Annotated in this window: 47 protein-coding genes; 16 read left to right on the top strand and 31 right to left on the bottom strand. The window is 57.6% G+C overall.

Translation table 11 applies throughout. From position 1 onward, the window contains the following. The first annotated feature begins 116 nt into the window (after nucleotides 1-116). Nucleotides 117-1,097 carry a hypothetical protein gene (locus DU506_RS13220; RefSeq protein ID WP_114487378.1) on the top strand — a complete coding sequence of 327 codons (981 nt, stop codon included), beginning with the start codon at nucleotides 117-119 and terminating at the stop codon, nucleotides 1,095-1,097. A 111-nt stretch (nucleotides 1,098-1,208) separates the two neighbouring features. Here DU506_RS13220 and DU506_RS13215 read toward each other — a convergent pair whose 3' ends face one another. Further along, nucleotides 1,209-1,970, bottom strand: coding sequence for an SDR family oxidoreductase (locus DU506_RS13215; protein ID WP_114487377.1), 762 nt, complete (start codon nucleotides 1,968-1,970; stop codon nucleotides 1,209-1,211). 185 nt (nucleotides 1,971-2,155) lie between these two features. Here DU506_RS13215 and DU506_RS13210 point away from each other — a divergent pair, with 185 nt between their 5' ends. The 6 genes from DU506_RS13210 (at nucleotide 2,156) to DU506_RS22515 (ending at nucleotide 7,228) form a co-directional block, all read left to right on the top strand. After that, nucleotides 2,156-2,671 carry an FxsA family protein gene (locus DU506_RS13210; protein ID WP_114487376.1) on the top strand — a complete coding sequence of 172 codons (516 nt, stop codon included), beginning with the start codon at nucleotides 2,156-2,158 and terminating at the stop codon, nucleotides 2,669-2,671. Nucleotides 2,672-2,938: 267 nt separating this feature from the next. Next, the gene (locus DU506_RS13205) at nucleotides 2,939-3,232 is read left to right on the top strand and encodes a co-chaperone GroES (protein ID WP_114487375.1); all 294 of its coding nucleotides are present in this window, start codon (nucleotides 2,939-2,941) and stop codon (nucleotides 3,230-3,232) included. A 57-nt stretch (nucleotides 3,233-3,289) separates the two neighbouring features. Continuing rightward, on the top strand, nucleotides 3,290-4,933 hold the full coding sequence (gene groL / locus DU506_RS13200; protein ID WP_114487374.1) for a chaperonin GroEL: 1,644 nt from the start codon (nucleotides 3,290-3,292) through the stop codon (nucleotides 4,931-4,933). Nucleotides 4,934-5,088: 155 nt separating this feature from the next. Further along, the gene (locus DU506_RS13195) at nucleotides 5,089-5,823 is read left to right on the top strand and encodes an RNA methyltransferase (RefSeq protein WP_114487383.1); all 735 of its coding nucleotides are present in this window, start codon (nucleotides 5,089-5,091) and stop codon (nucleotides 5,821-5,823) included. 74 nt (nucleotides 5,824-5,897) lie between these two features. Continuing rightward, the gene (locus DU506_RS13190) at nucleotides 5,898-7,103 is read left to right on the top strand and encodes an MFS transporter (protein WP_114487382.1); all 1,206 of its coding nucleotides are present in this window, start codon (nucleotides 5,898-5,900) and stop codon (nucleotides 7,101-7,103) included. Next, entirely contained in the window at nucleotides 7,103-7,228 is a 126-nt protein-coding gene (locus tag DU506_RS22515) for a hypothetical protein (protein WP_268877326.1), read from the top strand. The genes DU506_RS13190 and DU506_RS22515 overlap by 1 nt, the downstream gene beginning before the upstream one ends. Here the strand turns inward: DU506_RS22515 and DU506_RS13185 are convergent. Genes DU506_RS13185 through fabI form a run of 3 tightly spaced genes read right to left on the bottom strand, consistent with a single transcriptional unit; the run spans nucleotide 7,205 to nucleotide 10,695 of the window. Continuing rightward, on the bottom strand, nucleotides 7,205-8,455 hold the full coding sequence (locus DU506_RS13185; RefSeq protein ID WP_114487373.1) for an acetate/propionate family kinase: 1,251 nt from the start codon (nucleotides 8,453-8,455) through the stop codon (nucleotides 7,205-7,207). The two genes, DU506_RS22515 and DU506_RS13185, sit on opposite strands and share 24 nt — an antisense overlap. A gap of 11 nt (nucleotides 8,456-8,466) precedes the next feature. Beyond that, nucleotides 8,467-9,885 (bottom strand): bifunctional enoyl-CoA hydratase/phosphate acetyltransferase, encoded by a 1,419-nt coding sequence (locus DU506_RS13180; protein ID WP_114487372.1) that lies wholly within the window; start codon nucleotides 9,883-9,885, stop codon nucleotides 8,467-8,469. 33 nt (nucleotides 9,886-9,918) lie between these two features. Next, the gene (gene fabI / locus DU506_RS13175) at nucleotides 9,919-10,695 is read right to left on the bottom strand and encodes an enoyl-ACP reductase FabI (RefSeq protein ID WP_235825610.1); all 777 of its coding nucleotides are present in this window, start codon (nucleotides 10,693-10,695) and stop codon (nucleotides 9,919-9,921) included. Nucleotides 10,696-11,008: 313 nt separating this feature from the next. Between fabI and DU506_RS13170 the strand changes: the two genes are divergently transcribed. The 4 genes from DU506_RS13170 to DU506_RS13155 are packed head-to-tail and all read left to right on the top strand — an operon-like array spanning nucleotide 11,009 to nucleotide 13,351. Next, on the top strand, nucleotides 11,009-11,773 hold the full coding sequence (locus DU506_RS13170; RefSeq protein ID WP_114487370.1) for a DUF1538 domain-containing protein: 765 nt from the start codon (nucleotides 11,009-11,011) through the stop codon (nucleotides 11,771-11,773). Further along, nucleotides 11,773-12,561 carry a Na,Li,K/H(+) antiporter subunit UmpB gene (umpB, locus tag DU506_RS13165; protein WP_114487369.1) on the top strand — a complete coding sequence of 263 codons (789 nt, stop codon included), beginning with the start codon at nucleotides 11,773-11,775 and terminating at the stop codon, nucleotides 12,559-12,561. The genes DU506_RS13170 and umpB overlap by 1 nt, the downstream gene beginning before the upstream one ends. A gap of 28 nt (nucleotides 12,562-12,589) precedes the next feature. Beyond that, on the top strand, nucleotides 12,590-12,940 hold the full coding sequence (locus DU506_RS13160) for a P-II family nitrogen regulator (protein WP_114487368.1): 351 nt from the start codon (nucleotides 12,590-12,592) through the stop codon (nucleotides 12,938-12,940). A gap of 9 nt (nucleotides 12,941-12,949) precedes the next feature. After that, nucleotides 12,950-13,351: a CBS domain-containing protein gene (locus DU506_RS13155; protein WP_114487367.1), complete on the top strand. Its 402-nt coding sequence runs from the start codon at nucleotides 12,950-12,952 to the stop codon at nucleotides 13,349-13,351. Nucleotides 13,352-13,412: 61 nt separating this feature from the next. On the opposite strand, the gene ppc is transcribed toward DU506_RS13155, so the two are convergent. Genes ppc through cysM form a run of 5 tightly spaced genes read right to left on the bottom strand, consistent with a single transcriptional unit; the run spans nucleotide 13,413 to nucleotide 21,518 of the window. After that, nucleotides 13,413-16,061, bottom strand: coding sequence for a phosphoenolpyruvate carboxylase (ppc, locus tag DU506_RS13150; RefSeq protein WP_114487366.1), 2,649 nt, complete (start codon nucleotides 16,059-16,061; stop codon nucleotides 13,413-13,415). A 33-nt stretch (nucleotides 16,062-16,094) separates the two neighbouring features. Then, nucleotides 16,095-16,949, bottom strand: coding sequence for a nucleoside triphosphate pyrophosphohydrolase (gene mazG / locus DU506_RS13145; protein WP_415843623.1), 855 nt, complete (start codon nucleotides 16,947-16,949; stop codon nucleotides 16,095-16,097). After that, a complete protein-coding gene (gene relA / locus DU506_RS13140; protein WP_114487381.1) occupies nucleotides 16,946-19,225 on the bottom strand; it encodes a GTP diphosphokinase in 2,280 nt (759 codons plus the stop codon). The genes mazG and relA overlap by 4 nt, the downstream gene beginning before the upstream one ends. 8 nt (nucleotides 19,226-19,233) lie before the next feature. Beyond that, on the bottom strand, nucleotides 19,234-20,622 hold the full coding sequence (gene rlmD, locus DU506_RS13135; protein WP_114487364.1) for a 23S rRNA (uracil(1939)-C(5))-methyltransferase RlmD: 1,389 nt from the start codon (nucleotides 20,620-20,622) through the stop codon (nucleotides 19,234-19,236). Beyond that, the gene (gene cysM, locus DU506_RS13130) at nucleotides 20,622-21,518 is read right to left on the bottom strand and encodes a cysteine synthase CysM (RefSeq protein ID WP_114487363.1); all 897 of its coding nucleotides are present in this window, start codon (nucleotides 21,516-21,518) and stop codon (nucleotides 20,622-20,624) included. The genes rlmD and cysM overlap by 1 nt, the downstream gene beginning before the upstream one ends. Nucleotides 21,519-21,876: 358 nt before the next feature. On the opposite strand from cysM, the gene DU506_RS13125 reads away from it, so the two are divergent. Both DU506_RS13125 and DU506_RS13120 read left to right on the top strand, forming a co-directional pair. Next, nucleotides 21,877-22,605, top strand: a complete 729-nt coding sequence (locus tag DU506_RS13125) for an RRXRR domain-containing protein (protein WP_114487362.1) — start codon at nucleotides 21,877-21,879, stop codon at nucleotides 22,603-22,605. Nucleotides 22,606-22,651: 46 nt separating this feature from the next. Then, nucleotides 22,652-25,360: an ATP-binding protein gene (locus tag DU506_RS13120; protein WP_114487361.1), complete on the top strand. Its 2,709-nt coding sequence runs from the start codon at nucleotides 22,652-22,654 to the stop codon at nucleotides 25,358-25,360. A gap of 35 nt (nucleotides 25,361-25,395) precedes the next feature. Here the strand turns inward: DU506_RS13120 and acpS are convergent, their stop codons facing one another. From acpS to rpoE, 13 genes are all read right to left on the bottom strand, one after another. After that, entirely contained in the window at nucleotides 25,396-25,779 is a 384-nt protein-coding gene (gene acpS / locus DU506_RS13115) for a holo-ACP synthase (RefSeq protein ID WP_114487360.1), read from the bottom strand. A gap of 8 nt (nucleotides 25,780-25,787) precedes the next feature. Beyond that, complete coding sequence (gene pdxJ, locus DU506_RS13110; RefSeq protein WP_114487359.1) at nucleotides 25,788-26,600, bottom strand: pyridoxine 5'-phosphate synthase; 813 nt, start codon at nucleotides 26,598-26,600, stop codon at nucleotides 25,788-25,790. Between the two features lie 13 nt (nucleotides 26,601-26,613). After that, complete coding sequence (recO, locus tag DU506_RS13105; RefSeq protein WP_114487358.1) at nucleotides 26,614-27,312, bottom strand: DNA repair protein RecO; 699 nt, start codon at nucleotides 27,310-27,312, stop codon at nucleotides 26,614-26,616. A 26-nt stretch (nucleotides 27,313-27,338) separates the two neighbouring features. Further along, on the bottom strand, nucleotides 27,339-28,238 hold the full coding sequence (gene era / locus DU506_RS13100) for a GTPase Era (RefSeq protein ID WP_114487357.1): 900 nt from the start codon (nucleotides 28,236-28,238) through the stop codon (nucleotides 27,339-27,341). Beyond that, a complete protein-coding gene (gene rnc, locus DU506_RS13095; protein ID WP_114487356.1) occupies nucleotides 28,235-28,927 on the bottom strand; it encodes a ribonuclease III in 693 nt (230 codons plus the stop codon). Before rnc ends, era begins: the two co-directional genes overlap by 4 nt. A 51-nt stretch (nucleotides 28,928-28,978) precedes the next feature. Next, complete coding sequence (gene lepB / locus DU506_RS13090) at nucleotides 28,979-29,782, bottom strand: signal peptidase I (protein WP_114487355.1); 804 nt, start codon at nucleotides 29,780-29,782, stop codon at nucleotides 28,979-28,981. Between the two features lie 15 nt (nucleotides 29,783-29,797). Continuing rightward, complete coding sequence (lepA, locus tag DU506_RS13085) at nucleotides 29,798-31,615, bottom strand: translation elongation factor 4 (RefSeq protein ID WP_114487354.1); 1,818 nt, start codon at nucleotides 31,613-31,615, stop codon at nucleotides 29,798-29,800. A 229-nt stretch (nucleotides 31,616-31,844) separates the two neighbouring features. Continuing rightward, on the bottom strand, nucleotides 31,845-33,281 hold the full coding sequence (locus DU506_RS13080; protein WP_114487380.1) for a DegQ family serine endoprotease: 1,437 nt from the start codon (nucleotides 33,279-33,281) through the stop codon (nucleotides 31,845-31,847). A 52-nt stretch (nucleotides 33,282-33,333) separates the two neighbouring features. After that, complete coding sequence (locus tag DU506_RS13075; protein WP_114487353.1) at nucleotides 33,334-33,819, bottom strand: SoxR reducing system RseC family protein; 486 nt, start codon at nucleotides 33,817-33,819, stop codon at nucleotides 33,334-33,336. A gap of 65 nt (nucleotides 33,820-33,884) precedes the next feature. Then, nucleotides 33,885-35,246 carry an RNA-guided endonuclease IscB gene (gene iscB / locus DU506_RS13070; protein WP_181870766.1) on the bottom strand — a complete coding sequence of 454 codons (1,362 nt, stop codon included), beginning with the start codon at nucleotides 35,244-35,246 and terminating at the stop codon, nucleotides 33,885-33,887. Between the two features lie 268 nt (nucleotides 35,247-35,514). Further along, the gene (locus DU506_RS13065) at nucleotides 35,515-36,501 is read right to left on the bottom strand and encodes a MucB/RseB C-terminal domain-containing protein (RefSeq protein ID WP_114487352.1); all 987 of its coding nucleotides are present in this window, start codon (nucleotides 36,499-36,501) and stop codon (nucleotides 35,515-35,517) included. Nucleotides 36,502-36,576: 75 nt separating this feature from the next. Continuing rightward, on the bottom strand, nucleotides 36,577-37,323 hold the full coding sequence (locus tag DU506_RS13060; protein ID WP_114487351.1) for a sigma-E factor negative regulatory protein: 747 nt from the start codon (nucleotides 37,321-37,323) through the stop codon (nucleotides 36,577-36,579). Nucleotides 37,324-37,499: 176 nt separating this feature from the next. Beyond that, nucleotides 37,500-38,099 (bottom strand): RNA polymerase sigma factor RpoE, encoded by a 600-nt coding sequence (rpoE, locus tag DU506_RS13055; protein WP_114487350.1) that lies wholly within the window; start codon nucleotides 38,097-38,099, stop codon nucleotides 37,500-37,502. Between the two features lie 411 nt (nucleotides 38,100-38,510). On the opposite strand from rpoE, the gene DU506_RS13050 reads away from it, so the two are divergent. Then, nucleotides 38,511-39,605 carry a 3-deoxy-7-phosphoheptulonate synthase gene (locus tag DU506_RS13050; RefSeq protein ID WP_114487349.1) on the top strand — a complete coding sequence of 365 codons (1,095 nt, stop codon included), beginning with the start codon at nucleotides 38,511-38,513 and terminating at the stop codon, nucleotides 39,603-39,605. A 117-nt stretch (nucleotides 39,606-39,722) separates the two neighbouring features. Here DU506_RS13050 and dinG read toward each other — a convergent pair whose 3' ends face one another. Both dinG and rhlB read right to left on the bottom strand, forming a co-directional pair. Further along, entirely contained in the window at nucleotides 39,723-41,852 is a 2,130-nt protein-coding gene (gene dinG / locus DU506_RS13045) for an ATP-dependent DNA helicase DinG (RefSeq protein WP_114487348.1), read from the bottom strand. 5 nt (nucleotides 41,853-41,857) lie between these two features. Continuing rightward, nucleotides 41,858-43,132 carry an ATP-dependent RNA helicase RhlB gene (gene rhlB, locus DU506_RS13040; protein ID WP_114487347.1) on the bottom strand — a complete coding sequence of 425 codons (1,275 nt, stop codon included), beginning with the start codon at nucleotides 43,130-43,132 and terminating at the stop codon, nucleotides 41,858-41,860. Nucleotides 43,133-43,276: 144 nt separating this feature from the next. Here rhlB and DU506_RS13035 point away from each other — a divergent pair, with 144 nt between their 5' ends. Together DU506_RS13035 and xthA are read left to right on the top strand one after the other, a co-directional pair. After that, on the top strand, nucleotides 43,277-43,531 hold the full coding sequence (locus DU506_RS13035) for a hypothetical protein (protein ID WP_114487346.1): 255 nt from the start codon (nucleotides 43,277-43,279) through the stop codon (nucleotides 43,529-43,531). Beyond that, a complete protein-coding gene (gene xthA / locus DU506_RS13030) occupies nucleotides 43,531-44,358 on the top strand; it encodes an exodeoxyribonuclease III (RefSeq protein ID WP_114487345.1) in 828 nt (275 codons plus the stop codon). Before DU506_RS13035 ends, xthA begins: the two co-directional genes overlap by 1 nt. Nucleotides 44,359-44,383: 25 nt before the next feature. Here xthA and DU506_RS13025 read toward each other — a convergent pair whose 3' ends face one another. The 7 genes from DU506_RS13025 to DU506_RS21955 all read right to left on the bottom strand — a co-directional run. After that, a complete protein-coding gene (locus DU506_RS13025) occupies nucleotides 44,384-45,196 on the bottom strand; it encodes an energy transducer TonB (protein ID WP_114487344.1) in 813 nt (270 codons plus the stop codon). After that, nucleotides 45,193-45,600 (bottom strand): ExbD/TolR family protein, encoded by a 408-nt coding sequence (locus tag DU506_RS13020; RefSeq protein ID WP_114487343.1) that lies wholly within the window; start codon nucleotides 45,598-45,600, stop codon nucleotides 45,193-45,195. The genes DU506_RS13025 and DU506_RS13020 overlap by 4 nt, the downstream gene beginning before the upstream one ends. Then, nucleotides 45,593-46,135 carry a MotA/TolQ/ExbB proton channel family protein gene (locus DU506_RS13015; RefSeq protein WP_114487342.1) on the bottom strand — a complete coding sequence of 181 codons (543 nt, stop codon included), beginning with the start codon at nucleotides 46,133-46,135 and terminating at the stop codon, nucleotides 45,593-45,595. Before DU506_RS13015 ends, DU506_RS13020 begins: the two co-directional genes overlap by 8 nt. After that, nucleotides 46,110-47,483 (bottom strand): MotA/TolQ/ExbB proton channel family protein, encoded by a 1,374-nt coding sequence (locus DU506_RS13010; protein WP_114487341.1) that lies wholly within the window; start codon nucleotides 47,481-47,483, stop codon nucleotides 46,110-46,112. The genes DU506_RS13015 and DU506_RS13010 overlap by 26 nt, the downstream gene beginning before the upstream one ends. Next, entirely contained in the window at nucleotides 47,480-48,214 is a 735-nt protein-coding gene (locus DU506_RS13005) for a DUF3450 domain-containing protein (RefSeq protein WP_114487340.1), read from the bottom strand. The genes DU506_RS13010 and DU506_RS13005 overlap by 4 nt, the downstream gene beginning before the upstream one ends. Before the next feature lie 355 nt (nucleotides 48,215-48,569). Beyond that, nucleotides 48,570-49,178 carry a superoxide dismutase gene (locus tag DU506_RS13000; protein WP_114487339.1) on the bottom strand — a complete coding sequence of 203 codons (609 nt, stop codon included), beginning with the start codon at nucleotides 49,176-49,178 and terminating at the stop codon, nucleotides 48,570-48,572. 221 nt (nucleotides 49,179-49,399) lie between these two features. Then, on the bottom strand, nucleotides 49,400-49,656 hold a 257-nt coding region (locus DU506_RS21955), incomplete at its 5' end, for a hypothetical protein (RefSeq protein ID WP_220254372.1).

The following is a 49,656-nucleotide window of genomic DNA, read 5'->3' as shown; positions in this document are numbered from 1 at the left end:
ACCCACTACCCACAATCCAATCATAAAGGAGACGCGTACAGGGAACCCCGAGTCGTGCTGCGCACGACGCGCTATCCCTCCCGGCGCTAAAGCAACCGGGTTTCCCGCGCAAAACGATGAAGAAGATATTCAGTGCTTGCTTATGTGGTTTTTTCAGCTCCATGGCTCAGGCGGAGCCTGCCAGCGATAGCGACCTACCCGAATGGGCAGAACGCCATATTACCCCTGCCCATGCAAACGTGGCGCGATGGGTGGATACCACGTCACGAAATATAGATAAATTTTTCGGCACCGACGACTATCAAGAGGTCGATAACGAGTCTTACCTGCGTATCGGTCAAGAAGTCGATTGGCGAGAGGGTGAAGGCACTGATGTCGAGCTCAACCTACGTTATCGGATTGATCTGCCTACCTCGGAAGAGCGCCTCAGGCTGCTCATCGAAAGCGACCCGGAAGAAGCCCAGGGCACTCTGGAAGAACAAGGTTCTGGACGCTTGGCAAGGGATCAGCGTGACCGGAGCACCTCTACCCTAGGCCTCGCCTGGCTGGAAAAGCGCGATAAACGCAAAACATGGAACAATCGTGTAGATGCCGGGGTACGTTTGCGGTTGCCTCTCGACCCTTACGTTCGTTTTACCAACGAACGGCTCTGGACCTTGAATGAAAGTCCTTGGCAACTGGAATCCAACAACCGGCTCTCCTGGTTCAACCATGATGGTTACTCGGCGAGAACCCGCTGGGACATCGGACGGCCGCTCAGCAGCAACCGGCATCTACGCTTTATCACCAATGTTCAGTGGCGCGAAGAACACGACACCCTGGAATATAGCGAAACTGCCGAACTCAATCATCGAATCAATCGCCGCAGTGCACTGCGTTACTCGGCAATTGCCCTGGGGGAAAGCGCCTCCGACCCGCGATTGAACGATTACTATCTCCAGACCCGTTATCGTCGCAACCTTCACAAAGGAATTCTTTACGCCGACGTAATCCCCGAACTGCACTTTGCTCGGGAAGAGGATTATGAACCACGCTGGGCCATGACCCTGCGTCTGGAGATGTATTTTCACCGTGAATTCGACCGAGACTTTTTCTAAAAATTATTATTTTAAATCGCCAACCGCACCAAAGAGGTGAAAGCCGGCCTGGGCAGACCGACTTCAAGCATTGCGGTTACCTCTTGACACAAGCTGTGACGGCGCAAGGCATTAGAGGCGCAAACCTCCATCACATTCGAGAATACGACCGGTGTAATAATCGTTTGTAAAAATAAACTCAACGCTTTGGGCAATATCATCAGGCTCACCTAAACGCCTCAGAGGTACATTCGACGTGATTCGGTCCAGCATGTCCGAACGCATTGATTCGGTCATTTCCGTCTTCATGAAGCCTGGAGCCACTCCCCCTACGCGGATACCGTAGCGCGCCAGCTCATTCGCCCAAGTGACGGTAAGTGACGAAATGCCGGCTTTGGATGCTGCGTAGTTGCTCTGGCCCATGTTACCAGCTTGGGAAATACTGGAAATATTGACGATTACCCCTTCATGGCCCGCTTCGATCATCTGGGTAGCGGCTTCACGACCACACAGAAAAACGCCGGTCAGATTGATATCGATAACCTGTTGCCACTGCTTCAACGACATCCGTTTGTCCACCTCGCCTTCCTTGGCTTTAACCAGCAAGGCATCTTGAGTGATCCCGGCGTTATTGACCAAGCCGTTGATAGGTCCCATCCGCTGGGCAATATCGGCAAATCCTTGTATGACCGAATTTTCATCACTTACATCGACAACAAAGCACTCGGCCTCGATACCTTCTTCACGTAATTGCGAAACGGCGTTGTCCAGCGTCTCGGCACTGATGTCCAAAAGCGCCAATTTTGCTTTTTGCTTTCCCAGCCGTCTCGCCATGGCCAGACCTAATCCTTGAGCGCCACCGGTAATTGCAATGACCGTGTTTGCCAATTCCATTTTGCATCTCCTTTCACTTCAATAATTTAACATCGACTCTATGCTTATCGTTCGCCAATTCCAGCACTTATTCATTGTGCATTGCAGCATAGTGCAGACCCAATAAAAAATCGAGCCCCCTCCTCGCCCTTGTTTTTTTTTGGAATGCCACCACATTGACCACGCACGTTATATTTGGAGCCAGCATGCCCATCTTGTTATTTATTTCATTATTTACCCTTGTTGATTTTGTCATCCTATTTTCAGTGGGTAGTCAGATCGGTCTCCTGACTACTTTGATTCTGGTATTACTCACCGGCGTTGCCGGTTTGCACCTGATTCGCAAGGAAGGCGTGGCCACCTTGGCCCGAGCCAAACAACGCATGAATGCAGGAGAACTCCCATCAGGTGAATTGTTGACCGGGGCAGCATTGATTTTTGGAGGCGCCCTGCTGATGGCACCCGGGTTTCTTTCCGACGCCTTGGGATTCGCCTGCCTGATTCCTACTGCACGTCAGCTATTGCTCAGGGCACTCACGTGGTTGGGGCTGCGTGCCGGGGTCAAGCCGCAAGCACCCCATAACGACCAGGAGACCAATTTCACGCAACAGGACCGTTGGTCAGGCCGTGACCAGAAGCCTCATGATCAGGCCTCTTCATCGAATAGCCAGCCTCTTGAAGGCGATTTCATCAGCCGTGACGAACCTTTTAATCGGCGCTGACGGGTGCCCTTCATCGATGCTGATGAATGCCTTGGTCATTTCAGCGAAAAGGGATTTTTTTTGTACCAACCCCTTGAAAGGCTACGTCCAGCCCCCACTTTTGTGGCAGCACACAGTTCAGGTGATAACGCAGCTATCCGCGGTATCACCATCGACAAGGAAGGTGCCCATGGCACTTTCACTTCCCGACAGGTACTCCCTGCGGGAATGACACTCAGATAACCGCCCAATGTAATGGGTTTTGACACTAATTAGGAGAACGTGAGCATGAACATCCGTCCTTTGCACGATCGCGTCGTTATCCGTCGCATGGAAGAAGAACAGAAAACCGCTGGCGGCATCGTGCTTCCGGGCAATGCACAGGAAAAACCTACCCGCGGTGAGATTCTTGCAGTGGGTAACGGACGCATTCTGGAAAATGGTGAAGTTCGCCCGCTAGATGTCAAGGTCGGCGACAACGTGATTTTCAAGGATGGTTACGGGGTCGATAAGCAAAAGATCGATGGCGAAGAAGTCCTGATCATGAGCGAATCCGACATTCTTGCGGTTGTTGAAGGTTAAGCGACTGCTTTTCTTCCCCATCACGTTCCACGAACTCGATTTTAGGAAATAATCACCATGGCAGCTAAGCAAATTAAGTTTTCCGATGATGCTCGCAAGCGTATGGCGCGTGGCGTCGACATCCTTGCCAATGCGGTCAAGGTCACCCTCGGCCCGAAAGGCCGTAATGTCGTCATCGAAAAATCCTTCGGCTCACCCACTGTCACCAAGGACGGTGTTTCCGTTGCCAAGGAAATCGAACTGAAGGACAAGTTCGAGAACATGGGCGCGCAGATGGTCAAGGAAGTCGCCTCACAGACTTCCGATGTTGCCGGCGACGGCACCACCACCGCCACCGTTCTGGCCCACGCTATCGTGACCGAAGGCCTCAAGGGCGTGACCGCGGGCATGAACCCGATGGACCTCAAGCGTGGCATTGACCAAGCCGTCGCCGCAGCGGTCAAGGAAATCAAGGCGATGTCCGTTCCTTGCACCGACACAAAGGCAATCGCTCAGGTCGGCACCATTTCCGCCAACGGCGACAAGCGCATCGGTGAAATCATTGCCGAAGCGATGGAGAAGGTCGGCAAGGAAGGCGTCATCACGGTCGATGAAGGTCGCGGCTTTGAAGACGAACTGGAAGTCGTCGAAGGCATGCAGTTCGATCGTGGCTACCTGTCACCGTACTTCGTGACCAACCAGGACACCATGACGGTAGAACTGGAAGATCCTTACCTGCTGCTGGTCGACAAGAAGATCTCCAACATCCGCGAATTGTTGCCGGTGCTGGAAGCCGTGGCCAAGGCAGGCAAGCCGCTGGCCATCATCGCCGAGGATATCGAAGGTGAAGCCCTCGCAACGCTGGTGGTCAACACCATGCGCGGTATCGTCAAGGTAGCCGCCGCCAAGGCACCCGGCTTCGGCGACCGTCGCAAGTCCATGCTGCAGGATATCGCCATCCTGACCAACGGCACCGTGATTTCCGAAGAAGTCGGCCTGACGCTGGAACAGACCACACTGGATCACCTGGGCACTGCCAAGCGCATGACCATGTCCAAGGAAAACACCACCATCATCGATGGTGCCGGCGGCGAAAACGACATCGAAGCTCGCGTCAACCAGATTCGCGCCCAGATCGAAGATACCTCGTCTGATTACGACAAAGAGAAGCTTCAGGAACGCGTTGCCAAGCTGGCCGGCGGCGTTGCGGTCATCCGTGTGGGTGCCGCCACTGAAGTGGAAATGAAAGAGAAGAAAGCACGCGTCGAAGATGCGCTGCACTCGACTCGCGCCGCCGTTGAAGAAGGCGTCGTGCCTGGTGGTGGTACCGCTCTGGTTCGCGTCATGGCCAAGCTCACTGGTCTGACCGGTGACAACGAAGACCAGAACCACGGTATCAATATGGCATTGCGTGCCTTCCAGGCACCGCTGCGTCAGATTGTTACCAATGCCGGTGAAGAAGGGGCAGTGGTCATCAACCGGGTCAAGGATGGCGAAGGCAACTTCGGCTACAATGCTCAAACGGGTGAGTACGGCGACCTGTTCGAAATGGGTGTTCTCGACCCGGCCAAGGTAACGCGCAGCGCCTTGCAGTCGGCAGGTTCCGTGGCTGGTCTGATGATCACCACCGAAGCCATGATCGCCGATGATCCCGAAGAGAAAGAAGCTGGCCCGGATATGGGCGGCATGGGTGGAATGGGAGGCATGGGCGGCATGATGTAATGCCGGCCTAAGCGCCTTCCACCCCCGACGTTTCGTCGACTCAAGCCCCGCACATGCGGGGCTTGTTTTTTTTGTGGCTTCCTATTTTTTGCTGCTCCCGGTTTTTTGTTACTATCGGCGTTTTCAATCTGGCGCCGTCCATGCTCTCCTCCCCTATACTCAGCCGCATACGCATTGTCCTGGTTCAGACGTTTCATCCCGGTAACATCGGCGCTTCAGCGCGGGCGATGAAAACCATGGGATTGACCGATCTGGTGCTGGTGAATCCGCGCGCCTTCCCTGACGAAGAAGCGACACGCCTGGCAGCCGGAGCCGAAGATCTGGTAGCCCAGGCGCGTGTCGTTACCTCCCTGGAAGAGGCGGTGAACGACTGCGTCCAGGTGGTCGGCGCCAGCGCCCGACTGCGTAGCCTGCCGCTGCCGCATTTCGATGAACCCGACGACATGGCTCAGGCGGTGGTCCGGAATGCTCATCAGGCGCCGATTGCTCTGGTATTCGGCCGTGAGCGCTCGGGGTTGACCAATGACGAAATCCGCCATTGCACCCATCAAGTCAGCATTCCCGCCAACCCCGAGTACGGCATTCTCAACCTTTCCCAGGCGGTGCAGATTCTCGCCTATGAAGTACATCGTGCCTGGCGCAAGTCTGCCGAGAGTGACTTCACTTACCAGCGCCCTCTGGACGACATCCCCCCCAGCCGTGAGCAGTTCATGCATTTTCAGGCGCACCTGGCACGCGTGATGCAACAAAGTGGCTTTCTTACCCAACCCCATGCGCGTACCGAACAACAGCTTCAAGCGCTGTTTACCCGTGCCCAACCCAGTCGCAAGGAGCTTTCCTTGCTACGCGGCCTGCTCAACGCTCTGGCCCCGGAGGAAGACAAGCACTGAAACGCATGCCATAGTAGAGACAATCAATTAGTCTGCGAACCAATGAGATAACCATCATGCCTGCCATACCGACCATGGCCGTCACGCGCCATCATGTGCTTTTGCTGATCATCCTGGGGAGCATGGTGATCGCCACCGCCATGGGGCTGCGCCATGGTTTCGGGCTTTTCATGGCGCCCATGAGCAACGATTTCGGCTGGGGGCGTGAAGTTTTCGCCTTTGCCCTGGCCCTGCAAAACCTGATATGGGGGCTGACCCAGCCGTTTACCGGCGCCTTGGCGGATCGCTTCGGCGCGGCTCGGGTCATTGTGATCTGTGGCGCACTCTATGCCCTGGGCCTGGTGATGATGGGGCTTTCAGGCTCAGCCTTGAGCATGACCCTGAGCGCAGGGATGTTGATTGGCCTGGGCCTTTCGGGTACCACTTTTTCGGTGATCCTGGGGGCAGTCGGACGTGCGGTGGCGCCGGAAAAGCGCAGCATGGCCATGGGCATCGTGAGCGCGGCGGGCTCCTTCGGCCAGTTTGCCGTGCTGCCCGGCACCCTGGGCCTGCTCGAATGGCTGGGCTGGTCAGCGGCACTATTGGCCATGGGTTGCATGGCGGCCTTGATGGTACCGCTGGGCGCCATGCTGCGGGATAGACCTATGGCGCACCAAGCCGGGGATCTCAGCCTGAAAGCCGCGCTGAATGAAGCCGCGGGCCAGCGAGGCTTCTGGATGCTGTGCCTGGGGTTTTTCGTATGCGGCTTTCAAGTAGTGTTTATCGCCGTTCATTTACCGAGTTACTTGTTTGATAACGGCCTGGCGATACAGGTGGGCACTACCGTCCTGGCACTGGTAGGGCTGTTCAATGTTTTTGGCACTTACCTGGCGGGCTGGCTGGGAGGGCATTTTTCCAAGCCGCATCTGCTGAGTTGGTTGTATTTGATTCGGGGAGGTGTGATTGCCGCCTTTGTCTTTCTGCCGTTGAGTCCCACCAGCGCCTACCTGTTCGGTATCGCCATCGGGCTCTTGTGGCTTTCCACCGTGCCCTTGACCAATGGCATCGTGGCCTCGGTATTCGGCGTACGCCACCTTTCCATGCTCGGCGGCATCGTGTTTCTTTTCCATCAGTTAGGATCGTTCATGGGCGTCTGGATGGGCGGCTATCTCTACGACCTGACCGGTCATTACGACCTGGTCTGGCAGATCGCCATCCTGCTTTCGGTACTGGCCGCCGCCCTGCACTGGTTCATCAGCGAGGCCCCCTTGCAGCGCCCCATTACCCAAGTGGCTTCTTGATGAACCAGACAACACTGCTCGGCTGCCTGGCGGCAGCCTTGATGGTCGCCGGCATGGCCCTGGCTTGGTGGGGCTGGCACAGCCTGGATGCCGGCATGCTGTTACTTGGCGTTCGCCTCTGCTGATTCGGCTTGCAGATGCTTCGCACTGTGCCAGGCGATCATGCGTTCTTCATCGGTGGGTATCACCCAGACGCCGACGCGGCTCTCAGGATGGCTGATGCGTTGGGCATTTTCCTGGTTGGCCTCGGCATCCAGCGTAACGCCCAACCATTCACATCCACGACACACCCCTTCTCGCACCGCCGCCGCTTTCTCACCGATACCGGCGGTGAACACCAGCTGGTCCAGCCCCCCCATGGCAGCCGCCAGACTACCGATTTCCCGCACGATACGATAAATGAACAGGTCGATAGCTTCCTGCGCCTCGGGGGCATCGCTTGCCAGAAGCTCACGCATATCGCTGCTGATTCCCCCCGATACCCCGAGCAAGCCGGAGCGCTTGTAGAGCAGCTCACTGACTTCTTCGAGACTCATTTTTTCTTCTTCCAGCAGATGCAGCACCAGGCCCGGATCAATATTGCCGCAACGCGTCCCCATGGGCAGCCCATCCACTGCGGTAAAGCCCATGGTGGAAGTCACACTCTTGCCATTGTGAATGGCGCACATGCTTGCCCCATTTCCCAAGTGAGCCACGATCACGCGTTCAGTTGAGGCGCCGTTCAGATGGTTTTCTGGCTGGCTTTCCAAGTAGCTCGGCAAGACGCGATTGATATAGTCGTAGGAAAGCCCGTGAAAGCCATAACGCACCAGACCTTTTTCGGTCAACTCCCGCGGGATGGCAAAGTGTTGGGACTCCTTGGGTTGCGTGGTATGAAAGGCGGTATCGAAGCACGCAACCTGCACCAGGTCCGGACGCCGCTCGGCAAGCATCTTGACCGGCGCCAGACAAAACGGCTGATGCAGCGGCGCCAGAGGAATCAGCGTTTCCAGTGCCTGGGTATTTTTTTCGTCCAGCACCACCGGCGCATGATAGTCACGCCCGCCATGCACCACCCGATGACCGACCACGGCGATATCGTCAAGGTCGGGTTGTTGCTCGATCCATGTCAGCAAACGCTCAAGGGCGGCATGATGTTCCATGCCTTCCGGCAGCTCGCGCGCCTGCTCGGTTTCCACCGGCTCGCCCTGGCCATTCTTGAGAGAAAAGCGCGGCGTCTGCCCGAGGCCGGAAAAGTGGCCTTGATAACGCATGCGAAAACGCGCCAGGCTTTCGTCGTCGTCATCGCCAGGGGCATACAGCGCGAACTTGATGCTGGAAGAACCACTATTGATGACCAGAATATCCTTCATGAAACAGCTCCTTATGATGACGCTCGCGTATTTTTCTTACGATAATCGGCCAACAATAGCGCCAAAGCGCAAGAGGCCATGCGCGTTATTGCGTCATCGGCCCGGCTGGTGAGCACGATCGGCACCCTGGCACCCACAACCAGACCCGCTCCGGTGGCATCGGCCAGATAGGTCAACTGCTTCATCAGCATGTTGGCCGCCTCCAGATCGGGCGCGATCAGAATGTCGGCTTTGCCCGCCACCGGCGAGACGATCTTCTTGGTTTCGGCGGCCGCTTCAGAGACGGCGTTGTCGAATGCCAGGGGGCCATCCAGGGTTCCGCCGGTGATCTGGCCACGTTCCGCCATCTTGCACAGCGCCGCCGCATCCAGAGTCGAGGTGATCTTGGAATTGACCGTTTCCACCGCCGAAAGAATCGCTACCTTGGGATCGGTATTGCCCAGGGCATGGGCAAGCTCGATCGCGTTTTGCACGATATCGCGCTTGGTTTCGAGATTGGGGTAGATATTGATCGCCGCATCGGTGATGAACAGCGGCCGGGGATAGGTGGGTACATCGAATGCCATGACATGGCTGATGCAGCGCCCGGTACGCAGGCCGCCTTCCCGCCTGAGCACTTCACGCAATAGCTCATCGGTATGCAGCGCCCCTTTCATCAAGGCGTCGACATGGCCTTCACGCGTCATGGCGACCGCTTTTTCCGCTGCCGCATGGCTGTGAGGCACATCGACCAGCTCGAAGTTGGAAATGTCCACTTCAGCGGCGTCGGCGGCCGCCTCGATCTTGGCTCTCGGTCCCACCAGCACCGGTATGATCAACCCCTGCTCGGCGGACTCGCACGCTCCCATGATGGAAACTTCATCCACCGGATGAACCACCGCCATGCGCACGGCATCCGGATGATCGGCAGCGGTGAGTATTTCATGCAGTCGTCCACGCTCGGCCAGGCGCACCTGGGGCATGACGGTGCGCGGGCGCTTGATCTTTTGCGTAGGCGCCAATACCCAGGCCTCGCCTTCGATAACCACCTTGCCTTTCTGGTTCTCACACCGGCAATCAAAGCGAATATGGTGCTTTGCATCGTTCTTTTCGACGGCCTTGACACTTACCTTGAGTACGTCACCCAGATTCACCGGTGCCTTGAAGGCCAACGTCTGGCCGATATAAATCGTTCCCGGCCCGGGTAACTGAGTCCCCAGCACGGTGGAAATCAGCGCCCCACCCCACATCCCATGAGCAATCACTTCCTGAAAGGTGCTGCTCTTGGCAAAGTCATCATCCACATGGGCAGGGTTGATGTCCCCCGACATGATCGCAAAGAGCTTGATGTCCTCCATGGTCAGACGCTTTTCCAAATGCGCCTGATCCCCCACTTGAATTTCATCGAAGGTGCGATTCTCAATGAAACTATTTTCCTTTGTCTGTGACATATACTGACTCCTAAAAGTAGTGGCAAGGGTGAATCAAGCGCAAATGTGATAACCCGCATCGACGTAATGCGTCATGCCGGTCAGGGCCGCCCCGGAGCGCGCCGTTAGATACACCACAGCATTACCAACATCTTCTATCGTAGCTAAGCGCTTGAGGGGGGCGCGAGCTTCGGTGTCTTTTGCCAACGCTTCGAACTCTTTCAACCCCGACGCCGCCCGGGTACGAATCACACCCGGGGATACTGCGTGTACGCGGATACCTTTCGGCCCCAGCTCCGCCGCCATGTAACGAGTCGCGGCTTCCAGCGCCGCCTTGACCGGCCCCATCAGGTTATAGCTATCCACCACCTTGTCGGCACCATGGTAGGTCATGCAGATCAAACTGCCTCCGTCTTTCATCAGGGGTTCGGCTCGTTTGCTCATCCGCATGAAGGAATGACAGGAAATGTCCATCGCTTGCAAGAAGCCATCGCGCGAACAATCCACTACGCGCCCATGCAGGTCGTCAAGCGGGGCAAAGGCAATGGAATGGATAACGAAATCGACCCTTCCCCAGCGTTGATCGGCACGCTCGAACAGAGCGTTTAGCTGTTCATCTTGCTGAACGTCGCAAACCACAAGCTCGGGATCGCCCATATCGGATAGCAGTGGCGTAACGAAGCGTTCCGCTTTGGAGGAAGCGCAGGTAACCAGCATTTCCGCTCCCGCTGCATGGAGTGCCTTGGCACAACCGAAAGCGATACTGTCTTCATTGGCCAGGCCGGCGACGATGCCCACCTTTCCTTGCATGGAAAATGGATGAGAACTCAAAATGGTGACTCCTTTCATTGTTTGCAACGGGCAGCTTACGCTGCAATGCAACAAATCCTAGCAAAATCTGTGGGAAAACACATGAAATCATCAACACTTGGTTTATTGGTCTCACAGTATTAAGTGCTAGACACGTCATCTGCCAAGCAGAGGTGAAGCCAAATTTTATTGCGGCACACAAAGGCCTAGCAAAATAAATTTCCTTGCTCCTTGATCTTGCGCAGGATCAAACTTATAAAGCTTTTATTAGGGTATGCTAGTACTTTGATTACACGCTATTTTTCAAACAAGATTATTTAGGAACCACTAGCTGATGGAATTGGTTTTCTCTTTGTTACGCCAGCTACGCGATAGCATTCGTGACTTGGCCCCTGTGGTGCTGGTAATAGGTTTCTTCCAGTTGGTGGTCATTCGCCAGCCCTTGCCTGATGCATTGGCACTAGGTGACCTGATACTTGGGCTGGTGTTTGTCGTTATAGGGCTGACATTGTTCATCAAGGGACTTGAACTGGGCTTATTTCCCTTGGGAGAGGGCTTGGCAAAGGCATTCGTTCAAAAAGGCTCCCTCAGCTGGTTGCTACTTTTCGCGTTTGCCTTGGGGTTCGGCTCCACCGTGGCGGAACCCGCTCTGATCGCCGTGGCCGCGCGCGCCAGCGAAGTCGTCTCACAAGGAGGGCTCATACCGTCTTCGCTAGCCGCCCAACAGGCGTTCGCCACGACATTGCGCATGGTGGTCGCCCTTTCGGTGGGAACCGCCGTGGTCGTGGGTGTGATTCGTATTTTCAACGGGTGGCCACTCCACTTGATGATTATCAGCGGCTATATTCTGGTATTGGTACTGACGTTTATCGCTCCCAGTGAAATCATTGGCATTGCCTATGATTCCGGTGGTGTCACGACCTCCACCATTACGGTACCTCTGGTCACCGCGCTGGGTGTCGGGCTTGCCTCCGCCATCAAGGGCCGTAACCCCATGCTGGACGGCTTTGGGTTGATCGCCTTCGCCTCGGTGATGCCGATCATCTTCGTGCTGCTATTCGGCATTTTCGGGCTTGGCTTGGTAACAGGAGATCACTGATGGGATTGGCTGAAATTTTTTGGAATACCCTGCGCGACATATTGCCCATCATAGCCATCATCTTCGGCTTTCAATATCTTGTCATTCGCAAAAAAATCAAACACCTACTCCAAGTGCTCACGGGATTTTTCATGGTTTGGGTGGGCCTCTCCTTCTTCTTGGTAGGACTGGAGAATGCGCTTTTCCCTATGGGGGAGTTGATGGCTACGCAACTTACGGACGGAGCCTTTCTACCCGCCATGGCTGAGGGCGCACAGCGGCATTGGAGCGATTATTACTGGGTGTATTTCTTTGCTTTCACCATCGGGGCAAGCACGACCATAGCCGAGCCTTCCTTGATAGCCGTCTCGATCAAGGCCGGAGAAATTTCCGGGGGAACCATCGACCCCTTGATGCTGCGAATTTCCGTCGCCCTGGGCATGGCCTTCGGCATTACCTTGGGCGCTTGGCGTATCGTGATGGGCTGGCCATTGCAGTGGTTCGTGCTGGGTGCTTACATCCTGGTGATCGTGCAGACATTACGCTCTCCCCGCGCCATCATCCCGCTGGCTTTCGATTCCGGCGGGGTTACCACCTCCACCATTACGGTACCCATCATTGCCGCTCTGGGGCTAGGTTTAGCCAGCACCATTCCCGGGCGTAGCCCCTTGATGGACGGCTTCGGCATGATCGCTCTGGCCTGCCTGTTTCCCATTATTACAGTGATGGGGTATGCCCAGCTGGCCCAATGGCGTGCTAATCGCCAGCGTAGTGAAGTAAACGGCACCTCTGCGGTGTCGGAAGAGTAGCGTTTCGCCTTTTCATAGGAGACTTGTCATGCGTTTCAAACTCATCGTAACGCTGGTGGACGATGAACATACCGATGTGATTCTTAAAGCGGCGCGTGATGCCGGAGCCACCGGCGCTACCATTATCAACAACGCCCGCGGTGAAGGATTGAAAAAGGCACGTGGCATTTTCGGCATGGAGATCACCGCTCAGCGTGACGTCTTACTTTTTCTTGTGGAAGAACACCATAGCAGCCGGATTCTGGAAGCGATTGCTCAGGAAGGACAATTCGACGACACCCCGGGTACCGGAATTGCGTTTCAACTGGATGTGGAAGATGCCTTGGGCGTGCAACATCAAATCAATTCTTTATCGGAAACAGTGCAGGATAAACTTTAGGAACCGGCCATGTCAGCGACTCATATCATTCGTGTAAGCGACATCATGCACAATCATTTCTGCCTAGTGGACGGCTTTACTACCGTCTCTGATGCCACCCATTTGATGCGCCAGGAAAAAGCCAGGGCATTACTTATTCGCAAGCGCCACGATGATGATGAATACGGCATCGTATTACCTTCGGATATTGCTAAGGCCGTGCTAGCTACCGGGCGTTCATCGCAACGCATCAATGTTTACGAAATCATGAGCAAGCCGGTCATCGGGGTCCGTCCCGATATGCAAGTCCGCTATTGCGCCCGGCTGTTCGAGCAATTCGGCCTTGCCGTGGCACCGGTTATCGATAGTGCCCAGCAAGTGATCGGCCTGATCGACTACGATCACCTCGTTCTCCAGGGGCTCGATCCCTAAGCCATCCCGTAGTAACCACCCTTATAGGATGCGTAAGCCATTGCCGCCGCATCAGGGCTTTTTAACCCGTATTGCGCAGGCCTGCAGCAATGCCCGCCATGGTCACCATCAGCGCCCGGGAAAGGTCGGCGCTGATAACGCCATCGGCATCGCGGTTGCGCTGTAGCAACTCCGCCTGCAAGCCGTGCAGGGGATCGATATAGGGGTTGCGTACATCGATGGCCTGACGGATCAAGGGGGTATTTTCCAGCAACCTTTCCTGCTGCAGCACATCCAATACCGCCACTTCCAGTTGCGCGAAGCGTTCACGCAGTTTGCCGCCCAGCGTCTTCAGGCTGGGCTCGTCAACCAGACGATGCTCGTAGTAAGCGGCGATACTCACGTCCGCCTTGGCCAAGAGCATTTCCAGCATATCCAGGTAAGTGCCGAAGAACGGCCAGTGGTTACGCATTTCCTGGAGCACTTCACGCCCGCCGGGCTGTTCCAGTCGGCGAGTAAAGGCTTCGCCACTGCCCAGCCAGGCGGGCAACATCAAGCGAATCTGGGTCCAGGCGAAAATCCATGGAATCGCCCGCAAGGTTTCCACTCCGCCCTCCTGGCGACGCTTGGTGGGACGCGAACCCAACGGCAAACGGCCCAGCACGCCTTCAGGGGTGACCGCCCGGAAATAAGGCACAAAGTCCGGATCTTCGCGTACCACACCCACATAAGCCCGATGCGCCACCTTGGCCAACTGATCCATTTCCTCGCGCCATTGAGGTTCGGGCGCGGGCGGGGGCAATAATGTGGCTTCCAGTACCGCGCAGGCATAGATTTCCATGGAGCGCAGGGCGATTTCAGGCTGGCCGAACTTGAAGCGGATCATCTCACCCTGCTCGGTCACCCTCAGGCTGCCGTTCACCGACCCCGGTGGCTGGGAAAGTATCGCCGCGTGAGCCGGACCGCCGCCACGCCCCACGGTGCCCCCCCGGCCATGGAACAGGGTAAGGTCCACGCTATGCGATTCGCACACATTTACCAGGGATTCCTGAGCACGATATTGCGCCCAGGCGGCCGCTAGCTGACCGGCATCCTTGGCCGAGTCCGAATAGCCGATCATCACTTCCTGACGGTCGTCTATCAGGGCACGATACCCCGGCAGCGCCAGCAATCTATCGATGACCGCTCCCGCATGATCCAGGTCGTTGAGGGTCTCGAACAAGGGCGCAATCGGCAGGCTGACCTCTCCCCCGACTTCCTTCATCAGTAGTGCTACCGTAAGCACATCCGAAGGCTGGGCCGCCATCGAGATGATATAGGTGCCCAAGGCTTCACTATGCTCCTGGGCGATGACCTTGAAGGTATCCAACACCTCGCGGGACTCCGCCGAACACTCCCAACGCCGCGGGATCAACGGCCGACGTGATGCCAGCTCATCCAGCAAAAACGCCTGACGCCGCTCTTCATCCCAATCGCGGTAATGCCCCAGCGCCAACGCTTCGGTCAGCTCTTCCAGCACTTGGGCATGCCGGCTGGCTTCCTGACGCAGGTCGAGCTTGGTCAGGGTAACGCCGAACACCGCGACACGGCGCAGCGTATCCAGAAGCGCACCGTTGGCGATGGTGTCCAGGCCTACATCGCACAGCGAGCGGTAACAGGCGAGAAGCGGTGCATACAGCTGATCACGGGTTTCAATGATGGGGCCGCCATTGTGGTTGGCGCCGTCCAGCTTGGCCTTGGCCCAGTCACGCGTGGCCTCCATGCGCGTCAACAGACGCTTGAGGAGTTCGCGGTAAGGCTCGGCCACCTCTCCCGCTTCCGCCTTCAACGCACTGTTGGCCTTCCACATGGAGAGCTCGGTCTTGAGCTTTTCCAGGTCGCGCAGATACAGATCCGCCGCCATCCAGCGTCCCAGCAACAGGACTTCGCGGGTGACTCGCGCCGTGACGTTGGGGTTTCCGTCACGGTCGCCGCCCATCCAGGAGGCATAGCGCAGTGGCGCGGCATCCAGCGGCAACCGCTCACCGGCCGTCTCGAGCAGGAGATTGTCCAGATCGCGATGAAAGTCCGGCACCGCCTGCCACAAGGAGTTTTCGATCACGGCGAAGCCCCACTTGGCTTCGTCCACCGGGGTGGGCCTTTCGTGACGAATCTCGTCGGTGTGCCAGGCCTGGCTTATCAGCTCTTCCAAGCGACCCTGGGCGCGGGTTCCACGCTCGGGGTAATCCTCCGAGCCCTCGATAGCCGAGAGACATTCATCTATCGCATCGTATTTCTGGATCAAGGTACGGCGAATGACTTCGGTTGGATGAGCGGTCAGCACCAGCTCGACCCGCATGGTGGCCAAGGTTTCGACTAACTTACGCGGGGAATTGCCCGCCTCGCGAGCCCGCGCCAAAAGCTCGCCTAATACCGGCTGCGAGCCAGGCTTGTAATCCTCTACCCGGCGAAAACGTGCCCGATAGTGCTGTTCGGCGATATTCGCCAGGTTCAAGAACTGGTTGAAAGCGCGGGTAACCGGCAACAGGTCCTTTTCGGGTAACTGGCGCAGATAGTCGATCAACTCACGTTGATACAAGACGTCGCCCTGGCGCCCTTTCTTGGCATGGGCGCGAATGGCTTCGATCTTGTCGACAAACCCCTGACCCAGGTCGTCGGCAATGGTGCGTCCCAGGCTGTCACCCAGAATACGGACGTTATCACGCAGTGATTCGTGCAGGTCGTGACTCATGGCCAGCGTCCTCCTTGAAAAAAGTCAGATAAATCAGTTTCCATCGACCTCGTCGACCTTGGCGGCTTGCCAGTGCTGTTCCATGCCCGCAAGCCCGGCTTGCTGGGGCGTTTTTCCTGTTTCGTGCAGGCGCTTTTCCACATAGCGAAAGCGTCTTTCGAACTTGGCATTCGTGGCTCGCAGGCACTGTTCCGGGTCGGCCTTCAAGGCGCGCGCTAAATTGGTCACGGCAAACAACAAGTCTCCCACTTCTTCCTGAGCATGGAGGTGATTCCCTGCGGCCAAGGCGTCCTCGACTTCCGCCAATTCTTCACGGATCTTGGCGATCACGCCCTGGCTGTCGGGCCAGTCGAACCCAATCCGGGCGGCACGCTTGGAAAGCTTTGACGCCCGAGCGAGCGCGGGCAATGCCAGCGGTACGTCATCCAGCACCGAATGGTGCTGATCCTCGACTACGCCACGTTCAGCACGCTCTTCGGCCTTCAATGACTCCCAGCGGGTAGTTACCTGGCGCGTTTCGACATCCGCCGCGCTTACCCCTGCCGGGCGCCGAGAGTTCAAGGTGCCATCGGGAAACACATGCGGGTGGCGGCGCAGCATCTTGGCGGTCAGGGTATGGACCACGTCATGAAAATCAAACCGCTGCTGCTCAGCCCCGAACTGGCTGTAGTACACCACCTGAAACAGCAAGTCACCGAGCTCGGACGGCAGCTCTTCAAAAGCACGTCGCTCTATGGCATCAGCCACTTCATAGGCTTCTTCCAGGGTATGCGGCACGATCGAGTCCCAGTCCTGGGCGACATCCCAAGGGCAGCCCTGGTGAGGATCACGCAGTGCCGCCATCAGGCTCAGAAGGTCATCCAGAGTATAGCGGGGGTGAGACATCATGAGAGTCCTTTGCGGGCTTGCTTGTCGGGTTCGGTGGTATTGCGCAAGCGACGCACTTCGGTCACGTTGGGTAACTGCTGTATACGCGAGAACAGCCGTCCCAAGGTTTCCAGGCCGTCCACTTCCAAGGTGATCCCCACCCTAGCGATACCTTCGTTGGTATCAGTCAAGGTATTCACCGCCAGTACATTGACCTTGTCGCTGCTCAGTACACCGGTAACATCACGCAACAGCCCGGAACGATCCCAAGCCTGTATCTCGATATTGACCGGGTAGCGGGTATGCGCCCGCTCCCCCCACTCGACTTCGATGATGCGTTGCGGTTCATCCATACGCAATTGCAGAATATTGGGGCAATCCTGACGATGGATGGTCACCCCACGCCCCTGGGTGATGAAACCAACAATCGAATCGCCCGGTACCGGACGGCAGCAATTCGCCATGCTGGTCTTGAGGTTCCCCACCCCCAGCACGGTAATGTCACTCTTGCCGGTCTGGCTCTTTCGATGTTTGGGCTTGGCCAGCAAGCGGTCCAGCTGCTCCTGGTCATCGGTTTCCCCGAACAGGTGCTGGGCCTGATTGAGCACCTGGCCGATACGCAGATCCCCCGCCCCCAGGGCGGCGTACATGTCATCGGCACTCACGTAGTTGACCGCTTTGGCCAAGCGTTTTAAATCCAGACCGTCGACGTCCAGACGTTTCATTTCCCGTTCGAACAGCGCCCGGCCTTCTTCCAGGTTCTGGTCGCGGGCCTGATGCTTGAACCAGGCCTGAATCTTGGCCCGCGCCCGGGAGGTACAGACGTAGCCCAGGCTGGGATTGAGCCAGTCACGGCTGGGGCCGCCTCGTGTGGCATTGAGGATTTCCACCTGCTGGCCAGTCTTGAGCTTGTAGGTCAAGGGTACGATGCGCCCATTGACCTTGGCACCCCGACAACGGTGGCCGATTTCGGTATGCACCCGGTAGGCAAAATCAATCGGCGTCGCGACATGCGGCAGGTCGATCACATGGCCGTCAGGGGTGAAGACATAGATACGGTCCGAGGTCACATCGCTGGACAGTCCTTCGCGCAAGTCACCGTAATCGCCGATTTCATCCTGCCATTCCAGCACTTGACGCAGCCAGGCGATCTTTTCCTCATAGCCACGGCTCTTGGTGTTGGTGTCATGGCCCTTGTAACGCCAGTGCGCGCACACCCCGAGCTCAGCCTCATCGTGCATGGCAAAGGTGCGAATCTGGATTTCCAGCACCTTGTTTTCCGGCCCCATCACCGCCGTGTGCAAGGACTGATAGCCATTTTTCTTGGGGTTGGCGATGTAGTCGTCGAACTCGTTGGGCACGTGGTGCCAGCGCGAATGCACGATCCCCAGCACCGTATAACAATCGGTCACTTCCGGCACCAGGATACGTACCGCACGAATATCGTGAACCTGGGAGAAATCGATGCCCTTACGCTTCATCTTGCGCCAGATCGAATAGATATGCTTGGCGCGGCCGTCGATGTCGTAGTCATGAATGTGCTGAGCTTCCATCAGCTGCTTGAGCGTTTCCACGACATCGTTGATGTAGTGGTCACGATCGAGACGCTTTTCCGCCAACAGCTTGGCAATCGTCTTGTATTCGGCTTCATGCAGATAGCGAAACGAAAGGTCTTCCAGCTCCCATTTGATTTGCCCGATTCCCAGGCGATGCGCCAGGGGGGCGTAGATATCGAAGACTTCCCGGGCCACTTGCAGAGATTTCTCCCGGGGAGCATCCTTAACCTGACGCAGCGCGCAGGTACGCTCGGCAATCTTGATCAGCGCCACCCGCACATCGCTGATCATGTTGACCAGCATCTTGCGCAGATTTTCCTGCTGATTATGCTGGCTCATGCCATGATTGGAGGTTTGCGGATAGCTGATGGCGGCCATCTGCAGCACCCCCTCGATCAGGCTCGCCACTTCGTCTCCGAAGCGCTTGCCGACCACTTCCAAGGTGGTTCTCCCCTCGCGCACGGCTCGATAGAGCATGGCCGCTTCCAGCGTCGGCTGATCCAGCTTCAACCCCGCCAGTATATCGACCATTTCCAGGCCCATGCGGAAGCTCGACCCCGGCGATAACCAGGTGCGATGCGTTTGAGGCGCTTCCAATTCAAGCTGTTGCGCCCATTCACAGGCTTGCGCCAGCCGATCAGGCTCCTTCAGGCGTACCTCTTCCTGAACGCGCACCAACCATTGCTGGACGTCTACCTTACCGCCTGCTGTCAGCGGCTGTTCGTCACGCACTTTAACCATATTGGCTGTCAACCATGTCGATGCTCGAATAACACCAGCGTTTCCATGTGCGCGGTATGCAAGAACATATCCGCCACGGCTATCTGAACGATACGATAGCCTGCATGCACGAGTTGTGCCGCATCACGTGCCAGGGTGGCCGGGTCACAGGAAACATACACCACTCGCTTGACCGGGTGGCGGCCTAGTGCTTGGCAAACGGTCTCCGCACCGCTGCGTGGCGGGTCCAGCACCACGGCATCCAATCGGCGCTCGGCAAGCAAGGCCGCCACCGCCTCCGGCTGGTTCAAGTCCGCTTGCATCGCGGCTACCGTCAAATGGTTAGTGTGGGCATTGGCGGTGATTCTCGCCACCATGGTGGCACTCCCTTCCACCGCCTGTACGGCGGCACCGGCAGCGGCCAAGGGCAAACTGAAGTTACCGATGCCGGCGAATAGATCCAATACCTGCTGACCGGGCGTAATCGCCAGCCATGCCAACACCTGGGCAATGACCTTCTGATTGACCTCGGCATTGACCTGAAGAAAATCACCCGGTGCGAAGGTCAGCGTCAGGTCATCGTGGATATCCTGCAGAACCGGGGGTGCACCATACCAGTTCAGTTCAGGCGCTTCCCGCCCCAACAAGGTGCCCAGGGCCACCGCCTGGCTGTCGGCGAAGGCCTGCCAACGCGCTTTATCCGCCGCATGTTCGCGCAGTTGCCTGACCAACACCACACAGCTGTCTCGGGTGGCGATAAGCTCGATATGGCCCACGTGTCGAGGCGCTTCAAGCTGCTCCAGCAGTTCATGCAACGGAGCCAGTAACGCCTGTAATGACGGCACCAACACCATACAGGTATGAATATTCACCAGGCGGTGCGTGTCCTTGGCCCGAAATCCCAGCAGAACCTTGCCATGGGAGTCGACCTTCACTCCCAGGCGCGCTCGGCGCCGGTAGGCTTGCGTCTGGGTATCCAGTGCCTGGATGGGGCTCTCCAGTGCCACGCCTTGGCGGGCGAACAGTTCGCCGACCACCTGCCGCTTGTGGGCACGCTGGGCATCGATGCTCAGGTGCTGCAAGTCACAACCACCGCAATGGCCGAAATGCGGGCACGGGGGCTCTATTCGTTGGGGCGATGCCACCTCGATCGCCTTGAGGTGAGCTTCATCGAAACGCTTGCGCGTGCGATGTATCGCTACCTTGACGGTTTCTCCAGGCAAGGCTTGATCCACGAACAGCGTCTTTCCGGAAGCCAGATGCGCCACGCCCCGCCCATCGTGGGCCAGGCGTTCGATAGTGACGTGATTGTCTTCCCCGGTGGGAGACGCCTGCGCAGTTGCTGCGGCGGGCGAACGAGCCAGGCCCGAATGTCCTGAATGACGCCGTGGTGGGCGTCGTTTGCCAAGCATGGCCATTAAACCTCCGGGGCGAAAAGCCCGGTTGAAAGGTAGCGGTCGCCGCGGTCGCAAACGATGAACGCAATGACGGCATTTTCACATTGCTCGGCAATACGCAGTGCACCGGCCAGACTGCCTCCAGACGAGACCCCGGCCAAAATACCTTCTTCACGCGCCAGGCGGCGCATGTGCTCTTCGGCTTCCTGCTGGCCGATATCCAGGGTGACATCCACCCGAGGGGCTTCAAAAATCGCCGGGAGGTAGGCTTGCGGCCAACGGCGAATACCGGGAATGCTCGCGCCATCGGCGGGCTGCAACCCGACGATCTGAATGGCGGGATTCTTTTCCTTGAGATAGCGGGAGACCCCCATGATAGTGCCTGTGGTGCCCATGGAGCTTACGAAGTGCGTCACCCGCCCCTCGGTTTGCCGCCAGATTTCCGGGCCGGTGGTGCGATAATGCGCCAAGGGGTTATCGGGGTTGGCGAACTGATCCAGCGGTTTGCCTTCACCTCGCGCAATCATCGCATTTGCCACGTCACGTGCTTCCTCCATGCCACCTTCCTTGCTCACGCCAATCAGTTCGGCACCAAAGGCAGCCATCGCTTGCTTGCGCTCGCTCGAAGCGTTTTCCGGCATGATCAATACCATACGGTAGCCCTTGATCGCCGCCGCCATGGCCAGAGCGATGCCGGTATTGCCCGAGGTCGCTTCGATCAAGGTGTCTCCAGGCGCGATGTCACCTCTCGCCTCGGCTTCGGTCAGCATCGAAAGTGCCGGACGGTCCTTGACCGACCCCGCCGGGTTATTGCCTTCCAGCTTGGCTAACAGGGTATTGTTACGCCCTGCACAGATGCGCTTCAAGCGCACCAGCGGCGTATTGCCGACCACATCTTCCAGAGTGGGAAAATCCATAACGCATTCCTTCTAGGGACCATTGTGCTGCATTATATCGACGCCGGTGCAGACTGGACAGGCACACTATGTCAATTACCCACGCATCATCAGCGTCGCTGATGGATGCGGGCTTGCAGGACGATGTGCAAGTCCTGGTTGACTAGGCCAAGGGTGCCTTCTGGGCACACTACGTTAATCGGGTCATGACACCCTGGGATGTTTCGCTAGTCCCTTGCTCTGTCGCCTTGTTGTAACCAGTCCTGAGGGGAAGGGGCCGTCAACCTGGCACGACAAGCCCGATTAACCTGGCCGAAGCGAACCTTACCCCTGTGGTGTCACAGTGCGTTCTTACCAACCGACCGACAGAGGGACATGCATGAAGGTCTATGTCAAAAGTCAGCAAGGCGATTGGCTGATGCCCACTCACTCGGCGAAGGCCCGATGGATGCTCAGGGCAGGCAAGGCCCAGGTGATCCAGCGGACGCCCTTTGCCATCCAGTTGACCTATGCCGCCACCGAGCACGGTCAGCCGGTCGTCATCGGTATCGACGATGGCGGTGTCGTGGTGGGGATCGCTGCCGTGGCCAACGATGAGGTGGTCTACCAGGAAGAAATTCATCTTCGCACGGACATCAAGAGCAAGATGGACACACGGCGCAGCTACCGCCAGGGGCGTCGGCATCGCAAGACCCGCTATCGTACGCCGCGTTTTGATAACCGCAGTGCCTCTCATAAGAAAGGCCGCCTGCCCCCGTCCATCCGCTCGTTGCACGAGGCCACGCCCCGCCGAGGTCGTAAACAGCCCAACCGCGAGCAAAAGCGCAACGGCAAGAACGTTGTCAGTCTCAAGGGTTTTAATCGGCTGGATACGGTGCGTTTCCAGGGCCAGGTGGGCTATCTCAGCGGGTTCAACGGCACGTCGATGGCGTTTATTCGTGGCGAAGATGGTCGCTACATTGCCACGCCCGGCAAGCGCTACAAGCAAGTACCCTTGTCGAAGATACAGCGCCTGCACCACAACCAGACCGACGTCAGGTTTCTGGTCAAGCAGCCTGTAACCCCCTCGTGGCCTTCCTCCCGCGCATCACTGGCTGACGCCCGTTGATACGGGGAATCCGGCCGTATGATTGTTTAATATTGAAGGCGCAACCATGTCACTCAACACTCGACTCCTGCTTGCCTTGCTGGGCATTCCGCTGCTGGTCTACGTCTTGATGGCGACATTCTTGGTGATCAACGAGCATCACCAGTCACGCCAAGCCTTGCAACACCGGTTGGAGAGCGCAGGCAAGTTACTGGCTCCGGAACTGGGCAATGCCATCCTGGCGCAAGACAACCAGCGCATGAACGCCACGGCACGCCATCTTCTCGAACGTGAAGGGTTGCTTGCCGTGACCCTCTACGATGCTGGGCACGAGCGCTTGCTGTCGTTGGGCCGACCCACGTTACCCGCTCCCGAGCAGGCCTCTTCGGTGGCCCCGGGATTAGCCACCGAACAGAATGTATGGCGCCTGCAGGTACCCCTTGAACCGGCTCAGTCAATATTGACCGATGACGGTTCACCTGCTGCGGCCCAGGGCTGGCTGGAAGCACAATTCGATACCCGTAACCTGACGCTTCAACGCTACCGATTGATCGCCAGCCTGAGCTTGGGCGGCCTGCTGTTGGGGCTATTCCTGTTCCTGGTGGCCTTCACCCTCAGCCGCTACGTGACACGTCCCCTGGAAGAGGCCAACGCGATGCTCTATCGCCTCAACAAGGGCGATTATCGCCATCGACTGACGCCACCAGCTCCACCTGAGCAACAGCGATTGGCTAGCAGGATCAATGCCTTGGCCACTCATCTCCACCAGGCGCAAGTGGATATGCAGTCCCAGATAGAACAGACCACCAGCGAGCTGGAAGAGTCCATGGAAACCATCGAAGAACAGAATATAAAACTGGACTTCGCGCATCGTACAGCGGTACAGGCCAATGCGGTCAAGTCAGAGTTTCTCGCCAACATGAGCCATGAAATTCGCACTCCCTTGAATGGCATTATCGGTTTCTGTCGTCTTTTGGGGCGCTCTTCCCTGGACGCGCGCCAACGTGAATGGCTGCAACACGTGCATCGCGCCTGTGACAATCTTTTGATGCTGGTCAACGATGTTCTGGATTTTTCCAAGCTTGAAGCCAACCAGCTCACACTCGAGCAGGTCGATGTGGATATTGTCGCCCTGGTGGATGAAGTGCTGGGTTTACATGCCCCGGAGGCCCAGCGCAAGCAGCTCAATCTGCTGGCCTTGGTGTATGACGATATTCCCACCCCGCTCAGTGGCGACCCTCTACGCATTCATCAGGTCCTCAGCAACCTGATAAGCAACGCCATCAAGTTTACCTCCCAAGGCGACGTGGTTGTCCGGGTGATGCTCGAAGCCCAGGAAGCCCAGCGTCTGATGCTGCGCATCAATGTCAGCGACACCGGCATCGGTCTGAGCGATACCCACCAGAAACAGCTGTTCAAGGCATTTTGCCAAGCCAAACCCAGCCACAGTCGTCATTTTGGAGGCAGCGGGCTGGGACTGAGCATTTGCCGCCAATTGGTAGAGCGAATGGGGGGAGAGATCAGCGTGATGAGCCAACCTGACCAAGGCTCGACCTTCTCGTTCACCTTGCCGCTGCTAGCTCGTGCCGCCCTGGAGCGTCCGCCCGAGCTGATGTTAAGCGGTCAACGGATATGCCTGCACGAAGCGCACACCCTCACCCACCATGTCTATGAACACCTACTGAGACGCTGGGGTGCGAAGGTCTCAAGCCTGGCGGCTGTGGAATCGGCATCCCTCATAGTGCTGGGATTAGGTAACGAGACACTCTCCCGAGAGCAGCAACAACGCTGGCAAGAAGCCATCAATAGCGCTGCCTGTCCCGCCCTGGTACTGGTCAACCTGCCCTCCTTTGAACTGCCTTCCTTCACGCTGCCGCATGGCGGCGAGATCATGTGCAAACCACTTCCCCGAGCCAAGCTGGCCGCTGCCGTCAAACGCCACCTGGCTGCCACTCCGCTAGCGCCATCCAAGCAAAATGCTGCATTGACCACGGCTCATCAAGCACAGCCCTTGCAGCTGCTGGTCGTGGATGACAATGCGCCCAACCGCCAGCTGCTCAAGGCACTGCTGGCAAGTGATGGCATAACGGTAAGCTTGGCGGAAAGTGGCGAACAGGCATTAGCGTTTGCCCGTAAAGGATTATTTGACATGGTGCTGATGGATATTCGTATGCCGGGCATGAACGGCGTGCAAACCACCCAGGCCATGCGGCGACTGGGCAATGGCTGGGCCAGCTGCCCGATTGTCGCCGTCACCGCCCACGCCATGCTGCCCGAACGTCAGCAATGGCTGGCCGATGGCCTGGATGAGGTATTGATCAAGCCCATTGACGAAGCCCAATTGCACCAATTGCTCCAACGCTTTCTAGGCGTCGCCCTGCCCAACCTCTTGCCCTCGCCTTCTACACGGCCCCAGGCCGGGTTGCCCACCCCTCTCCCATCACGCCTGGCGGTGGTTGATCTGGCACTCGGCACCCGTCTGGCGGGCGGCCTTGAAAGCGTGGCTCGGGAGCAACTCCGCGCTTTGATTGACAGCCTCGATGATACGGAAACCGTCATTCGAGACGCCTATGCCGCCTCTGATGCGGAGGCACTGCTGGATGCCGTGCATGCACTCAACGGGGCAGGGCGTTATTGTGGCGCGCCGGAATTGGCTCTTTTGGTAGAAACCCTGGAAACGCGCTTGCGGGCAGGTGGCATCGAAAGTGCCGCGACGTTACTCGACGATCTTTATTCAGCCATGGGACGGCTACGCACTCAGGGGGCCGACCTATAGCCCCGACAGCCGTGATATCGGAGCAAGCGAAACGCTCAGGGCGCGCATTCCAGCACCACGAATGCCAGGGCGTAGGCATCTTCATCACTCAAGGAAAGGTGGCAGCCGGTAATACCGGCTGCCTGATAAAGCACCTCGGCCTGGCCACTCAACTGAAGACCAGGCTTGCCCCGGTCGTCATTGACCACCTGAATATCACTCCAGCACATACCATGGCGCAAGCCGGTACCCAGCGCCTTGACGAACGCCTCCTTGGCTGCAAAGCGTTTGGCCAGAAAAGCTGCCGGTGGCGCCCCATCAGGATAGCGCGCCTGTTCGAGAGGCCCCAGAATTCGCTTGGCGAAACGTGGGCCGTGGCGTTCAAGGGCCTGGGAAAAGCGTTCTATCCGGGCAATGTCGGAGCCGATACCACTAATCATCGTCGTGCTCAGTGATCATGATCGTGTTCATGCTCGTGTTCGTGTTCGTGGTCATGAACCTCAAGCGAGGCCACCAGCCCCGCTTCCTGGCCGGCGATGATCAAGCGTTTCATCTCGCGTACAGCTTCTTTCAATCCCACAAACATCGCACGCGCGATGATCGCATGACCGATATTCAACTCATTGATACCGGGAATCGCGGCAATCGCCTCCACGTTGTGGTAATTCAGCCCGTGGCCGGCATTGACTACCAGGCCCACCGCTACCGCATGAATGGCGGCATCGCTCAGGCGATGAAACTCCCGGATTGCGTCTTTACTGCCCACCGCAGCGTCGGCATAGGCGCCGGTATGCAATTCAATGGTCGGCACCCCGAGGCGGACGGCGGCATCGATCTGTTCAATGTCAGGGTCGATGAACAGGGACACATCACAGCCGGCGGCCTTCAAACGCTCACAGGCAGAGGCCAGGGAATCGAACCCGCCGACGACATCCAGCCCGCCCTCGGTGGTCAGTTCTTCACGTTTTTCCGGCACTAGGCACACATGCGCCGGGCGCAAGGTTTCAGCCAGCGACAGCATCTCTTCAGTCACCGCCATTTCCAGATTCATGCGCGTGGCCAACACCTCGGCCAGCAAGTGCACATCGCGCGGCTGGATGTGGCGCCGGTCTTCGCGCAGATGCACCGTGATCCCATCGGCACCCGCCTCTTCGGCCAACAACGCCGCCTGAACAGGGTCTGGATAACGCGTACCACGTGCCTGACGCAGCGTGGCGATATGGTCGATATTGACACCTAGAAGAATACGCGGGGGATGCATACAAAACTCCTTTTCAAGTGGATGGATGACGGCGTTGGGCCAGCGCAATCATCAGCTCGCGAGAACGCAGCGGGCGCGCGCCTAACAAGGGCGCCAATGCCGCCCGCATCACAGCCTTGACCGGCCCTGCCAGGCCCGGCGCTTGCCAGTCTCCCTGGGCGACCAGCCGCAAGGTGCGGCCATCGATGCCACGAGGCCCGGGAATAAACGCCCGGCTGCCAGGCTCGAATCGGTAACGCACCGGCATATCCAGAGCGCCGCCGTCAGGTGTCGTGAAACGGGGTGCGGCGTCTAGGGCGTCAAGCAAGGCAAATTCATAGCGGCGCAAGGCCGGTGCCCGTTCGGCGGGTACCGGCAATGCTTCGAGTAACGCTGAATAAAATGCGAACACTTCGGGAACCGGTAGCTCGTTGGGCAGTAATCGGGTGGCTAGTTCGTTGGCATAAAACCCGCAAAGCAAGCCTTCGCCCACCAGCAACGCCGTCTGCCCCCGTGACTCCATCACCACCAGACGTTTGAGTTCATGCTTGCCCTGCCAGCTCACATACAGCGGCGTGAATGGCTGCAAACGCTGACGACTACGCGAGCTCGGACGTTGAGCCCCTCGGGCTACGGCGCGTATGCGCCCCTGGCCGAGGGTAAGAAGGTCCACCAGGGCGCTGGTCTCCCGATAGGGTTTGCGATGAAGCAGAAAAGCGGGCTCCGGCTGCATGCGATACCTCGGTCTTGAGCCATACCTCAGTCGAGGTCGTAGCCCAGACTCTTGAGAGCACGTTCATCATCCGACCAGCCACGTTTGACCTTGACCCAGAGATTCAGCATCACCTTGGTATCCAGCGCGCGCTCCATGTCCAGACGCGCTTCACGTCCGATACTCTTGATCCGCTCACCGTTCTCGCCTATCAGAATTATCTTCTGTCCTTGGCGTTCGACCAGAATCAAGGCACTGATATGCGTGACACGCTCGGTTTCCCGAAACTCCTCGATTTCCACGGTCATCTGGTAAGGCAGTTCATCGCCTAACTGACGCATGACTTTTTCACGCACCAGTTCCGCGGCCAGAAAGCGCATGCTCTTGTCGGTGATCTGGTCTTCCGGAAAGAAATGCTCGCTTTGCGGCAGATGCTTGGCCACTTCCGTTTCAAGCTCATCGACATTGGTGCCGTGCTTGGCGGAAATCGGCACGATGGCGGCGAAATCACGTCGCGCCCCCACCTCGGCCAGCCATGGCATGAGACCGCTTTTATCGGTCAGGCGATCCACCTTGTTGACCGCCAGGATCACCGGTGCCTTGACGTGTTCAAGACGCGTGAGAACGGCCTGATCCTCCTCCGACCAGCGGGTGCGGTCGATGATGAAAACCACGCAGTCCACATCACGCAATGCCTGGGTGGCTGCCTGGTTCATGAACCGATTGATCGCCTTGTTGCGATCCTTCGACATGATGTGCATGCCCGGCGTATCGACGTAAATGAACTGGGCGTCTTCCTGGGTCTTGATCCCTCTGACCTGGTGCCGAGTCGTCTGGGGGCGGCGTGTGGTGATCGACACCTTCTGCCCCAGAATACGGTTCATCAACGTCGATTTACCCACATTAGGCCGTCCGACGATCGCCACGAATCCACAGGTTTGCGTCATTGCTTGTCTCCCTTGCTGGTTTCCAGGTGCGAGAGGGCATCCTCGGCAGCCTGTTGTTCAGCATGGCGGCGGCTTGGCCCCTTGCCGGTGGTGTGCTCGTCGAGCAGGTCAATGTAGCATTCCACTGTAAACATCTGGGCGTGTGCCTCACCTTTCACTAGAACCACGTCGTAACGCGGCAAACCGGCTTGACGCGACTGCAGAAATTCCTGCAACCGGGTCTTGGGATCTTTCTGGGTATCCTGCAGGGAAATGTTTTCCAGACGCTCGGCATACCAGGCCAGTACGCGCTCTCGCACGCTGTCCATGCCCGCATCCAGATAGATCGCCCCGATGATTGCTTCGACGGCATCGGCCAGAATCGATTCTCGCCGATGCCCACCGCTTTTCATTTCGCCGGAACCCAGGCGCAAGCATTCACCAAAGGCCATTTCACGCGCCAGCTCCGCCAGCGTCTGGCCTTTCACCAGGCGGGCACGCAAGCGCGACAACTGACCTTCGCGCGCTTGCGGGAAACGCTCGTAAAGTGCTTCGGCAATCACGAAATTGACAATGGAATCGCCGAGAAACTCTAGGCGCTCATTATTACGCCCCCCAAAGCTACGGTGGGTCATGGCCAGTTCCAATAGCGCATCATCGCTAAAGGTATAGCCGATTCGTCGGCAAAAAGGGGTCAGGGAGTTACTCACGGGGCTCCTGGGTCATACTCGACAATAAAAAAATGTGAAAAACATAAGCGATCATTGTATGCGCCGCACGCTGGTAAAACTGGGCAAACCATCATCCCAGTGCATCCAGACGGCAAAGGCACGGCCGACAATGTTGGCTTCCGGAACGACGCCCCAGTAGCGACTATCGTTGGAATGGTCACGATTGTCACCCATGGTGAAATAATGCCCTTCGGGCACTACGATCTCACGCATTTGCGGGCCGGGATCGCGCGGGTTGTTATAAATATTGTGAGGGGTTTCATCGAGAAACTCTTCAAGCAATAACTCACGTGGTGCCAGCGGCGGACCTTCTTCCAACAACTGCTTGGGGACCGGTTCGCCGTTGATATATAGCTGTTTGCCTTCGTAGCGAACCCGGTCTCCCGGCATGCCGATAACGCGCTTGATGAAGTTGACCGAAGGCTGGTCGGGGAAACGAAACACCATCACGTCGCCCCGTTCGGGGTCGCCGACTTCCAGGATGCGAGTATGCACTACCGGCAAACGCAAGCCGTAGGCATACTTGTTGACCAGGATGAAGTCGCCTATCTCCAGCGTGGGGCGCATCGAGCCGGAGGGTATCTGAAAGGGTTCCACGATAAAACTGCGCACCACGAGCACGACCAACAGCACCGGAAAGAACGAGCGCGAGTAATCGACCGGCCACGGTTCCTTCAGCAGCTTTTCCCGCGTGGGCTCGTCCAGGCCTTCCGTGGTGGCCGTCTCGGCGATGGCAAGCTGCCGACGACGCTTGGGGCGCCACCACACGGCATCGAGTAGATAAACAATCCCCGAAACGGCCACTGCCAGAACCAGAAGAAGTGAAAAATCCATGGTTGATGAGATTCCCTAGTCGTTGACCCTGAGTACGGCCAGAAAGGCGTCCTGGGGAATTTCCACCCGGCCGACCTGCTTCATGCGTTTCTTGCCGGCTTTCTGTTTTTCCAGCAGCTTTTTCTTGCGCGAGACATCGCCCCCATAGCATTTCGCGGTGACGTTCTTGCGCAGCGCCTTGACCGTGGAACGTGATACCACCTGACCGCCGATGGCGGCTTGAATCGCCACATCGAACATCTGGCGCGGGATCAACTCCTTCATCTTCTCGACCAGCAGGCGGCCACGCCCGTGCGCATGGTCCCGGTGAATGATGACCGCCAGGGCGTCCACCTTGTCACCGTTGATCAGCACATCCAGACGCACCAATTTGGCCGCTTCGAAGCGCTCGAAATTATACTCCAGTGAGGCGTAGCCCTTGGAAATCGATTTCAACCGATCGAAAAAGTCCATGACCACTTCGCTCATGGGCAATTCATAGGTCAGTTGAATCTGGTTACCCAGAAACTGCATGTCGAGCTGGGTGCCACGACGTTGTTCGCACTCGGTAATCACGTTGCCGACGTATTCCTGGGGTACCAGGATGCCCGCTCGCACCACCGGTTCACGCATTTCGTCCACATCCGCCATATCCGGCAGCTTGGACGGATTGGAAATGTAGACCACCTCGCCATTTTTCATAGCCAGTTCGTAAACCACGGTGGGTGCGGTGGTCAGTAGATCGAGGTTGTATTCGCGCTCGAGCCGCTCCTGAACGATCTCCATGTGCAAGGTGCCCAGAAACCCGACCCGGAAGCCGAAGCCCAGGGCGTCGGAATTTTCCGGTTCATACTGCAACGAAGCATCGTTGAGGGCGAGTTTTTCCAAGGCATCGCGGAAGTCTTCGTAGTCATCGGCACTAACCGGGAACATCCCCGCGTAGACTTGCGGCTTGATCTTCTTGAAACCCGGCAGGCGCTTGACGTCGGGCGTCTTGGTATGGGTGATGGTATCGCCCACCGGCGCGCCGTGGATTTCCTTGATACCGGCGACCAGAAACCCGACTTCTCCCGCCCGCAGAATGTCGGTCTGCTTGCGCAGGGGGGTGAAGATGCCCACTTCGGTTGCCCCCCAGTCGCGCCCGGTGGAAACGATGCGAATCTTCTCGCCCTTGCGCAAGGTACCGTCGAATACCCGTACCAGAGACACCACACCCAGATAGTTATCGAACCAGGAGTCGATGATCAGCGCCTGAAGCGGCGCTTCGGGGTCGCCCTGGGGCGGTGGAATATCACGTACCAGGCGTTCCAGCAGTGCATCGATACCAATGCCGCTCTTGGCTGAGACCTGACAGGCATCGACGGCGTCCAGACCGATAATTTCCTCGATTTCCTGAGCTACCCGATCCGGATCCGCCTGGGGCAGATCGATCTTGTTGAGCACGGGTAACACTTCAAGCCCCTGCTCGACGGCGGTATAGCAGTTCGCCACCGACTGGGCTTCCACACCCTGGGCGGCATCGACCACCAGCAACGCCCCTTCGCAGGCATACAGCGAACGTGACACTTCGTAGGAAAAATCCACGTGCCCAGGCGTATCGATGAAGTTCAGCTGATAGGTAAGCCCATCGAGCGCCGTGTAATCAAGGGTGACCGACTGCGCCTTGATGGTGATGCCTCGCTCACGCTCGATATCCATGGAATCAAGCACTTGCTCTTTCAGCTCGCGATTGGTCAAACCACCGCAGGTCTGGATCAAACGATCCGAGAGGGTCGATTTACCATGGTCGATGTGGGCAATGATCGAAAAATTGCGAATGTGGCTAAGTTTGCCTTTGGATGCGTCATGGGACATCGAATCTGTTCTACCTTGTCAGTTCACCACCGGCCAAATCCGACGGCTGGGGGAAATAGGTTCGAAGCTCGGAAAGGCTACCAGGGATGGTGTCACATTACCGGCGAAAGAATGGGGCTATTGTAGCGATATGCACGTGATAGGGACAGCAGTCCGGCGGCACAAGGCCGCCGGATCTCGTCATCCAGGTAAGTAAATGCCGGTTCATCGGCGTCTTTGGCACCGGCTATCAGCCATTCAGGCGCAGTGCCACGAACAGCGAACGGCCGTCACGGTATAGGCGAACCGGTACCGCTCTGTCGGTGGGCAAGTTCTCAGACACGTCAGCAAGCTCTTGAGGGGTCGATACCGGACGGTTATCGATACTCACCAGAATATCACCCGCACTGACTCCAGCCTGTGCCGCGGCACCTTGCGGTTCCACCTGACGCACCAGCACGCCACCGGGAATCCCCAGACGCTCACGCAGGGCGTCATCCAGTTCGGCCACGACAATTCCGAGCCGCGCCGGGCTATCTTCCCCTTCGCCGGTAGTCGCAGTTTCCTCGTCACGCGGCCATTCGCCCAGTGTCACCTCTTGCATCATCTGTTCACCATCACGCATCAATGTCAGGGTGACCTCTTCACCTGGGTCGACACGTCCGATCAGGCGCGGCAAGCTACTGGAACGTTCCACTTCCTCACCGTCGACTTCAAGGATCACATCGCCCGCTTGCAGGCCACCCCGAGCTGCCGGTCCTTCAGGGTCAAGATCGGCAATCAAGGCACCGCTGGCACTTTCCATACCGAAGGATTCGGCCAGATCACGTGATACCGGCTGAATCATTACCCCGAGCCAGCCACGCTCGACGCGGCCTTCCTCGCGCAATTGCTCGGCCACGTCCATGGCGACATTGATGGGAATAGCGAACGACAGCCCCATGAACCCACCGCTGCGAGTCAATATCTGGGAGTTGATACCAATCACTTCGCCATCTAGATTGAACAGCGGCCCACCGGAATTACCCGGGTTAATCGCCACGTCGGTCTGAATGAAGGGCACGTAGGCATCGCGCGGCAAGGTGCGATTGATGGCGCTGATGATGCCTGCGGTAACCGAGTGATCGAAACCAAACGGAGAACCGATCGCCGCCACCCACTCACCGACTTGCATTTTTTCGGAGTCCCCCATGGGGAGTACTGGAAGCTGGGTCGCATCTACTTTCACCAATGCCACGTCAGTCTGGGGATCGCTCCCCACCAGCGTCGCCTCCAGCTCACGATGATCGTCCAAGCGCACCAGTATTTCATCCGCCCCTTCCACCACATGGGCGTTGGTCATGATGTAACCGTCTTCGCTGATGATGAAGCCGGACCCCAAGGATTGGCGCTCATAGCCACGCCCTTGGCCACCTCCTTCTCCACCCGGCGGCATTGGAAAGCGATCACCAAAAAAATGTCGGAAGATCTCAGGAATTTCCTGCTCTCCAAAGCCATGGAATGCGGGACCGCCCTGGCGTTGCACCGTACGGCTGGTGGAAATATTCACCACAGCCGGCGCGGCTTTTTCGACCAGCTCGACAAAGTCAGGCAGGCCGCGCGTTTCTTGTGCCTGGGCGGCTTGCCCCATCAGTAGCAGCGCGACGAGACAGACCCAAAAAGTGGAGTAGGAAATCAAACGATTTATGCTCATGCAAAGCTCCTTTTCATCATTAGATCTACTTTTTCGGCGAACAATCTCAAAAAAACAATCGCGGCCGGAAGCGTTCCCTTTGTTCCTTCAGGAAATAGTGTAGCCCCAAGACACCACCCAGCAAACCGACAAAGAAACCGACGGGCGCCACCCAGGGAGCGTCGAACAGGCCCTGCCCCAATCCAGCGATAAACAAGGCGAATACCAGTGGTAGTGCATAGATGGTGGCTGCCAGCAGAGAAAGCGTCTTGCGTGGCAAGGCTAGGGTTACCACCTCACCGATTGCGAGCTGTTTTGGCGCGACCACTTCCAGACGAAAGCGTTGCGAGCGAATGAACAAACCCGCTCCGCAGCCGCCACCTTGCTTGCAACGCTCGCATCCATCCTGTCCCATCACCTCGACGATCACCGTCTTTCGCTTGCATTCCACCACCTGAGCCGCTCGCATCAGGTGTGAGTCATGGCAGTGAGTAATGCCCACGGAAGGTTCAAGGCTTTCCTGGACGGGTTGGTTAGGGGACGTGCAGTTCATCTCTTTTGCGCGGGAAACCCGGTTGCTTTAGCGCCGGGAGGGATAGCACGTCGCCCGAAGGGCGACTAGGCTACCTGTTTCCCTTCTCCTTTCGGTTGGATGGTGGCTGTTTGGTGATAACGATAGCCATCACCGCGCTGAACGAGTGTGCAGTGACGGTGGGAAATTCCCTGGATCGCCCCGTTGGTTGTTTGGATATTAAAGTTTCCAGTCTTGCGTATGGCCACGCGACCTTGGTGCCTGCCGGTCTTTTCCCCCGTAGGAACAAGGGCGCTCACCATGTCACCTGTCTGGAAGCCATAGGCGCGTTTTTCGCGCATTAAATACCCCCGTGGAAAACCGTATTTGTTCAGGCGCGTGCGCTGGTAGCTCCCACGCCCCATGGCCTTGATGACCAGGGTGGGCACATTCCAATCATGCTGCGCTTTTAGACTGCCGACGCAGGCGGCGTCCAACGCATGGGTCTTGGGGATGCCTAGCGTCATACGGTTAAACTTGGTTTGTCCGCCCGTACCCACTTCCACCGGCAGGCCCGTGACGTTAAGGTCGCGATGCAATGCCCAGCGCGTGGCGTTGACCGCCGCTGCGTCACGGAGTGAGCGTTTCTGTTCACGGATCACGCGCTGGTAGCGCGTTTCCGCCGACAATTTGTTCTGTCTTAATCGCTTCTTAAGTCCCTTATCCCGAGTAAAGAACGCCTCTAACGTGTCATTGCCCTTGGCCTGGTTGCAGGGATGGCAAGCCAGCGTCAGATTCGTGACCCGATTGGAGCCGCCGTTGCTCTTGGCAATAACATGCTCGATCTCCAACGGCGTGTCTTTATCGCCGCAATACGCGCACTCACGGCCCCATTTTTCCAGCAGGTATTCGCGTATTTCGTAGCCGAGTAGCGTGCCTCGCTGGTATTCGATGCCGGAAATTTCGGGATTTTCCAGCTTCTGAGTATCGAAGCGCACCAGCTCCTGACTCAGCGAGGTGATCGGCGCTAATTGGCACAGACGGTCAACCCAAGCCAGCGTCGTATCGACACGATGTTGCAGGCTGGGCGCGAGCCAGCCCTTACACTTTGTCCGATTGTTAAAGCGAGGCTGGCGATGGCGTAACTGACCACGACGACGGCGGCGGAAGGCACGGCGCTGCTCCAAAGCCTCACGAATCTGGAAACCCCGATGCACTAGCTCGAACAGCGACAGGACATGGCGCTTGTTGCCTACTTCACGGGTGATAGCCAGACCTGTTTCCCGGCTGCCAGGATCGATACTTAACCGTAGCGACTGAAGTTCACCATCAGTACGGTCTTTCAGGCGTATCGTGAACGGGTAGCGCTTATGCACCACCGCCCGCCCACGGTCTAGCAGTAATCTTGCCCGCTTTTCCGTGCAGGGCATTAGCCGCTGCTTGTGTTTACCCACGACAAATACCGACATTCGGTATCTCCTTGAATAATACCCTTACGGGTCTGGTAACGCGGATCTTGCGATCCGTCTCCCCTCGGGAAGGTGTCACACCGGATTGGCTTAGTGCCGTCTTGCCACCTTCGACGCTTACTCCTACGCCAGCATGATGGGTCGTTCCAGTGTCCGGCGCTGAGGAAGCACGCCGGAGTGGGTTTTTACCCTATGTGACACGTAGCGGGTTGGTTACCGCTTCCCCTGGTCAACCTAGCGAACTTGTGGTGTCACAAGCTCGGAGGCTTTAGCCCCGAGTAGTTGACGGGGCAGTCACTGATTCGGATAATTCGATGGATTGCGCCACACGCTCCAGCACAGGAGCCGGCACCTCTCCTAACACCACCAACTGCCAGACATCACCTTGAAATTCGCGCTGATGCACGATGGCAATGGAAACCCCCAGACGATGACGCCCAGGTGCGAGAGCACTCTGCTCGGCAAGCGGTTCAACGAAGATGCTTATAGCTGCCAAGCCATCGCTGAATACCTGGTGCCTTAGCAGGGCGTCAGGATCAGAGTGCGTATTCACCGGCTGAGCGACGAAACCCGGGGGCAACCACTGAGGGCGCCATGAACGCTCCGACTTCGTTCGCGGTTTATCCAGTTTCACCTTCCCTTCATAAAGGCGAGGGGACTGAAGCTGGGTTATTTGAAAGGTTTCCAGTAAGCGGTTCTGGCGATCCACCAGCACTTGCTTCAACACAAGGCCACTCTTCTTATCCAGCCACCAACGATGCGCGAAGCGCAAATCATCCTGAGGCGTGATATCCAGACGGACGGCCTGACGCCCGGCAATGCGCTCCTCTCCCATCAGGGAGAGCCGGTAGTGATCGTTGATATGATGGACAAGACCCGTGGGAGAAGCGTTGACACTATCATCCGAATCATTGGCCCAGCGGACGAGGCCCACGCGTCCCTGGCGTTCGAAATTGACCGAGGGACCATCCAGAAACTGCACGACCTGCTGCTGCAATCCGTCTTGGATCTGATGTGAAAGCGCTAGTGTTCTCACTCCTATATCGCTGATATTGACCGCTCGCGCCTGGAAGACATAGCAATGACTCGCCCATAAAGTACGTTCAAGCCACTGCTCTTCAGTTGTCGCTTTTTCCATCTCGCGTAGCGTTTCGCAATCAAATTCTTGCTCGGCCTCTTGGGCAGCGACCCCCTGAGATACCATGACAAAGGCGGCAATTCCCGCCAGCACGGTTCTCACCAAGCGCGTTCTCATCCGGCTTTCTCCTTTCTTTCTGGTGCGGCTTTTATTGTGGCCAAACAAGAGAAGCACGGTTTGCCATAAAAATCATCAACGCTGACTCTGTGGCTCGATGCTTGACGAGGAAGCACGCAGCAGGGGCATCCAGCTGTCACCGCTACCATAAGCGGCGCCTTGCGCATGGCGGTCAAGGTAGGATTGCAGCAGCCTGATCTGCTCGATGTCACTCTGTTCAGCCTGTCGACGCGATAGACCTTGAGGCGCCTGAGGAGCGGAAAAACCACTCTCGGTAACATTCATCAAGCCGCTGCGACCTGCTTGCCCACTCACACGGAAGGGGGTCTGCTCGAACATGGGCACATTGCTTGCCATGCCGGCGGATTGCGCCCCGGAAGCAGCACCCAGGTTCACAGGCCGCACCTGGCGTTCGGTGTCCCCCGAGGGCAAGGAAGGAGACTGTGGCGAAGAAGCCACTACGTTGTCGCCCTCTTCCTGCCCACCTCCCCCATAGAACTGCACACCGGTTAACACCATCAACGAGACCGCCGCAGCAACACCGGCACCTCGAACAAAGGAAACTCGATGGCCCGTCTGCGTCGGCACTTGTGCGGCCGGAACAGGCTCGTCTTGCAAACGCGCCATGATGCCGGCGGAGAGGTCGGTGGAAACATCCACGCCATGTTCTCGCTGCATCAGGCTGCGTGCCAGATGGTAGCGTCGCCAGGTATCCGCGGCGTCTGTATCGCTCGGCAATGCTTTCAGCACCCGCCGCAACTCTAGCTCATCACCTTCATTATCCATCAAGGCGGAAAGCGATTCCCGTGTGTCATGACTCATACTTCACACCCTCACACTCGATAAGGCCAATGCCTTTGTCGCGTCAACAACAACCCGACTACTGTGCGGGCTGACTCATATCGCTCTGACGCCATGCGCGCCGGACAGTTCAGCATATCGATCAAAAACAGCCGCATTATGTGATCTGGCGCAATTTATCACCCGTTTTGGGCCAGTCAAGGTTCGCGACTGTTACGGGCGGTGGATATCCACGGCCTGATGTGTTCATCGACCGCCTCTCGGGCCCGAAAGATGCGGGATCGGACCGTCCCCACCGGGCACTGCATGATCTGGGCGATATCTTCGTAAGCCAAGCCATCGAGTTCACGCAGCGTGATGGCTGTGCGCAGATCTTCGGGTAGTTTTTCGATGGCATCGAAAACCGCCGCTTCCAGCTGATCGCGCGCCATTGCCAACTCCGGCGACTCAGGGTCGGCCAGACGGCCACTCTGATCGAGTATTTCAGCATCCACGATATCCAGGTCACTGCCCGGTGGACGGCGCCCCCTGGATACCAGGTAATTCTTCGCGGTATTGATAGCGATACGGTACATCCAGGTATAAAACGCACTTTCGGAGCGGAAGTTCCCCAAGGCACGGTATGCCTTGATAAACGCCTCCTGAGCGACATCCTGAACCTCGGAGTGGTCATGCACATAACGTCCGATCAGGCCGATGATTTTGTGCTGGTATTTTTTCACCAATAAATCAAAAGCGCGGGTATCACCTTGTTGAGCACGTTCGACAAGCTGTTGGTCCGTTTCCCGAGTGCTCATTCACGCGCTCCCTTCAGCTCGACGCTGGGCGTCGGACAATGTTCCTTTTGGCCCTGAAATATGGGCAATTGCAGCATGCAGCATAGTGTCCCTTGGGCATCCAGTGGGTAACAAAGCGATAATTGAACTTCAAGCGCATAGCAATGCGACAAGACTTACCAAATGAAAAATGCGGTGTAACGACAAGCCGCTAATAGTAAAAATATCTACAAGTGTTACGTGTTCCCGACAACTCATCAAGCGCAAGGTGGCTTTCTGTGTGCCAGATGGCGACCTCTCCTCGCTATCCGCCTGCCGTTATTATTCTACCGTGGCTATTATTCAATAGTGTGGTGAGAATTGATTTTTACCACCCGAGCGCGCCATAGTAGGGCCTTTAATCGCCACTCGCGCAAGCCTACAGGTAGCAAGATGTCCCAACAGCAGGTCAACAACCTTAACGTTCTCGCACAGGATGTGCTCATTACGCCGGAAGCCCTCAAGGAAGCCGTACCCCTGACCGATTCCGCCGAGCATGCCGTGATCGAAGGACGCAATACCATACAGAACATACTCGATGGCAAAGATCCTCGCCTTCTCGTGGTGGTCGGCCCCTGTTCGATTCACGATGTCGAGGCCGCCCTCGATTACGCCCGCCGTCTGCGTCGCCTGGCCGATGAGGTCAAGGACAGCCTGTACATCGTGATGCGCGTCTATTTTGAGAAGCCACGCACCACCGTCGGCTGGAAGGGCCTGATCAACGATCCCCATCTCAATGATTCGTTTGAAATCGAGGAAGGGTTGCATATCGCCCGCAAGCTATTGGTCGATCTGTCGGAAATGGGCTTGCCATTAGCAACGGAAGCGCTTGACCCCATTTCTCCACAGTACATGCAGGACTGCATCAGCTGGTCGGCGGTCGGGGCACGCACCACCGAATCCCAGACCCACCGCGAGATGGCCTCCGGCCTTTCCTGTCCGGTAGGATTCAAGAACGGTACCGACGGCAGCCTGGATGTGGCCATCAATGCCCTGCAATCCGTGGCTCATCCGCACAATTTCCTGGGTATCAACCAATCAGGTCAGGTAGCCATCATTCGTACACGCGGCAATGCTTACGGCCATGTGGTCCTGCGTGGCGGCAACGGCAAGCCCAACTATGACAGCGTCAGTGTCGCATTGGCCGAGCAAGAGCTTAAAAAAGCCAAGATTTCCGCCAACATCATGATCGACTGCTCGCATGCCAATTCCAACAAGGATGCCGGCTTGCAGCCATTGGTGCTGGAAAACGTCACTAACCAGATCCTCGAAGGCAATACTTCGATCATCGGTTTGATGGTGGAATCCAACATCGGCTGGGGCAACCAGAAGGTGCCCGAAGACTTGAGCCAACTGACTTACGGCGTCTCGATTACCGATGCCTGCATCGACTGGGACACCACCGTCGACTCGTTCAAGCGCATGAATGACAAACTGGCGCCGGTTCTGGCCAAGCGTCGTACCCCTGAGGCCTCTCAACCGGCCTGAACGGCGTTCTTGAATAAGTGGCTATTGATGACCTTCAGCGCCCGCCCCGTGCGGGCGCTGAAGGTCATGGCAATCGCAGGGAAACACTCTTCGCGGCTTCATGTGCCGGTCAGGCTTTCAGGTACCGATCTCACGCCGAAACGGCGGTAACGCATCCAGCAACGCCTGGCCGTAGCGGCGTGTCAACACGCGCCGGTCGAGCAAGGTGATGCGCCCGATGTCGGTTTCCTTGCGAATCAGTCGGCCACATGCCTGCACCAGCTTGATCGAGGCATCAGGCACACTGATGCGCATGAAAGGATTACCGCCCTGACTCTCGATCCACTCCGCCAGCGTCGCCCCCACCGGGTCATCCGGCACCGCGAAGGGTAACCGGGTAATCACCACATGAGTCAGGTATTCGCCCGGCAAATCTATCCCCTCGGCAAAACTCGCCAAGCCGAAGATGATACTTCCCTCACTGCGATCCACAGCGGCACGATGACGCTCGATGAGTTCACGTTTGGGCAGTGCATCTTGAGCCAGCACCCGCGCCTTGAGTGACTCGGGCAAGGCTTTTTCCACCGCACGCAACTGCGCGCGCGACGAAAACAGCACCAGCACCGCCTCACTCTCCCCGAGCTTGGACACGAAGCTCACGATAGCCTGCTCGTGGGCCTCGCGATCGCCAGGGTCCATGGCGTCGGCCGGAATGCTCAACACCGCATTCGAGTAATCGAAGGGGCTGGGCAATGACTGGTAACGGTAGCGCCCCGCCAGTCCGGCACGCTCCTGAATCCGCTCGAAGCGCCCCAAGGCGGTCAAGGTGGCCGAAGTGACCACGGCGCCATAACAACGCCCCCAGAGATTCTTGGCCAGCGTGTGCGCCGCCGACACCGGGCTTGCGGAAAACTGCAATTCGGCTTCGCCATTGACACGGGTCAGAGTCAGCCAGCGTGCCCGCGGCGGCTCGTTCTCGGGGTCACGCTCGCTGTAGGCCTGCCAGAGAGCATGGGCATCCACCGCCCGCCCATGTACCAGTGCAATCAATGGCAACCAATCATCGGCTTGCTCCCGATCGAGCCCCGTGGTTTTATCCGGGTCCAGGCTTTCACGCAGTATGTCGCTGATACTTTCAAGGTTGCGCGATAGCTGGGCAAACATCACCACCAGCTGCGTTGCCTGTTCATGAAGGCCGTCGGGAATTTCCCCCTTGGTGAAGCGTTGCTGCCAGGTGGTCTCCCCTTCGGACAAGCCGTTAGGGCGCTGCGTCAACTGATGACCGCTACTGAAGACATCTCCCAGGGCCGGCTCCAGGGCGTGAAACAAGTCGGGAAAGCCCGCCAGCAGGCGCGCGATCGTCGGTTGTACCGCCAAGGCCTGATTGAGATCGGTCAAGCTGCTTTTCAAGGTCTGCAACCAGCGCAAGCAGCCATTCACCGCAAAGCGATAGGCAAAGTGCGAAAGCGCCTTGTCCGGCAGATGATGCCCCTCATCGAACACATACAGACAATCCGCCGGATCGGGGAGTATCGCCCCGCCACCCAGGGCAAGGTCCGCCAGTACCAAGTCATGGTTGGCCACGATGATATCGGCATTTTCCAGTTCACGACGGGCACGAAAAAATGCGCAGGCAGCGAAATGACCGCAACGACGCCCGGTGCACTGACGATGGTCCACGGTCAAACGACGCCAGTGCTGGTCGTCGATGGTTTCGCGCCACGTATCTCGATCGCCTTCCCACTCACCCTGGCCGTAAGCTTCACCCATGCGCGTCGCCAGCCCGGTAAAGTCGGCGCTCTGTTCCTGCAGTGATTGCTCGAAAAGCGACAGCGTCGGATTGGGTTCCACACCATCCAACGCCTGATCCAGACGGGCAACGCACACATAACGCCCACGCCCTTTGGCTAGGGCGTAGCGAAACGCAATGCCGCTGTGCTCTGCCAGCGAAGGCAGGTCCTGATTGAGCACCTGCTCCTGAAGCGCCACGGTGGCGGTGGAAATCACTAGCCGCTTACCACGCGCCTTGGCGATCGGCAACGCTGCCAGCAGATAGGCTAGGGTCTTGCCAGTGCCCGTTCCCGCTTCCAGGACGCATATATGGGTGTCGTTGGTGCGTTTGCCGTCATCATTGCTTTGAATGCCCCCCAGCGTACGGGCAATTTCGGCGATCATCAGCCGTTGCCCGTAACGCGGTGTCAGGTCCAGTCGTTCCACTACCTGACGATAGGCCGTCTGGATTTCGTCTTTGAGCGTCTTGTCCAGCATGTGGCTTACAAGAGCCCTTCCGGCGGATGTTCACAAGGCAACTTGGCATTCAGATAACGTTCGATTTCGGGTAACGAAAACGCATCTTCTTCGCCGACGAAGCTGATCGAGACACCCTTAGCGCCGGCGCGTCCGGTACGCCCGATACGATGGACGTAATCTTCCGGATCTTCCGGCAAGGTGTAGTTGATCACATGGCTGACATCTTCGATGTGAATGCCACGCCCGGCTACATCCGTTGCCACCAGCACTTGGAGTTCGCCTTCACGGAAACTTTCCAGGGTCTTGATGCGCTGATTCTGCGGCACATCGCCGGAAAGCATCGCTGCATTGATCCCGGCTTTTTTCAGGGCCTCGTCAAGCTTGCGTACCAGGTCGCGCCGGTTACCGAACACCATGACCCGCTCGAAGTTTTCCTGTTCAAGAAGATTGATCAACAGGCGTTGCTTGTCGTCATCCGACACCAGATAGACACGCTGGTCGATGTCCGCCTGATTTTCTACCGTATTCTCAATCTCGACATGCGCAGGATTCTGCGTCCACTGGCTGGCCAGCTCGAGAATATCGTCGGTGAAAGTGGCGGAAAACAAGAACGTCTGGCGCTCTTCCTTCTTGGGTGTATAGCGGATAATACGTTTGACATCAGGAATGAAGCCCATCGACAACATTCGATCGGCCTCATCCAGCACCAGCACTTCCAGCTCGGAAAGGTCGATGTCTCGCTTCTGGTGAAAGTCCAGCAAGCGCCCCGGTGTCGCCACCAGAATATCGACTTTCTTGCCCAGCCCGTCGCGTTGTTTCTGATAATCCATGCCACCCACGACGCTTGATACGCTCAGCGAGGTGAAGCGGGCCAACGCCTTGGCATCCTTTTCGATCTGCAGCGCCAGCTCTCGCGTCGGTGCAATGATCAAGGCGCGCGGAGCGCCGGGTTTCTGGCCCTCGGGTGCCGGCTCTTCCAGGAAATAGGCCATCAGGGAAATCAGAAAAGCAGCCGTCTTGCCGGTACCTGTCTGCGCCTTGCCCACGATATCGCCACCCAGGAGGGTCTGACGCAGGGCTTCCGCTTGTATCGGCGTACAATACTCAAAGCCCTGGGCATGAATGGCACGCATCAGGGGCAGTGGCAGATCAAAGTCATGAAAGCGCCACTTGCCGGCCACGGCCGGCACCTGGAACTGCCGGAGATCCCAGTTTGACTGGCGGCGACGCGGTTTCCGCCGGCGGCGCTTGGGCTTGCGATTCTGGGCCGATGCTGTGGTCTGTTCCGACTCGCTCATAGGCTATTTATCTATCCGTTGCAGTGGATGTTGGGCTTCAAGAAAAAGTTATTGTACCAGCCCTTGGCGCCAAGGGCGCGTTCAGCTGTCGAAGGAGCCGACAGGACTGTTAGTATAAGCACCATATTCGGAAAGGAGCGCGACATGACGCGTAAGAAAAAGACCCGTTCAATCGCCGACAAGGTGACCATTCGTACCGGACGGCGCAAGGATTACAAGAAGTGGCGCCACGACAACCCCGATCAAGTGACCCCTTCTCGGCGGTTTGTCGCCAAGAAACAGCAGCAGCGCAAACTGCAAGCGGTGCGCAAGCAGGAGCGTCAGCAATCCGGCCAGTCGATCAGCATTCACCCCTCAGGCGACGCTCAGTCTTCACACGACAAGGGAGATAATGACTGATGCGTCTGGTGTCATTCAACATCAACGGCTTGCGCGCCAGGTTTCACCAGTTGCAAGCGGTGATCGACCAGCACCAGCCGGACGTGATCGGCCTGCAGGAAACCAAGGTGCAGGACAGTGAGTTTCCCCACGAAACGCTGGAGGCGATGGGTTACCACGTCTTCTTCCATGGCCAAAAAGGCCATTACGGGGTGGCTATCCTGTGTCGCCAGGAACCCGAGCAAGTGTTTCACGGCTTTCCCGATGACCAGGACGGCGCCCAGCGCCGCATGATCGGTGTGCGTCTGCGTTGTGATGATGGCCAGGCGCTGACCGTATGGAATGGCTATTTCCCCCAAGGGGAAAATGTCGACCACCCCACCAAGTTTCCCAACAAGCAGCATTTTTACGCACAGCTTGCACGCTTGCTTACCCAGCAACACGCACCTGATGAGCGCTTGGCGGTGATGGGAGACTTCAATGTCTCGCCGGAGGATATCGACATCGGTATCGGGGAAGCTAATCGCAAGCGCTGGCTGCGCGAAGGCAAGACCAGCTTTCAACCCATCGAGCGTGAATGGCTACAAACGCTCAAGGACTGGGGCCTGGTGGATAGCTACCGTGTCTGTTATCCCAAGGTAGACGACCGCTTCAGCTGGTTCAACTATCGCTCCCGAGCCTTCGAGCGTGACCCCAAGCGCGGCCTGCGGATCGATTATATTCTGGTGACGCAGCCCTTGGCGGAATGTGTCAGCGATGCCGGGATCGATTATGAGCTGCGTGCCATGGAAAAGCCTTCGGATCATGCCCCGGTATGGACTGAGCTGGCACTTTCGCTAAACGAATAATCTTTGCCACCACCTTCTCATGTTCTCACCTCAGCTGGAATTCGACACGCTGGCGCGCCCGACGCACCTGGGAAGCGACTTCGAACTGCCAGGACGCTACCGCCTTGCGCGCTGCCTGGTCGAAGACCTTGCGCGGCTGGGCACCCACCACTTTAATGGACGATGGCTCGACACTGCCGTCCCGGCGAATCAGGAACTCAAGTTCCACATGGCCCTCCAGGCCCCGGCGTTGCGCACGGGAAGGATACTCCGGCGGGACCTGGTTCAAAGGGGTAGGCGAGCCCACCTCCACAGGTTCCTGACTGGCTGTTTGGGCTATCCAGGTGCTTTCCGCCTCGTTTGAAGCGGCTATTGGGCTTGTTGAGGCCTCTACCGGCTGCGATTGGGCTGCCGGCGCGGGTTTAGGCGTGGGCTCGGGTTCCGGCCGAGGCACGGGTTCAGGCTCAGGCTGGGGTTCCAGCCGAGGCTCAGGCGCCGGTTCAGGCTGGGGTTCTATTTCGGATAGCTCGGGCAAGCTGCTATCCAGTTCAGCAAGCACCATCTCCTCCGGTGGCAGCTCAGGTTCCGGCATGGTGATGGAGCTGTCGATCTCGGGTAAGGGTTCAGGTGCTGGAGATGGCGGCGCCGTTTCCTGCAGAGTCTGAGGCTGGGCAACCGGTTCGGCGGTCTCCTGCGTCACCTCCTCCACTGCCTCGGGCGCTTCCACCATTGTCATGCTCATCGGAACTTCCGGTTCTTCGAGCGGTTTTTCTGGAGGCGACACCAGTAGCGCCAGCAACCAGAACAGCACCAGTGCCAAGCCTGCTCCACCCAGCAACGAAAAAAGCACCCGCGTCATGAGGCGCTCCGGCTAGCCGCGACGGCAATCTGGTCGACGCCTGCCTCACGCAGCCGATCCATTACTTCAATCAACATTCCTGTGGTGGCATCACGATCCGCCTGTATCACCACTGAGCCATCGTCGCTGACCAGCTCGGCAACCGCTCCGCCCAGCCGGTGCATGTCTATCGGCTGCCCATCCACCCAGACCGCTCCTTCCGGGGTAATCGCCACCAATACCTGAGCATCCGGGCGAGGCGTGGCGGCACTGGACTCGGGACGCTGAATATCGATACCGCTTTCCTTGATGAAGCTAGTGGTGACGATGAAAAATATCAGCATGATGAACACCACATCCAGCATGGGTGTCAGGTTGATTTCATTGCTTTCGTCATTGTTCACACTCGTGCGACGTTTACGCATGAGCATCCTCCACAGCGCGTGCCAAGCGGTCGTGAAGGCGTTGATCCTCTCGCCGGATGACATGTTCCAATCGGCTGATGAACAGCAACCCCACCACGGCCACGGCCATTCCGGTCAGGGTAGGCAAGGTTGCCCGCGCCACGCCGTCGGCCATGGCCCGAGCCTGATGGGTATCGCTCAGCGCCAGACTATCGAACACCACGATCATGCCGGTGACCGTCCCCAACAGACCCAACAACGGGCACAGGGCGACCAATAACTTCAGCCATGGCAAGGGGCGACGCAAGCGCATGATCAATTCATCGGCCCATACCTGGCGAAGTATCCCGGCGCTCCAGCTACGGTGCTCCTCACGTGCCGTCCAGCGCTTGAGCAGGGAGCGACGCGCCAGGCGCCAGGTCACGCGGTAGTACCACCAGCGCTCGAACGCCATGGCAAACAACACCACCGCGACCACCGCCAACACCACCAATACCCAGCCTCCGGCATCTAGCAAACGTTCCAGCGGCTCAAGCCATTGCGTTAACTTTTGCATTTTCGTTCACCGTTCGAGGTTGGTGTGGCAAACGCGCCTCCAAATGCTCGGCTAGCGTGGCACTGGCCTGGCCTTCCACCACATTGGACAGATACCGGCTACGCCCGGAAAGCGCCGTCTGGGCGAACAACAAGGGCACTGCGGTCACCAGGCCCAGCACGGTCGTCACCAAGGCCTGACTGATACCGCCCGCCATCATTTGCGGATCCCCGGTACCGAACACGGTGATCGCCTGAAAGGTGACGATCATGCCGGTGACCGTGCCTAACAGCCCCAACAGCGGCGCCACGGCCGCTAGCAGCTTGACGATGGGCTGACCCCGCTCCAGGCGCGGCAGTTCTGCCAGCACAGCTTCATCCAGGCGAGCCTCGAGTGCCTCGGGCGCCTGACGACTGTCCATGGCTCGAAAGCGCAACAGGACGCGCCCGAGTGGATTGTTATCGCTCAGTGCATCCAGCTGCCGGCGTTGACGGCGCACCTTGAGAGTGACGCCGATAAGGTAAGCGTACTGAGACAAGGCCACCAACAACCCGAAGACGCCTAGCGTCACGACCACATAACCGACTGCCCCACCTTGATGAAACCGCTCCAGCAAACTCGGCTGTTGGGCCATGGCCGCTATCACTTGGCCCTGGGTAGGGTCGATTGCCAGAGTGCGGCTCTCACCGGCATGAAAGGCAGCCAAGGTTTCAGCCACTTCCGGTGGCGTGCGAAGCACTACGGAGAGTGTTCCCTCCCCCTTGCCCCGCTGCAACAAGTCGCCTTCGGTGAAAGCGGCAAAGTCACCCAACCGGATGATCTCTCGTTGCGAGATCACCCCGTCGGCATCCGCTACCTCGGCCTCAAGGCGCACCACCCTGGCGGTTTCCGCAGTCAACGCCATCAGACTGTCGATCACTTGCTCGATGTGCCGACTTTCCAGCACCTCGTTTTCATCCAGCCGTGGAGGCAAGGAAGTTTCGTCGAGCGTGATCCAGCTATCGTTCAGGTCATCGCGAAGCTCGGAACTGTGCTGGGACAGGACGGACAGAATACGATCGAAATCCGCCCCTTGCTCTTCTTGCTGGAGGGCGTCCAACTCCTGTTCCAGCGCCTGTTGTTGCGCTTGTTGAGCCGCCAGGGCTTGCTGTTTCTGGAGAGCTTGTCGATGTGCTTCCCGGGCATCGTCCAGGGCGGCTTGCAAGGCGTCTCGATCTTCCAGCAGCGTACTCAAGCGAGCGTCATCCCGGGCTTGTGCGGCTTCTCGAGCTTCATGCAAGGTGGTTAACGAGTCGGCCTGAACGGTGCTCACTGTCAGCATGATCAAGGTGGCGAGGGTCAATGCTTTCAGGCGTTGTCCAATCGTCATGTGGAAGCCTCCGAGGCAGTCAGGGGCTGAGAGATCGGCAGCGTCAGAAGCTCAGGCGCACGTTGATCGCGTGCCAGCCGCAACCCTTGGCGTACCTGACTACGCTGTGCGTCGCTCAGCGCCTCCCAACGGCCGGATTCGGCCTGCCACACGCCACCTTGACGGCCGCTCGGGGTAAGATAATACAATCCCACCCGGCCGATTCTCAGGTAGTCCACCTCCCGCGCGTCGCCTTCTTCACTAACAAGCCGCCCACGCCAGGCGTCCACTTCACGGCCATACTCGAGTTCGGTTCGCCATGCTTCAAGCAAGCGTTCGATGCGCTCGACACTTGAAAAGGTTGCTGCGTCGTCCGGCTGTAAACTCGCCGCACGCGCAAGACGCTGATCCTGCAAGAAGGGTAGATCCTGTTCCACCCAACGTTCCAACTGGGCGGCGATATCACGTTCGAACCCCGGCAGTGCCTGACGCGTTTGCTCCAGAGTGGAAAGCGCCGTTTCACGCTGCTGCTGGCGTTGTGCCTGCGCTACCAACCGAGCCGCCAGCTGGGAATTTTGCCGCTCCAGTTGCTGCGTATCATTTTCAAGGCGACGAAGTTCCTCAAGCATTTCACGCGTGGTCTCATCGGCCGCATCAATACGTACTTGCAGAGCGGCTTGAGTTTGCTGGGCATCCAACGCTTCACCGGTGATTGATTCTTCTTGCGCGGCTAACGGCAATACCCACAGCATGCCTAATAACACTCCACAGAAAGGCAGCAACCGCCTGGCCCGCGAGGAATTTCTCCAAAAGCGCATATCAATAACCCATGTTAATAAGCCACATTAATAACCCGGGCCACACCCCAGATTATCAATCTCAGGGCTGAGACATTTCCATCAAAAGGAAAACAGGAATGATTGGCATTCATTTCTAGCAAGCGGGTAGAGTAACAACAAAACAACAAATGACAATACTTATCATTAACTCCAGTCCACCTTCGGGAACAGCGCCAGTCAGATGCTGCACATCATGCCTGGCGCACGCATAAAAAAGCCACGCCCTGTAAAGACGTGGCTTTTATCAGCAATCAAGCGAGGGGGGTTATCAGGGAGCTTGCTGATAACGACGCTCGACATCATCCCAGTTGATCACATTGAAAAAAGCTTCCACGTAATCGGGGCGCTTGTTCTGGTACTTGAGGTAGTAGGCGTGCTCCCACACATCCAGACCCAGAATCGGCGTATTGCCATGCATCAAGGGAGTGTCCTGGTTTAGGGTATTTTCCACCACCAGTTTCTCTTGCGGGGTCACGCTCAGCCAGGCCCAACCACTACCGAAGCGGCCCAGTGCGGCTTGTTTGAACTCTTCCTTAAAGGCGTCAAAGCCACCCAACTCATTGTCGATCGCCTGGGCAACCTCACCCTTGGGCTCACCGCCGCCCTGGGGAGACATCATTTGCCAGAACATGGAATGGTTGACATGGCCGCCGCCATTGTTGATGACCGCCTGGCGCTTGCTTTCTGGAACGCGGTCGACGTTCGCCATCAACTCTTCCACCGCTACATTTTCCAGGCCAGTGCCTTCAAGCGCGGTATTGAGCTTGTCGACATACGTCTGGTGATGGCGCGAATGGTGAATTTCCATGGTCATCGCATCAATGTGCGGTTCAAGCGCGTCGTAAGCGTAGGGTAATTCGGGAAGTGTATGCGGCATAATTACTCCTCCTTTGATTAATCACGCAGAGAGTTACTCATGGTGATGATAGCATTTCAATGCATTTCTCAGGATGGCAGCTGTTTGACGACTACGCTAACAAAAACCACTCAAGCATACAAAAACAGCCGGCATCATCAAGATGCCGGCTGTTTCGAGTAACGCCTGTCTTACTTAGCGTCTTATGAACTACCTCCAGCTAAAGCAAGGAGGTTTCCAGTCTACCCTGACGGGTCGACCTTTGTTGTAGAAAGCGGCGCTGCCTCAACGTGAGGCAAATGAAGACTGCCCGAGGTCTCGGGGCTTATTCCAGACGTCTCGACCGTCGAGACGTGGGAGGCTGCCAAACTGGCCAGGCCGTCCTCTCGGCGTTCTGATTTTTTACCTGATGGCCGTTCGCCCACCAGGGGAAGATCACTCTCCAGGTGCTTCTTACGTCGTCTTGCAATGGTCTTGCGCGGTTTTGCCTTAGCAGCAA

The organism is Vreelandella rituensis (assembly GCF_003336665.1).
GTDB lineage: Bacteria > Pseudomonadota > Gammaproteobacteria > Pseudomonadales > Halomonadaceae > Vreelandella > Vreelandella rituensis.
This window is presented reverse-complemented; position numbering and strand designations above follow the sequence as displayed.

Excerpts from the sequence above, each read along its gene's own strand:
- relA (WP_114487381.1), bottom strand. The coding sequence starts at position 19,225 with ATGGTTAAAGTGCGTGACGAACAGCCGCTGACAGCAGGCGGTAAGGTA.
- DU506_RS13060 (WP_114487351.1), bottom strand. The coding sequence starts at position 37,323 with ATGAGTCATGACACACGGGAATCGCTTTCCGCCTTGATGGATAATGAA.
- DU506_RS13125 (WP_114487362.1), top strand. The coding sequence starts at position 21,877 with ATGAAGGTCTATGTCAAAAGTCAGCAAGGCGATTGGCTGATGCCCACT.
- recO (WP_114487358.1), bottom strand. The coding sequence starts at position 27,312 with ATGCAGCCGGAGCCCGCTTTTCTGCTTCATCGCAAACCCTATCGGGAG.
- acpS (WP_114487360.1), bottom strand. The coding sequence starts at position 25,779 with ATGATTAGTGGTATCGGCTCCGACATTGCCCGGATAGAACGCTTTTCC.
- DU506_RS13190 (WP_114487382.1), top strand. The coding sequence starts at position 5,898 with ATGGCCGTCACGCGCCATCATGTGCTTTTGCTGATCATCCTGGGGAGC.
- dinG (WP_114487348.1), bottom strand. The coding sequence starts at position 41,852 with ATGCTGGACAAGACGCTCAAAGACGAAATCCAGACGGCCTATCGTCAG.
- rpoE (WP_114487350.1), bottom strand. The coding sequence starts at position 38,099 with ATGAGCACTCGGGAAACGGACCAACAGCTTGTCGAACGTGCTCAACAA.
- DU506_RS22515 (WP_268877326.1), top strand. The coding sequence starts at position 7,103 with ATGAACCAGACAACACTGCTCGGCTGCCTGGCGGCAGCCTTGATGGTC.
- rlmD (WP_114487364.1), bottom strand. The coding sequence starts at position 20,622 with ATGGCCATGCTTGGCAAACGACGCCCACCACGGCGTCATTCAGGACAT.
- DU506_RS13010 (WP_114487341.1), bottom strand. The coding sequence starts at position 47,483 with ATGACGATTGGACAACGCCTGAAAGCATTGACCCTCGCCACCTTGATC.
- xthA (WP_114487345.1), top strand. The coding sequence starts at position 43,531 with ATGCGTCTGGTGTCATTCAACATCAACGGCTTGCGCGCCAGGTTTCAC.
- lepB (WP_114487355.1), bottom strand. The coding sequence starts at position 29,782 with ATGGATTTTTCACTTCTTCTGGTTCTGGCAGTGGCCGTTTCGGGGATT.
- ppc (WP_114487366.1), bottom strand. The coding sequence starts at position 16,061 with ATGAGTCACGACCTGCACGAATCACTGCGTGATAACGTCCGTATTCTG.
- DU506_RS13035 (WP_114487346.1), top strand. The coding sequence starts at position 43,277 with ATGACGCGTAAGAAAAAGACCCGTTCAATCGCCGACAAGGTGACCATT.
- rhlB (WP_114487347.1), bottom strand. The coding sequence starts at position 43,132 with ATGAGCGAGTCGGAACAGACCACAGCATCGGCCCAGAATCGCAAGCCC.
- DU506_RS13160 (WP_114487368.1), top strand. The coding sequence starts at position 12,590 with ATGCGTTTCAAACTCATCGTAACGCTGGTGGACGATGAACATACCGAT.
- cysM (WP_114487363.1), bottom strand. The coding sequence starts at position 21,518 with ATGGATTTTCCCACTCTGGAAGATGTGGTCGGCAATACGCCGCTGGTG.
- mazG (WP_415843623.1), bottom strand. The coding sequence starts at position 16,949 with ATGATGTCTCACCCCCGCTATACTCTGGATGACCTTCTGAGCCTGATG.
- DU506_RS13000 (WP_114487339.1), bottom strand. The coding sequence starts at position 49,178 with ATGCCGCATACACTTCCCGAATTACCCTACGCTTACGACGCGCTTGAA.
- DU506_RS13005 (WP_114487340.1), bottom strand. The coding sequence starts at position 48,214 with ATGCTGTGGGTATTGCCGTTAGCCGCGCAAGAAGAATCAATCACCGGT.
- DU506_RS13025 (WP_114487344.1), bottom strand. The coding sequence starts at position 45,196 with ATGACGCGGGTGCTTTTTTCGTTGCTGGGTGGAGCAGGCTTGGCACTG.
- lepA (WP_114487354.1), bottom strand. The coding sequence starts at position 31,615 with ATGTCCCATGACGCATCCAAAGGCAAACTTAGCCACATTCGCAATTTT.
- DU506_RS13205 (WP_114487375.1), top strand. The coding sequence starts at position 2,939 with ATGAACATCCGTCCTTTGCACGATCGCGTCGTTATCCGTCGCATGGAA.
- DU506_RS13065 (WP_114487352.1), bottom strand. The coding sequence starts at position 36,501 with ATGAGAACGCGCTTGGTGAGAACCGTGCTGGCGGGAATTGCCGCCTTT.
- DU506_RS13155 (WP_114487367.1), top strand. The coding sequence starts at position 12,950 with ATGTCAGCGACTCATATCATTCGTGTAAGCGACATCATGCACAATCAT.
- era (WP_114487357.1), bottom strand. The coding sequence starts at position 28,238 with ATGACGCAAACCTGTGGATTCGTGGCGATCGTCGGACGGCCTAATGTG.
- umpB (WP_114487369.1), top strand. The coding sequence starts at position 11,773 with ATGGGATTGGCTGAAATTTTTTGGAATACCCTGCGCGACATATTGCCC.
- DU506_RS13015 (WP_114487342.1), bottom strand. The coding sequence starts at position 46,135 with ATGCAAAAGTTAACGCAATGGCTTGAGCCGCTGGAACGTTTGCTAGAT.
- DU506_RS13210 (WP_114487376.1), top strand. The coding sequence starts at position 2,156 with ATGCCCATCTTGTTATTTATTTCATTATTTACCCTTGTTGATTTTGTC.
- DU506_RS13185 (WP_114487373.1), bottom strand. The coding sequence starts at position 8,455 with ATGAAGGATATTCTGGTCATCAATAGTGGTTCTTCCAGCATCAAGTTC.
- DU506_RS13020 (WP_114487343.1), bottom strand. The coding sequence starts at position 45,600 with ATGCGTAAACGTCGCACGAGTGTGAACAATGACGAAAGCAATGAAATC.
- pdxJ (WP_114487359.1), bottom strand. The coding sequence starts at position 26,600 with ATGCATCCCCCGCGTATTCTTCTAGGTGTCAATATCGACCATATCGCC.
- DU506_RS13120 (WP_114487361.1), top strand. The coding sequence starts at position 22,652 with ATGTCACTCAACACTCGACTCCTGCTTGCCTTGCTGGGCATTCCGCTG.
- DU506_RS13050 (WP_114487349.1), top strand. The coding sequence starts at position 38,511 with ATGTCCCAACAGCAGGTCAACAACCTTAACGTTCTCGCACAGGATGTG.
- DU506_RS13075 (WP_114487353.1), bottom strand. The coding sequence starts at position 33,819 with ATGAACTGCACGTCCCCTAACCAACCCGTCCAGGAAAGCCTTGAACCT.
- DU506_RS13220 (WP_114487378.1), top strand. The coding sequence starts at position 117 with ATGAAGAAGATATTCAGTGCTTGCTTATGTGGTTTTTTCAGCTCCATG.
- DU506_RS13170 (WP_114487370.1), top strand. The coding sequence starts at position 11,009 with ATGGAATTGGTTTTCTCTTTGTTACGCCAGCTACGCGATAGCATTCGT.
- groL (WP_114487374.1), top strand. The coding sequence starts at position 3,290 with ATGGCAGCTAAGCAAATTAAGTTTTCCGATGATGCTCGCAAGCGTATG.
- iscB (WP_181870766.1), bottom strand. The coding sequence starts at position 35,246 with ATGTCGGTATTTGTCGTGGGTAAACACAAGCAGCGGCTAATGCCCTGC.
- DU506_RS13215 (WP_114487377.1), bottom strand. The coding sequence starts at position 1,970 with ATGGAATTGGCAAACACGGTCATTGCAATTACCGGTGGCGCTCAAGGA.
- DU506_RS13180 (WP_114487372.1), bottom strand. The coding sequence starts at position 9,885 with ATGTCACAGACAAAGGAAAATAGTTTCATTGAGAATCGCACCTTCGAT.